Below are 57671 nucleotides of genomic sequence, written 5' to 3' on the forward strand. Positions count from 1 at the left end.
GGATGGGAAGAACACGTGGAGGACACCGGAGGCCGGCATACCTTGGTGATCACCACACCCACCGGGCATACCTATAGATCCACCGCACCACCACTACCCGGTACCCCCATCTAAGAAACGGAACGGCATGTGTTGGGTGGCGCCAGATCTAGTGCAGCAGACGACCCTTGGTCTCGGGGGCAAAGAACGCCATCATGATGACGGCAGCCAGTACCAGTGCCCCGGCGACGAGGAACAAGTTCCCAAGCCCGACGACTGGCCACATGGCGGCGAAGATCAGTGGTCCGAATCCTGCGCCCAGGCGGCTGAACGACGACGCCCAACCAAACCCGGAACCACGCAGTTCCGTCGGGTACAGCTCGGAAACGTAGGTGTACAAAACCGGAACGGCAATCTGAACGACGATTCCGAAGATCAGCAACCAGACCAAGGCCAGCGTCGGTGCGTTGATCGTCACCGCCACCATGACCAAGATGATGGCAGATAAGGGACCGGTGATTCCCAGTAGCCATTTGCGACCGACCCACTCCACCAGAAGGGCAGCGATGGCCACGCCGATCAGGCCCATCAACGCCATCAACGACGTCATGAAGAGTGCTGTGGATTGCGCCATTCCGGCGTCCGCAAGGATCGTGGGCATCCAGGTCAAAGCCAGGTAGTAGACCAGCAGGATGGTGAGAAACAACGACCAGGAGACCATCGTGATCTTGGGGCTGAAACGCCAGATCTTCACCAGTTGTTCAAGCCAGGAACCCGCGGATAAACGCGGGGCGGCAGCAGGTTCAGGAAGTGTGTAGGGCACTGCCGGTGCGCCGGTGCGCTTGACCAGGTCATCGATGACCTTGGCAGCAGCGTCCCGCTGTCCCTTGCGCACCAGATACAGCGGGGACTCCGGAACGCTTCGTCGGATCCAGAACACCAGCAAGGCAGGCAACACCATCACGACCAGGATCAGGCGCCAGTTTCCCGTGGTCGCTTGGACCCAACCGGAAATGAAGAAGGAGAGCGCAGCGCCCACCGGCCACCAGCCGTCCATGGCCGTCAGCACCCTGCCCCGTTGCTTGGCCGGGGTGAATTCACCAACAAGTGCGTAGTCCACCGGGATGCAACCTCCCAGTCCCACACCCGCAATGAACCGGAACGCAACGAACCAGGCAAAGCTCGGTGCCAAGGCACCTGCGACGGTGAAGAGCGAGAAGATCAGCAGCGTCCAGGTGAAGGCCTTTTTGCGTCCGATCTTGTCGGCTATCGTGCCCCAAAGGAACGCACCAAATGCCATGCCCACAAGGTTTCCGGTGCCCAGCAACGCCGCCGTCGTCCTGTCCAGACCCCACTCGGCGGCAACCAACGGGATCAACGCACCATTGAGGGTAACGTCCCAGGCGTCGAACATGAATCCCAGCCCGCCAATGATGAAGATCTTCCCCTGGACACCCCACTTCCACGGAAGGTTCTGGACCACTGACTCCCCAGTGGGAAGCTTGAGGAAATTGTTCATCTTAGAGAGACCTTTTGGATGGGTGCGGTCTGACGCAGGACGTGTACAGCGACGGCAACTTGGCAGTGAAAGCGGTGGAGGGAGGAAACCTCATTCCGGTGCCGGGAACAACGCTACGCCGTGAAACTCGAATCCACGGAATAGGCCTTGACTTATAGTTGCATCGTGTTGCGTGGCTACGGGTTCTTTCGGGGTTGGCGTATTGGTCGATACCCCATGTGCAGAGCCTGTTCCAGTGCGGGGCAACCCGGGGTAGGCTCTGGTCATGGGAGTAGATTGGACCGCTCTCGAAGAGGCGATACGGGTGTCGGCTCTTCGCCAGGCGGAAGAGATAATTGGTCATCACCCGGACGAAGTTTTCTACGCGATTGCCCTTGACGGGGTGAGCGCCGATGAAACCGACCACATCGATTTACCGGTGCTGGCGTTGAACTCCGAAGAAGCACTGACTCGTTCGTTCGCCGAGGACAACGAGGAAAAGACTTCCGACGACGATGACGAGAACGAGGACTTCGAGGAACGTGCCGACGCCGACGATGACGGGTCCGACCGGGATACGCATCGCGAGGACAACGAGGACAGCAACTCCGACGACGATGAGAATGACGGCGTCCCCTCAGGAGAGGACGATGATGAAGAAGACATCGACGCGGTTCTGAAGGAATTCGACGCGCTGACCTCAGATGTCGAACAGGGATACTACTCGTCCAAGTGGAATCCGTCTGATTGGCAGTGGAGCCCCATCGAACTCTTCGACGAGTCGGCAACGAACCTGTGGAGCCAGGCCTTGACGGCCGTCGCCACGGCGCACGGCTGGGAGAAAACCAATCGCCTTTACTATGGGATGCTCATCCGCGTGACGGAATCATTGCGTACTGCCTTGGCAGTGGGTCGTAACGCCGACGTGGTGGTCTACCTTTCGGACGATGACCACGGGGACGAGATCCTTCGCAGATGCCTTACCGAGTCGCAACTGGCCAAGCATTTCCCGGAACTCGCGCTCTAGACAGGCGGATCCGCGACAGTAGCGCGCGCTCGTCTCGCTGCCGGTTCTTCGAAGTTCGTCCGGATCCGGCCTTGACTGGAACGAGTGTTGCCTGGGCGCCTGCGCCGCAGCATTGGAAACCCGCTCTCGCGGGTGCGCGATAAGATGGGTGGTGCACCCCTCAATTCCGCACCCTGGGAGATTTTTGTGAGCCAGACCGTCCTTGATCGTGTTCCGATTCGCCGGGCCCTGATTTCCGTTTACGACAAGACCGGCCTGGAGGAATTGGCTGCGGGATTGCATGCAGCCGGCGTCGCGCTGGTTTCCACTGGATCAACCGCCAAGCGCATCGCCGCAGCGGGCATCCCTGTCTCTGAGGTCGAGGAAGTCACCGGTTCCCCGGAGATGCTTGACGGGCGAGTCAAGACCCTGCACCCGCGGGTGCACGGGGGAATCCTCGCCGACCGCCGCGTTCCGGCCCACATGAAGACCCTTGCCGACATGAAGATCGAGACCTTCGACCTCGTGGTGGTGAACCTCTACCCGTTCGTCGACACCGTGCGCTCGGGCGCCGAGAACGATGCAGTGGTCGAGCAGATCGACATCGGCGGCCCCGCCATGGTCCGGTCCGCTGCGAAGAACCACGCCGCGGTATCGATCGTCGTCGATCCCGCTTCCTACGGTGCCGTTGTTGCCGCGGCAGCCGAAGGAGGCTTTGACCTGAAGTCTCGTCAGCGCCTGGCAGCCAAGGCCTTTGCGCACACTGCCGCATACGACACGGCCGTCGCTTCCTGGACCGCTGCCCAGTTCCTCGACGAGGACGGAGACGGCATCATCGATTGGCCTGCGTACACGGGCCTGGCACTGGAACGCTCCGAGGTGTTGCGTTACGGCGAAAACCCGCACCAGCAGGCGGCCCTGTATGTCGACAAGGCAGCCCCTGCAGGCATCGCCCAGGCCGACCAGCTGCACGGCAAGGCCATGAGCTACAACAACTACGTCGACGCCGATGCTGCCCTGCGCGCAGCATACGACTTCGAAGCCCCCGCCGTGGCCGTGATCAAGCACGCGAACCCGTGCGGCGTGGCCGTCGCGTCCGCCGATGCCGCGGACCCGATCGCCGATGCACACGCTAAGGCGCACGCCACCGACCCGCTCTCGGCCTTTGGCGGCGTTATCGCCGCTAACCGCACGGTGACAGTCGGGATGGCAAGGACCATCAAGGACATCTTCACCGAAGTCGTCATAGCTCCGGCCTTTGAGGCCGAAGCCGTTGCCATCCTCTCGGCCAAGAAGAACATCCGGCTGTTGGCATTGCCCGAAGGTTACGGGCGTTACGCCAGTGAAATCCGCCAGGTCTCCGGCGGCGTACTGGTACAGATGAGCGACAAGGTCGATGCCGAGGGCGACAACCCAGCAAACTGGACCCTCGCGGCAGGCGAAGCCGCCGACGAAGCAACACTGACTGACTTGTCCTTCGCCTGGACCGCAGTGCGTGCCGCGAAGTCCAACGCCATCCTGCTTGCCAACAACGGTGCAGCAGTAGGTATCGGCATGGGCCAGGTCAACCGCGTGGATTCCTGCAAGCTCGCCGTTGAGCGCGCCAACACCTTGGGCGTCACTGTCGAATCTACAGTCGATGCAGCCGGCGGTGCCTCCGGCGTCGAAGGCACCTCCGCGCAGCGTTCCCGCGGGGCGGTTGCCGCCTCCGATGCGTTCTTCCCGTTCGCCGACGGCCTGCAGATCCTCCTCGACTCCGGTGTGCGCGCAGTGGTCCAGCCCGGTGGTTCGGTTCGCGACGAGGAAGTCATCGCCGCTGCCAACGCCGCGGGCATCACGATGTACTTCACAGGTGCTCGCCACTTCTTCCACTAGGTGACGGCGTGCCTCCTTACGGCCCAAGCGCGAGCGCAAGGACCCCCGGAGTTGTTTCCGGGGGTCCTTGCGGTCTCCGGCGGATGCCTCACGGGCAATGAACCGCGGCGGGGAACGGTGCATGCACTGCCTGCGAGGTGCCGGGCGCGACGGTGCAATTGCCACCGCGGACCATCGAGGAAACCGTGCGTGAGCCAAAAGGGACGGTTCCGGTGCGGGCCGGCGCCGAAAGTAATGAAGTTCAGTTATGACGCGTTAACTTAACGCGTTACCGGGCCGAAGAGGCTTTTACCCCGGCTTTCCACGGCGAAAACGGGTTGGGAATGTGTGTGGGTTATACCGCAAAAAGTGTTTGTACGCGTTAAATCGGGTAAGTTGGGGATGTTGAGATCAGTTCGGAGTACACATATCCGATAAGACCGTTCAGGGAGACGCCTCACCTATGGCCAAGATTATTTATACCCACACCGACGAAGCTCCGATGCTGGCAACCCACTCGTTCCTGCCGATTGTCGAAGCCTATGCCTCGACCGCGGGTGTAGAGATCGAGACGCGCGACATCTCGCTGGCCGGCCGCATCATTTCGGTCTTTGGCGACTACCTCACCGCAGAGCAGCAGATCCCGGACACCCTGGCCGAGCTTGGCGACCTGGTTAAGAGCCCCGATGCAAACATCATCAAGTTGCCGAACATCTCGGCATCCGTCCCGCAGCTGAAGGCGGCCATTGCCGAGCTGCAGGCTGCGGGATACGCCCTGCCGGACTACCCGAGCAACCCGTCCTCGGACGAGGAAACCGACATCCGTGCCCGCTACGACAAGATCAAGGGCTCTGCAGTGAACCCGATCCTGCGCGAGGGCAACTCGGACCGCCGCGCACCGCTGAGCGTGAAGAACTACGCCCGCAAGAACCCGCACTCCATGGGTGCCTGGTCCAGCGATTCGAAGACGAACGTCGCCACCATGGGTGAAGACGACTTTCGTGCCAACGAGAAGTCAGTGGTCATCGACAAGGACCAGAAGATCTCCATCCGCTTTGTCAGCGAGGACGGCGAAGTCAAGGTCCTGAAGAAGGCCTTCCCCGTACTGGAGCACGAGATCATCGACGGCACCGTCATGCACGCAGCCTCGCTGAACGCCTTCCTGAAAGATGCGGTAGCCCAGGCCAAGGCCGAGGGCGTCCTGTTCTCCGCCCACCTGAAGGCAACGATGATGAAGGTCTCGGACCCGATCATTTTCGGTCATGTCGTCAAGGCCTACTTCTCCGAGCTCTTCGAGACCTACGGCGAGCAGCTCGAGGCTGCCGGCCTGAGCCCCAACAACGGCCTGGCCGCCATCCTCGGTGGTCTCGATGATCTGGCCGACGACGTTCGCGCCGGTGTCGAGAAGCTGATCGCCAAGGGCTACGAAGACGGACCGTCACTTGCCATGGTGGATTCCGACAACGGCATCACCAACCTGCACGTTCCCTCCGACGTCATCGTCGATGCCTCCATGCCGGCTATGATCCGCACCTCCGGCCACATGTGGGGCGCGGACGGCAACGAACACGACACCCTGGCTGTCATCCCGGACTCCTCCTATGCCGGCGTGTTCCAGGCGGTCATCGAGGATTGCCGCGCCAACGGAGCCTTCGATCCGACCACCATGGGCACCGTCCCCAACGTCGGACTGATGGCACAGGCCGCTGAGGAATACGGATCGCATAACAAGACCTTCGAGATCAAGGCTGAAGGGCACGTCCAGGTCCTGGATGCCTCCGGCGGCGTGCTCATCGAGCACCAGGTCTTCCCGGGCGACATCTGGCGTGCCTGCCAGACCAAGGACGTGCCGGTGCGCGACTGGGTCAAGCTGGCCGTGAACCGCTCCCGAGCATCCGAGACCCCGGCCGTTTTCTGGCTCGATGACGCCCGCGCCCACGATGCGGTGCTCATTTCCAAGGTCACTGAATACCTCAAGGACCACGACACCGATGGCCTGACCATCAAGATCCTCTCGCCGGTCGACGCCACCAAGTACACCATCGAGCGTCTGCGTCGCGGCGAGGACACCATCTCGGTTTCCGGCAACGTGCTGCGTGACTACCTCACCGACCTGTTCCCGATCCTCGAATTGGGCACCAGCGCCAAGATGCTTTCCATCGTGCCGCTGATCGCCGGTGGCGGATTGTTCGAAACCGGTGCGGGTGGCTCCGCCCCGAAGCACGTTTCGCAGCTGGTGAAGGAAAACCACCTGCGCTGGGATTCTCTCGGTGAGTTCCTCGCCCTTGCGGTTTCCTTCGAGCACCTTGCAAACTCCTCGGACAATGCGCGCGCGCAGATCCTTGCGGACACCTTGGACGCGGCAACCGGCACCTTCCTGCTGGAGAACAAGTCGCCCAAGCGCAAGGTCGGGGAACTGGACAACCGTGGCAGCCACTTCTACCTGGCCAAGTACTGGGCAGAGGAACTCTCCGCACAGACCAAGGACGCCGCATTGGCGGACGCCTTCAAGGCCGTATCCGAGGCACTGGGCGGTAACGAGGAAGCCATCATCGCCGAACTCGCAGCCGTACAGGGTTCCCCTGTTGACCTTGGCGGCTACTACCGCCCTGTCGAGGCCAAGGTCATCGAGACGATGCGCCCGAGCACCACGCTGAATACCGTGCTGGAACTGCTCAAGAAGTAGCCCTTCGGGATTCTCAACGCAGAACGGCGAAGGCCGCCACATCCCGCAAAGGGAAGTGGCGGCCTTCGCCGTTCGCATTGTCCTACAGGCCGCGACCGACCTCCCAGATCCCCTCGGCGGTTCCGGTGAGCAGAGCGTTGACGGAAACCGCCTGCGCGTCGGTGAACGAGGCGATGTAGTCGACAATGGCCCGGGCCTTGCCCAGTCGTTCGATTTCGAGGCGGCCCCCGTTGCCCAACAGCGCCGGGGAGCTGGCATGGAGCTGACGGTACTCTTCGGTGGCGGCCTCGATGGAGTCGTGCAACCTCCGCGGGGCCCGTGCGGCGTCCTGCGGATCATCCAGCCATGCTGCCAGCCCCTCAGCCAGGGACTTGATGATCCGGGTTTGTCCGCGCTGGTAGAGGGCCAGGTCGGAGCGGTCCAGCACAAACCGCGAGTGCACGAACTTAAGCACCACCACGTCGTGCCAGGCCTCATCGGCCAACCTGACGTGCCCGCTGCGGATTCCCGGGTTCCTTTCGACCGCGATGGACGCCTGGAGCCTGTCGATCCAACGGCGGGTGAAAGCGGTGACGGCGCGGTCCGCGTCCAAGCCGCCGTCATAAGGCAAGGAAAGCAGTCCTTCGACAAGGTCGTGGCACACACGCTGGACCGAGGCGCGGAAAGCCTCGGCATCGGCGATCGCCGGGTCCTTGTCCGCAACCCTGCGCCAGGTGACCTCCAGGCCGTGGCCGGGGCGGCGCTGGTCCAGCTCATGGTCCTGGAGCCCGGTAAATTCCTTTGCGGAATCCAGCCAGTGCCGCAGCTCGGCGGAGACCGGTGAATACTGCAACACGCCGGCACGGTGGAAATCATCAAGGTCGTGCACCGCATAGGCAATGTCATCGGCGATATCCATGACCGAGCACTCCAGGGTCTGCTGGTGATTGGATATCTGCGGGAAGACCGAGAGCGCATCATGCATCTCGAGCGATTCGATGTCGTAGGCCGAGTACTTCACCGCACCCCTGCCGCCGCCAAGGCCAACACCGCGCGGCAAGAGCTGCGGAGGCCGATCGGGCATGGCACGCCATTCGTTGCGGGTCCATGGATACTTCAACACCGCCGCACGCACCGCCCGGGTCAGGTTCAACCCGCGCGGACTGGCATCGCAGCTGTCCAGCGCGGTGAGGATGCGGAAGCTCTGGGCATTGCCCTCGAACCCGTCGGGCAAACCCAGGGTGTGGCGGGCGACCCGGTCCAGTTCCTGCTCGCCGAGGTGCCCGAAGGGAGGGTGGCCCAGGTCGTGGGCGGCCGCGGCGGCCTGCACCACCACCGGGTCGCAACCGCCCAACTCCGCGACGAGCTTGCGGGTGGGTTCGTCGGCATTGCGAAGGCCGATGGCGATGGAGCGGGCGACCGCGGAGACCTTCAGCGAGTGGGTGAGCCTGTTGTGCACCACGGTGCCGGCGCCCGCCTGGGGGATCACCTGGGTCACCGCCGAGAGCCGGGAGAAATAGGGGGAGAAGCGGATGCGTTCGATGTCGATGCGGAACTCGTCTTCACCGGGCCGCGAATCCTCTGTGACTGCCCGGGCGCGTCCGCCGTCTTGGTGCGTCGTGTTCCTGATATCCATGATGCGCACCAGCCTAGTGGAGACCAGGGTGCACCGACCGGCCGACGCGTTGACCGAGCCGGACGCCGATGCCTGCCGTGTGGCTGCCCAAGTGATCAGTAGAGCTTGTTTGCACCGCCGTCGGCCATGAGCGTCTGGCCGGTCATGTACCTGGAGTCATCGGAGAGCAGGAATGCGACGATCGGCGCGACATCTTCCTCGGGATCACCGAAGCGGCCCAACGGGACCTTGGCCAGCGAGTCCTGGTACATCTGTGGGTATGCCTCGCTCCAGGCCTTGACCCCGGGGGTCAGCGCCATCGGGGAGACGACGTTGACGCGGATGTCGTCCTTGGCCCATTCGTTGGCGGTGACCCGGGACAGCCCGCGAATCGCCTCCTTGGCCGAAGCGTACGCGGCCTGTGTCTCCTGGCCGACCATGGCCGATCCGGAACCGAAGTTCACCACGGCGCCACCGTTGCGGGCCAACAGCGGGTAGGCAGCGGCCATGAACTGGCGGGTGGCACGGAAACCGGTGTTGAAGGAAAGCTCCCACTGGTCCTCGGTGAGGTCGTTGAACATCGCCTGAGCCGAGGCATGGGCGTTGTTGACCAGGCCGTCGAGCCCGCCAAACCTCTCACTTGCCAGTTCGACGGCCGTTTCGGCAACCGTCCTGTCACTGACATCCCCGAGCAGGAACTGCACGTTTGAACCCAGTTCGCCCTCGAGCGCTTCGCCGGCTTTGCCGTTGACGTCAACGGCTACGACCTTGGCCCCGCGGGCCACCAGCACACGGGAAATCGCGCCCCCGATCCCCGAGGCCCCGCCGGTGACGATTACTACCTTGTTGCCAAGCTGCATGTTGGTTCCTCTTCCCATCGAAGGAGATTGGCGGATCCGCAAGAGCGAACCGCCCATTCATACAATCACGCCTTGATGGGCAAAGGCTGCACGCCGCAAAAGGACCGTAAACAGATGCGCAGCCACTGCGATGCACGAACCGTCGGCGGGCGTGTCCCGGGGAAGGGGCGTCGCAAAGGCTTCACGAAGAACCGTGAGCGTAACGCTCAACAGGCAAATCCTTTGTGGATACGGTGTTCCGGCCTGGTTGGCGAACTTAACAATGTGACCTGCGCGGGGTGCATGCATGACGGAAAACAGTCACATGAAGTGTTTTTGCACTTCGTGACGGGTGGACGGCAAAGAGCCTTGCAGGAGCCCTCGGGTCTGGAACAAGATGAATGCATCAACCATCAAGAGCGGCTGAGAGATCTGGCTCGTTGACGCCGCAGCAACCATCATCCGATGGACTTCCCGTTGAGGGACCGTCCATCGACGAGGGTGCTAAGGCCAGAAGCGATGGAGCCGCTTCGGCGTTCACTCACCATCGTCGCAGGACACCCGTACCGGCGTCCTGGGGCTTTTGAGGTGATCCCTGGTGCCTCCCTCGTATCGACGAGGAGATATATACATGAGCACTGCATCGAGCGCAGCACCGCCGTCACTGTCCTACGAGCTGTACCCACCGGTGAACCGCGACGCCGCCGAAAGCGTCTTTAGCACCATCGCTGCACTGGAAACGACTGATCCCGATTATGTGTCGGTGACCTACTCGGGCTCACCGGCACGCCGCAACGCCTCGCTGGAACTGATCGAACACCTCATCCGAAACACCCGGCTGCGTCCGCTGGCCCACCTGACCTGTGTCGGGGAGAGCCGCGATTCGCTGCAGAACCTCATCCGCCATTTCGTCTCACTCGGGGTGCGCGGGGTGCTGGCACTGCGTGGGGACCTGCCTGCGGACCCCGGGCAATGGTGCGGGGAGTTCCCTTTCGCCCGCTACCTCATCGAGCTGATCCGCGAGGTCGAGGCGGACCACACTGCCGCATTGGCCGGCGGCCGGCTCGGTGTGGGTGTTGCCGCCTATCCCATGAGGCACCCCGAATCCCCGTCCTTTGAACACGATGTGGAAGTACTGCTGGCCAAGGAACGCTCCGGGGCCAACTATGCGATCACCCAGGTGTACTTCCAAGCCGGCGAATACACCAACCTTGTTCAAGCCTCGCGCAGGGCTGGGGTCAGCATCCCGATCATTCCAGGGGTCATCCCGTTGAACTCCCTGCCGCGGCTGAACCGGCTCTCAAAGATGACCGGGGTGGCGCCGGATCCGATTCTGGCCCACGCACTGGAAACCGCCGGCTCGGATGCCGAACGTCACCGCATCGGCGTGGACGCCGCCGTCAACCTGGCCCGCAGGGCCTTTGGAGACGGGGCAGCCGGCGTGCACCTTTACACCTTCAACGACCACCGCGGTTCGCTCGATGTGATCGAGCACCTCGAGCTGCCGCGCACCCGTTCAGATCTCACCAATACCTGGGCCATCCGCGCCGCGGTCTGACCCAGCGCCGTCTTTCCATCTTTCAGCACGCCAAAAACAGGAGAAAAAACATGCCGAAACCAACTTTTCCCGCCGTATCCATCCTCGGATACCCGCGCATCGGGCCGAACCGCGAACTCAAGAAGGCCCTCGAATCGCATTGGGCTCAGCGCACCGACGAGGCCGCGCTGCATGCTGCGGCTCGCGAGCTGCAGAACTCCGACCTCGCAAAGCTCACCGAGCTCGGGCTCGACCCCACCGACGCCTCGCTTCCCGGGGACTTCGCCTACTATGACCAGGTCCTCGATGCCACGGTCGCGCTCTCGGCGCTGCCTACCCGCTTTGCCGACCTGGCCGAGACAAACGGCACCATCGACACGGCGGCCTCTTTCATCCTGGCCCGCGGCGACGAGTCCCGCGCCCCGTTGGAAATGACCAAGTGGTTCGATACCAACTACCACTACCTGGTTCCGGAAATCGGCGAAACCAGCCCCATCAAGGCCAACGCACTCCCGCTGGTCGAATCCTTCAAGTCCCATGCGGCGAAGGGCCACACCATCCGCCCGGTCCTGGTCGGACCGATCAGCTACTTGCTGCTTGCCAAGGCCGAGGACCGGGCTGCGGTGGGCTTCGACCCGCTGGACCGCATCGATGAGGTCGTTGACGCCTACGCACAGATCCTGGTGTCCCTTGCGGCCGCGGGTGCACCCTGGGTACAGCTCGACGAACCCGCACTGGTCACTGACCGCGGTGCCGCCCTCGCCGTTCCCGGTGCCCTGGCGCAGGCCGTGTACACCAAGCTCGCTGCGGCGACGCAGCGTCCGGCGATCCTGGTGACCACCGGCTACGGCACGGCCGGGGACAGCGCACGTCCCGGTGCCACCGCCGGCCTGTTGGCTCGCGCCGGTATCGAGGCAGTGCACGTCGACTTGGTTCGCGGAGCAATCCCGCAGGCCGGGTTCCTCGGTGACCTTGCCGGCTCCACCTTGGTGGGCGGCATCGTGGATTCGCGCAACATCTGGCGCAACGACCTCTCGGCCTCCCTGGCTCTGCTCACGTCGCTGGGCGCCGAGGTCGACAAGGCCGGGGGCACCCTGGCTGTGGGAACGGCAACCTCGTTGCAGCACGTACCGCACGACGTTGCGTTGGAAAGCAACCTGCCCGCGCACCTGCCCGAATGGCTTGCCTTCGCCAACCAAAAGGTCGCCGAGGCCATCATCCTGGCCAAGGGCATTAACGAGGGCGCCGCTGTGATCGCCGCGGAACTTTCCGCCGCGGAATCGGCAATTTCCCGCCGCACGGGATTCTCCGGCACCACCGTGGCGCGCGTCCGTGAACGCCTCGGAAACCTCACCACCGTCGATTTTCGTCGGGCCGATGCCGGGATCCGAAAGGACGCTCAGGAGCAGGCCCTGGCGCTGCCGCCGCTGCCGACCACCACCATCGGTTCCTTCCCGCAGACCACCGAGGTCCGCGCCGCCCGCGCCGCACACCGGAGCGGAACGCTGGATGAGGCAGCCTACGAGGGGTTCCTCAAGGAGGAAATCGCCCGCGTCGTCGCGCTTCAGGAAAAACTGGGGCTGGACGTGCTGGTCCACGGAGAGGCCGAACGCAACGACATGGTCCAATACTTCGCGGAGAACTTCGACGGATTCTCAGAGACCGAAAATGGCTGGGTCCAGTCCTACGGCTCGCGGGCCACCCGCCCCTCGATTCTCTGGGGTGACGTCACCCGCCCGGCGGCCTTCACCGTCCCGTGGATCACACATGCGGCGTCGCTGACCGATAAGCCGCTCAAGGGCATGCTCACCGGACCGGTCACCATCCTTGCCTGGAGCTTCATCCGCGACGACGTGCCGCTGGCGCTCTCGGCCAACCAGGTGGCCCTGGCGCTGCGCGATGAGATCGCCGACCTGCAGGAGGCCGGGATCGGCATCATCCAGGTCGACGAGCCGGCGCTTCGCGAATTGCTTCCGCTGCGGGCAGCGGACCAGTCCGCATACCTGAACTGGGCGGTCGACTCCTTCCGGCTAGCCAGATCAGGGGCGGCCGACTCCACCCAAATCCACACCCACCTGTGTTATTCGGAGTTCGGCGAGATCATTGAGGCCATCGACGCACTGGATGCCGATGTCACCTCGATCGAGGCGGCACGCTCCCGGATGGAGGTCACCGAAGACCTGACCAGTTACGGATACTCCCGCGGCATCGGCCCGGGCGTCTACGACATCCATTCCCCGCGTGTTCCCTCCACCCAGGAGATCTCCGAGCTCATCGGCATCGCGCTTGGCTCCCTGGATCCCAAGGCCCTGTGGATCAACCCGGACTGCGGGCTGAAGACCCGCGGCTACGCGGAGACCGAGGCCTCACTGGCCAACCTGGTCGAAGCCGCCGCAGCCGCCCGCGCGAACCTAGGAGTGAGCGTCTAGCAACAAGGCGTTCACCTTGGGTGTGGCAGCTGACCGCTCACTGCCGCACCCAAGGGTGCGACACCCTTTTCTCTTTCTTTCTCCCCTTGGCTCGAAAGGCACGATCATGGCCCACAGCCCCTGGCGCAACGCCACCACAGAAGTCCACGCCGGATATTCCCCCTCCGGGGACCACCTGCCCATGACAGTGCCGATCTACAACACTGCGGCCTACGAGTTCCCCGACTACGCCACCGCAGCGGCGCTTTTCTCGCTCAAGGCCCCCGGCTTCACCTACTCGCGCACCGGAAACCCCACCGTCGCCGTGCTCGAGGAACGCGCGGCCGCACTGGAGGGAGGGGTAGGGGCCAACGCCACGGCCACCGGGCAGGCAGCCGTTGCACTGGCGCTGCTGGCGTTGCTGCAGGGGCCCAACCACCTGGTCGCCTCCAACAAGCTATACGGGGGCACAATGGACCTGCTCACCGACACCTTCGTCGACTTCGGCGCCACCGTGAGCTTCGTGGACCCCGAAGACCCCGCGAACTGGGCGGCGGCGATCACCCCGAAGACCCGCGGCTTCCTGCTTGAATCCGTGTCCAACCCGCTCGCCACCCTGGTGGACCTGCGAGCCATCACCGCGGTGGCACACGCGGCGGGGATCCCGGTGGTGGTGGACAACACCCTTCCAACTCCGGCCGCCTACCGGCCCATCGAGTTCGGTGCCGACATCGTGGTGCACTCTGCCACCAAGGCCCTGTCCGGGCACGGGTCGGTTCTCGGGGGACTGGTCATCGACGCGGGCACCTTCGACTTCTCCGACGCCGTGCGCTGGCCACAGATCGCCGGGCCCAAGGCACGCTACGGCGGGGACACGTTGTTGGGACGATACGGAGCCAAGGCCTACCTGATGCTGGGGCGCTCCAAGTTCCTGCACGATTTGGGTCCCACGCTCTCGGCGGCCTCGGCAAGTTCCATCCTTACCGGCATCGAGACGCTCTCCTTGCGTGTGGCCAAGGCCCAGTCCAACGTCCTGGAACTGGCCAAGGCCTTGGAAGCCCACCCGGCAGTGGCCCGGGTCCACCACCCCTCGATAGCGACCCACCAAGACTTCGCACTGGCCAAGGAACACTACCCCGGTGGCACCGGGTGCATTTTTTCCTTTGACCTCAAGGACCCGGCCTGGGTGCCGTCGCTGGTTGACTCGCTCAAGCTCTTTGCCTTGGCCGCCAACATCGGGGACGCCCGTTCGCTTATCGTGCACCCGGCCGCGATGACCCACTGCCGGCTCAGCGAATCCCAACTCGCGGCGGCCGGGATCTCGGCCGCGACACTGCGTCTTTCCGTCGGCCTTGAGGACTCCGGCGACCTCGTCGCGGATCTGCTTGCCGGACTCGACGCAATGGCACCGTCCAAGGGCGCAGCCGCAACCGCAGTTCGCCAAACCGTCAACGCCTAGCGACAAGGAAAACTCGTCCATGGGAACCACCACCAGCTATCAGGGCTTTAATACCCAAGCCATCCATGCGGGCTAAGCCCCCGACCCGCTCACCGGCGCCGTGATCCCGCCGATTTACCAGACCAGCACGTTTGTGCAGGACGGGATCAACGTGCTGCGCAATGGACACGAGTACTCGCGCGGTTCCAACCCGACCCGAAACGGATTTGAAACCCAACTCGCCGCGCTGGAAGCAGGGCATGCAGGATTCGCCTTCGCCTCAGGGATCGCCGCCGAGGATGCATTGCTGCGTGCCGTGCTGGCGCCTGGGGACCACATCGTGCTGGGCGCCGACGGTTACGGAGGTACCAACCGGCTGGTCAACGACTTGCACGGAAAATGGGGAATCAGCAACACTCCGGTGGACATCACGGACCTGGATACGGTCGAAGCCGCGGTGCAGTCCGGGAAAACCGCGTTGCTCTGGGTTGAGACCCCTTCAAACCCCCTGCTGGGCATCGCCGATGTAGCAGGCTGGGCGAGGATTGCGCACACTGCCGGCGCGCTCCTGGTGGTGGACAACACCTTTGCCACCCCGTTCCTGCAACGTCCGCTTGACCTTGGTGCGGACGCGGTGGTGCATTCGACCACCAAGTACATCGGCGGGCACTCCGATGTACTTGGAGGTGCGGTGATCGTGGCGAAAAAGGAATTCCGTGGGCAGGAGCTGGCCCAAGCCGTGGGTTTCCAGCAATTTGCCGGGGGAGCGGTGGCTGGACCTCAGGACTGTTTCCTGGCCGCCCGCGGGCTCAAGACCCTTGACCTGCGCATGGAGCGCCACTGTTCCAACGCCGCGGTGATTGCCCGATGGCTCGGCACCCGCGAGGAAGTGGAAAACGTGCTCTACCCGGGTCTTAAAACGCATCCGGGCCACCTTCTTGCCAAGGCCCAGTCAGGTGGCTTCGGCGGAATCGTCTCCGTTCAGCTGGCAGGCGGAGAAGCCGCGGCACGGGCTTTTGCCGAGTCAATGGAGCTCTTTGCGCTCTCGGTTTCGCTGGGCGGGGTTGAGTCATTGGTTTGCTACGCTGCCGAAATGACGCACGCTTCGGTCATCGACACCCCGCTGGCCGTGCCACGGAACCTGGTGCGGCTCAGTGTGGGCATCGAACAGGTCGGTGACTTGGTCGCCGACCTTGAGCTCGGGCTCTCCGCCGCACGGCGGGGTTTAGGCCGATACGCAGCGGCGTAGAAAAGGCTTGCGGTGCTCCGGCGTGAGACGCCGAGGGAAGCCGGAGCCTTGATCCGGTCGCATGCAACGAATCGGTCGCGACAAGCGGTAGCTGCCGCGCGGTAAGCGGTTTGCGTTGAACGTTTTGTTGTCACAAATGGACAAGAGTTGTTCAATTTGCAAGCATATTCTTATGCCTACTGATCGAAACGTACAACAAAAACCCGGACTTGATGCTGAAGAACGCAGCGCAAAGATTGCCGTGACCCTCTTCCCGATCCTGGTTCTGGCGGGCGGCGCACTCGCGCTGCTGTCCCCGGAGAGCTTCAGCGGCTTCTCCAAGGCCATCAACCCCTTGCTCATGGTCATCATGTTCGGGATGGGCCTGACCCTGACGCTTCCGGACTTTGCGATGGTCGTACGCAGGCCGCTTCCGGTACTCCTGGGTGTGGTTGCCCAGTACCTGATCATGCCGCTGCTCGGGCTGGGCATTGCGATGCTGCTGCAGCTGCCTCCGGCACTTGCAGCCGGTGTCATCCTGGTTGGTTGCGCCCCGGGTGGGACTTCCTCCAACGTGGTGACCTACCTGGCCAAGGGAGACGTCGCGCTCTCGGTGACCATGACCTCGATCTCCACGCTGCTTGCTCCGATCTTCACCCCGCTGCTGACCCTGTGGCTCGCAGGCCAGTACCTGCCGGTGGATGCCGGGTCGATGGCGAAATCGATCGTCCAGATCGTGTTGATCCCGGTGGTCCTGGGACTGGTGCTGCGTGTGCTGTTGCCGCGGCTGGTCTCCAAGGTTCTCCCGGCGCTTCCTTGGGTCTCTGTCCTGGCAATCACCGCTGTGGTGCTCATCGTGGTCGCCGGCAGCGCCGCCGCCATCTTCAGCGCGGGCCTGCTGATCCTGCTGGCTGTCATCCTGCACAATGCCGGCGGCATCGCCCTGGGCTACGGCACCGCAAAGCTGTTCAAGCAGCCCATTGCCTCCCGCCGCACCATGGCCGTGGAAATCGGCATGCAGAACTCGGGACTGGCCTCGGGACTGGCCAAGCAATACTTCACCCCGGAGGCAGCCCTGCCCGGCGCGGTGTTCTCCGTCTGGCACAACCTTTCCGGGGCTGTGATCGCCGCCTACTGGCGTCGCAGCAGCGCCAAGCATGCCGAGGCGGCCGAGCGCGACGCCAACGAAGCCGAGTTCGCCTCCAAGTAGCGATGGATACCTCAAAGCTAAACGGGTGCCTTGGCGGGAACTTTCCTGCCAAGGCACCCGTTTGGCGTCATTTTTGTGGCATGGCGCGGGGAACCGATACCTGCGGGGGATACCCGAGTGAACCTAACCCTCGACTGAGCGGCGGAAGCACGTCCCCGGCGCAGGGCAAACGGCCAACGAATCCGGCTAGAGCCCTGTGACCAGGGCTAGGACCCTTCCGGGACAAATGGCGAACTCGGACAAGCGTTGCGCGACATCTAGGTTGTTGCGGGTTGGCAGGAAACGCCGGAGCCGGTTCAGTGTGCTGACAATCCCATCGATGCGGTCTCGGGCCAATACGGCGGGACCTAGGCTTTGGCGGGGACCCGGCTTAAACGTCGATGCGCGGTGCCGGAGGGTTTCTCCAGCACCGCGCATCGACGTGCTTCCGTGGTGGTTCCTACTTGCTGCTGCTCGCGTAGGAGTCGTTGGGGTAGCGAAGGCCCAACTGGTGGCGGATCCCGTCAAAGATGGCCATGGTGGTCACGGAGTGCTCCCACGGCATGGTGGGGGACTCGTTGAGGCCCTCCTGGATGCACCGGGTCGCTTCGCGGAACTCGTAGGTGTAGTTCTCGCCCACCGGTTCAAAGACCTCGGTTCGCGCCGGGCCGTTGAGCGGGTGGATGAAGAGCTTGGTCGGGTTGTGCAACGGTGCGTTGGTGCCCAGCCAACCCTTGGTGCAGGCGATGCGGGCTTCCTTGGTGGGTGAGCTGACCAGGGAAACCATCAGCTGGGCATGGCGCACACCGGTGTAGCCCAGTGTGATGGCGGTCTGGATGTCCACGCCGTCGTCATTGAGGTCGCTGGTGGCCTGGACGGAGTTGGGGAAGCCCATGGCGCCGATGGCCCAGGTAAGCGGGTATACGGCCAAATCCAGCAGCGCACCGCCTCCGGCCTCCGGATCGTAGAGCCGCCATTTGGGATCGTACGGAGCCACGAACCCCAGGTCCGCCTGGATCCAGGAAGGCGTACCAAGTTCCCCGGATTCCAGAATGTCCAGTGCCCGGTTGAACGCCGGGGTGAAGCGAGACCAAACGGCCTCCATCAAGAAGAGGTCTTGCTCCTTGGCCTCGGCCACCAACGTGCGGGCCTCGCTCGCATTGATGGTCAGGGACTTCTCGCACAACACGTTCTTGCCGGCCTTCAGAGCGGCCATGACAAGCTCGAAATGCTGCCCGTGCGGGACAGCAATGTAGACGGCTTCGATCTCCGGCTCGGCAAACATGGCTTCGTAGGAACCATAGGCCCATTCGATGTCATGTTCGTCAGCGAAGGCACGCGCACGTTCCTCGCTGCGCGAGGACACGGCGATCACATTTGCATCCTCCAGGGATTGGAGGTCCGCAAGGACCTTTCCGACAACGCGTCCGGTGGAAACAACTCCCCAGTTCAGCGAACGGCCGGTGGCCCTGATCGGTGAGGGTGCTGAGGGATGTGCGGCAGGTGGTGCTTGGATGTAACGAGTCATCGCGTATGTGCTCCCTTGTGCAGTGGCTTGTGCTGGACCTACAGTGCGCTGTTCGCCTCGCGGTGCTTGGCGGCCAGCACGAGATAGTGGGCGGCATTGACCTTCAGTGCTTCTACTTCCTCGTCGCTGAGTTCGCGGCGCACCTTGGCGGGGACCCCGGCAACCATGGAACGCGGCGGGACCTGGGTGCCCTCGAGCACCAGGGCGCCGGCGGCAACCAAGGAATTCTCGCCGATGACGGCACCGTTCATGATGGTTGCGCTCATGCCGATCAGGCAGTCGTCGCCAACGGTGGCCCCGTGGACCACTGCCGAGTGGCCGACCGAGACGCGCTCGCCGATGGTGCAGGGGAAGCCTGTGTCGGCGTGCAGCACCACGTTGTCCTGGAGGTTGGTTCCTTCCTTGACGGTGATGGTGTCCGAGTCCCCTCGGGCCGAGACACCGTAGAAGGCGCTGGTGTTTGCGCCTAGGGTGACGTTCCCGGAGAGTGTCGCCGTGGGTGCCACGAAAGCAGTCGGATCAACGGACGGGCTAACTGAATCAATGGTGATGATGTGGGCCATGCCACCCACTCTAGTCGGTGACCTGCTTTGACTTCGGACCCAAGGACACACGATGGCAAGGTGAGGCTCTCCACAGTGGAAAAGAACCCCCGGAGGGCAGAAGATGGAGGCACACGCGAAGTGTTCGCACGCTGGAAGGCAGGGGCAAGTGAGTTTGTTGAGGCGCTATCCGGTGGTGGCAGCAACCCTCATGGTGTTGCTCGGTACCTTGGTGATGATGTGGGTGGGGCTGGGGGAGCAAGCCCGCTGGGTCGCCAGCGTTTTTGCCTTTGTCGTTGCGCTGCAGCTGGGGTGGGGAATGGCCAAGGACATTGCCAAGGGTCACTGGGGCATCGACATCCTGGCCTTCACCGCGATCTTGGCAACGGTGTTCGTAGGGGAGTACGTTGCCGCACTGATCATTTGCCTGATGGTTTCAGGTGGGGAGGCGCTGGAGGACTACGCCCAGGTCCGGGCCACCAAGTCGCTTTCCGAACTGCTCGAACGGGTCCCGACCCGTGCGCACCTGGTAGATGGGGCGGGAAACCTCATCGAGGTTAAGGTGGTGGACCTGGTCCCCGGGAACGTGGTGATGGTGCGCCCCGGTGAGATCCTGCCGGTGGACGGGGTGCTGCTCGATGCCGAGGCCGCCTTTGACGAATCGTCCATGACCGGCGAATCCCTGCCGGTGCACAAGGTTGCCGGGGAACAGCTGATGTCGGGCGCGGTCAACGGGACCCATGCCATCGAACTGCGGGCCAACGCCACCGCCGCGGATTCGCAGTATTCGCGCATCGTGGAGCTCGTCAGGGAAGCCGCAGCCTCCAGAGCCCCGGTCGTGCGTCTTGCCGATAGGTACGCGGTTCCGTTCACATTGTTGGCATATGCCATTGCCGGTGCGGCTTGGTGGGCCAGCGGGGACCCCGTCAGGTTTGCCGAGGTGCTGGTGGTCGCGACCCCCTGTCCGTTGCTGATCGCCGCTCCTGTCGCGTTCATGGGGGGCATGAGCCGTGCTGCCAAGGCTGGTGTCATCGTCAAGGACGGCGGAACACTCGAGAAGCTGGCTGCGGTGAAGTCGGTAGCCTTTGACAAGACCGGAACCCTGACTCGGGGGACCCCGGTGCTACGGGCAATCAAGCCCGTGGACGGGTTGTCGGAGGACGATCTGCTTCGGATGGTCGCTTCGGCGGAACAGTATTCCTCCCACGTATTGGCCGCCTCCATCGTGGCGGCCGCACGCGAACGCTCACTTAGAATCCCGCAGGCACACGATGCCAGCGAGGAGGCGACCAACGGCGTGAGCGCATTGGTGGAAGGACACCGGGTGCTGGTGGGCAAGCCTTCCTGGGTGGCGTCCCTCGTTCCGAAGGTAGTGCGCTATCCTCTGGCTCCTGGTGAATCCTCCGTGTATGTGGCCATCGACGGACGCTTTGCCGGAGTGGTGGTGCTGGCCGATGAGCTTCGTCTCGATGCGATGCAGACGGTGGAGGAACTGCGTTCCATGGGCATAGTTGAGATGTTGGTCCTGACCGGCGACCAGCGGGCCACGGCCGAGCACGTCGCCGCGGAGGTCGGGCTGGACAGGGTGGAAGCGGAATGCCTTCCCCAGGACAAGGTCACCTTTGTGCAGGGCATGGCCCACCGACCGGTGATGATGGTCGGCGACGGGGTCAATGACGCCCCGGTGCTGGCCGCGGCGGATGTCGGAATCGCGATGGGGGCCCGTGGCTCCACGGCGGCCTCGCAAAGCGCCGACGTGGTCATCATGACCGAGCACATTTCCCGCGTCGCGCATTCGGTACGGATCGGCAAGGACACCGTACGCATTGCCTTGCAATCCATCTGGCTGGGAATCATCATTTCCGTGATGCTCATGCTCGTGGCTGCAACCGGGGTGCTGCCGGCGATCGCAGGTGCCCTGAGCCAGGAAGTCGTGGACCTGGTCGCCATCCTCAGCGCTCTACGCGCGCTGAAGGGAACGCGCCAACGGGGTGCCGGGAATGAAGCCGCACCCTTGGAAGCGTCCCTTGTAACCTGATCCAACACGGACGCGGTGAAGGTCCTAGGAGAAGACCACCGTGCGGTAGCCGTCGAGCATGACCCTACGCTCGGCATGCCAGGCCACGGCGCGTGTAAGCGTGCGCCCCTCGACGTTGCGGCCCATGGACACGAACTGACCGGCAGTGCGCGCGTGGTCCACGCGGATGACCTCTTGTTCGATGATCGGGCCCTCGTCGAGGTCGGCGGTCACATAGTGGGCGGTGGCGCCGATCAGTTTCACCCCGCGGGCATGGGCCTGGTGGTATGGCTTGGCGCCCTTGAAAGAGGGCAGGAAAGAGTGATGGATGTTGATGGCCCGGCCGTTGAGCGCCCGGCATAGCTCATCGGAGAGAATCTGCATGTAGCGGGCCAGTACGACCAGCTCGATGTCATGTTCCTCGACAAGGGCCAGCAGCTGCGCCTCGGCCTGCTCCTTGGTCGATGACGACACCGGTAGGTGGATGAACTCGATGCCGTGGAAATCGGCCAGGGGCTTAAGGTCCAGGTGGTTGGAGACGATGACGGGTATCTCGATCGGCAACGTCCCTGAATGCCGCGCAAAGAGCAGGTCGTTGAGCGCGTGGCCTTCCTTGGACACCATGATCAAGGTCCGTATCCGGGAGCCGGCTGCTGCAATCGCGAGGTCCATGGAGAATTCCTCGCTGACCGGGCCCAAGGCGCCACGAACCTCCCCAATTTCCTGCGCGGTCCCAACGGCGACGCGCATGAAGAAATTATGGGTCTCCGGGCTTTCGAACTGCCGGGACTCGGTGATGTTGCAACCCGCTTGAAGCAAGGCTCCCGAGACGGCATGGACGATACCAGGACGGTCGGGACAGGAAATGGACACAATGAATTCGTTGGGGCTCACGTGGTCACGCTACATGCACACCGGATCAGGGGTGCACCCGGTCCGGGAAATGACGCCGGACCCCGCCGGGCCGGCGGCGCACGCGCCGGTGGGTCACTGCCACTGTGGCGAGCGGTGCGAATCGCTTCCTTTCGGGCTTCCGGCGCTCGCCGGATGGCGGCAGGGCCACCGTGGGAAGCGGCTGCACCGGCAGCGATGCCGGGTGGCTCCACCGCGACGTGCGGCAAGAGCCATGTGCAAGATGATTCCTAGGCGGAAGGACAACGAGGTGCCCCATGCGGGCAGGCGAGGCCCGTTTCCGGTGGTTTTCGGAAAAGGGTTCCGGTGCATCTGGCGCGGATCCAAGGTTTCGGAGATGTAACAGTCCTTGCCTTGGCGCTCTTCGGACTAATATTGGATGGTGTCGCAACTGGCGTTGGGTGGGATGAACCACCGGGGAGCGGCACACGAGCTAACCACGGACCGCGCGCCTGGGTCCGGGGGTTGAACGATTCGCAATGTGAACCTGCCCGAAGACCAACCCTCACCCACTGGAGTTCAAAAACCATGAGCCAGAAGCCCGTGACCAACCAATCCCTTGCCGAGCTCGACCCGGAAATCGCAGAGGTCCTGAAGCTTGAACTGGGCCGCCAACGCGACACCCTAGAAATGATCGCCTCGGAGAACTTCGCACCCCGCGCGGTCCTCGAGGCCCAGGGCTCGGTGCTGACGAACAAATACGCCGAAGGCTACCCGGGCCGGCGCTACTACGGCGGATGCGAACACGTCGACGTGGCAGAGAAGCTGGCCATCGAGCGCGTCAAGTCGCTCTTTGGCGCCAAGTTCGCCAATGTCCAGCCGCACTCGGGTGCGTCGGCCAACGCGGCTGCACTTTCGGCAATGATCACCCCCGGCCAGAAGATCATGGGCCTGTCCTTGGCGCACGGCGGGCACTTAACCCACGGCATGAAGCTGAACTTCTCCGGAAAGCTCTATCAGGTTGCCGCATATGAGGTCGAGCCTGACACCTTCTGCGTGGACATGGACAAGCTCCGTACCCAAGCGATCGCCGAAAGGCCGGACGTGATCATCGCAGGATGGTCGGCCTACCCGCGCCAACTCGACTTTGCCGCCTTCCGCGCCATCGCCGACGAGGTCGGAGCCAAGCTCTGGGTCGACATGGCACACTTCGCCGGATTGGTTGCCGCTGGCTTTCACCCGAACCCGGTCCCGTTTGCCGACGTGGTCACCTCCACGGTGCACAAGACCCTCGCAGGACCGCGCTCGGGACTGATCCTTTGCAACGATCCGGAGCTGGCCAAGAAGATCAACTCCAACGTCTTCCCCGGCCACCAGGGAGGACCCTTGATGCACGCGGTAGCAGGCAAAGCCGTGGCGTTCAAGATCGCGGCTTCCGAGGAATTCGCACAGCGCCAGAAACTGACCCTCGATGGCGCTAGGCTCCTGGCGGAGCGCCTCACCGCCGATGACGTCACGGGTGCCGGGATCTCGGTGCTGACCGGCGGAACCGACGTTCACCTGGTTCTGGTCGACCTGCGCAACTCTGAGCTGGATGGAAAGCAAGCCGAAGACCTGCTGCACGAAATCGGCATCACGGTGAACCGCAATTCGGTGCCTTTCGATCCCCGCCCGCCGATGACCACCTCGGGATTGCGTATTGGCACCCCCGCGCTGGCGACCCGCGGTTTCGACATCGACGCCTTCACGGAGGTTGCCGACATCATCGGTGCTGCATTGCGCGACGGCAAGGATGCAGACAAAGCCGCCCTTTCCCGACGCGTGAGCACCCTGGCAAAGGCCTTCCCGCTCTACGAAGGTCTCGAAGACTGGTAAACGGTCACCAACGCAGCACGAGCACGCAAACATTTTCCTGAACGGAGTACCATCAACATGACTGCACAGATTCTTGACGGCAAGGCAACAGCGAAGGCCATCAAGGCCGAATTGACCGAACGCGTCGCGGCATTGGCCGATCGCGGCATCATCCCCGGCCTCGGCACCATCTTGGTCGGTTCCGATCCGGGATCGACCTGGTACGTAGGCGGCAAGCACAAGGATTGCGCCGAGGTAGGCATAAAGTCGATCCGCGTGGACCTCCCCGAGGACACCACTCAGGACGAACTGCTTGCAAAAGTGCGCGAGCTCAACGAAAATCCGGAATGCACCGGCTACATCGTTCAGCTGCCGTTGCCCAAACACATTGACCAGGACGTGGTCCTCGAAGCGATGGACCCGGAGAAGGACGCCGATGGCCTGCATCCGATGAACCTGGGCCGCTTGGTCGCCAACGTCAACCGGCCCATGGCTACGCCGCTTCCCTGCACACCCAAGGGCTGCGTTGAGCTGCTGTCACGCTACGGCATCGAGCTCACCGGCAAAAACGTGTTGGTCGTTGGCCGAGGGGTGACTATCGGGCGGCCCATCGGCCTGCTGCTGACCCGGCGCGACGTCAACGCCACCGTCACCCTGGCCCACACCGGAACCACCGATCTGGCCAAACACTTAGCCGAGGCGGACGTTGTTGTTGCTGCCGCCGGCCAGCCGCACATGATCAAGGCCAAGGACCTCAAGCCAGGGGCCATCGTGCTTGATGTGGGTGTCTCGCGCGTAGACGATGAAAACGGCAAGGCGTTTGTTACCGGCGATGTGGAGCCCGCAGCTTCCGAGGTCGCATCCTGGATCTCTCCGAACCCGGGTGGCGTAGGTCCAATGACGCGAGCGATGTTATTGGTAAATGTCGTCGAATCTGCGGAGCGGGCTGCCGGGATCTAGTTTCTTGCGGGAAACAGACTGTGAATCATGGCCTCGCTTCGGCGTACGATTTCTTTTTGGTGCCGGGGAGAAGTCACGAATCGTTCGCCAAGAGCCTTTTCGGGCGATCCGGGCCCCCGCAACCGGTATGTGGACGACCCTCGTAAACCGGTAGTGACGTAAGCCATATATTCCAGTAACGCCATATGTCGCTTCGTATCTCATCGGTGTAATTCCCCGAAAATACGCGGGTTTTCGGGGAATCCGTCGCGTTTGTGCAGAGCCCATGCCGAAAACTGAATCGGTTAATTGGTCTCTTCCTGCAACGATCAGGTGCTACACATGCGTAGCGCGTAGGATTACTCAATACAGGAACCGAGACTTTCAGTTCTTTCGACTGAATTTGTCGCCCTACTCGCTATACGGGAGTGACCCTTGAACAGTACGAGTTCCACCCTTTCTGACCCGGCACCGAAGCAACGCGTAGCGCGTGGTTCCGCCGGAGCCAACAATTACCGCCACTTGAAGATCCGTGTCCGAGATGCCGGACTTCTGGGACGCCGCAAGGGTCATTATCTTGTGATCTCGAGCGTGCTTATCCTCTTGCTTGGCGGAGCCGTCACCGGTTTCGTGCTCTTGGGGCATAGCTGGTTCCAACTTCTTATTGCCGCCGCCATAGGCATAATTCTGACCCAGTTTGCGTTCCTCACCCATGAGGCCTCGCACCGTCAAATCCTGACCTCGGGCCCGGCCAACGACAGGATCGGTCGTTTCCTGGCCAACATCGTTGTCGGCATCAGCTACCAGTGGTGGATGAACAAGCACAACAAGCACCACGCCATGCCTAACACCATCGGCAAAGATCCGGATATCGAGTGGGACACCATCTCGTTCCAAACCGAGGACGCCCAAAAGCAAAAGGGTTTCCTGAAATGGATCACCGAGCGCCAAGGCTACTTGTTCTTCCCGTTGCTGACCCTGGAAGGTTTCAACCTTCACATGCAGTCGATCAAGTACTTGTTCACCGGCGAACGGGTCAAGAATCGCCGTCGCGAAATCATCACCATCTCCATTAGGTTGGCCGTTTACGTGGCAGCCATCTACATCTTCCTGCCCATCGGTATCGCTTCGGCGTTCATCGGTGTGCAGCTGGCAGTGTTCGGTGTCTACATGGGGGCGTCCTTTGCGCCGAACCACAAGGGCATGCCGATGATCCCCAAGGAGTCGCGCATCGACTTCTTCTCGCGGCAGGTATTGACTAGCCGCAACGTCATGGCGCGCTCCAAGTGGGGCAACAGCGTACTGTCCCACGTCTTCGGTGGATTGAACTACCAGGTCGAGCACCACCTCTTCCCCTCGATGCCCAGGGCCAACCTCGCCAGCGTCGCCGAGATCGTTCGCGAATACTGCCATGAACTCAAGGTTCCCTATACCGTCGCCACGGTGACCCAGTCCTATGGTCAGGTCGTCACCTACCTGAACAAGGTAGGGCTTTCGGCCCGCGACCCATTTGACTGCCCCATGGTCAGCGAGTTCCGACCCTACTAAGCTTCAAGGCTCCCGTTTCATAATCCCGAGCAGGGCATGGCGGACAACTACACAACAGACTGCGCCCGCGAAAGCCGAGAATCCGGTTTCCGCGGGCGCAGCTGACTTCGCTCCATATCGCGGATTGAGGTGCCACAGGCCCAGGGCTCTGGACATCTCGATTTAATTGATCTGCCCAGGAAACGCGAATGTGACTATTTATACCGAAGAGCCCCTTGGTATTCCGCGGTTATGACTCGGTGGTCTCTGCAAAATCAGGATGACTTATTATATCGAGCTCCTACACCGGGGCTGCTCAGATACGGTTCAAGTTCCTCGTGATACTGCGGATTTTCCAATTTGATCTCGGGCCGATGTCCGGAGCCCTGAGGCCAGATGGACCGCCGTATGTCTCTTGCCGGAGCGCTCTCCCGGGGATCCCTGACGCTCCATGTAGCGGGGAACGGATCCATGCAACAGGCTCGCCACGGCGCGGAAGGTTTGGCGGTGGCGCATGCCACAGGGCGCAAGAGCGCACAAGGCCGTGGCCGTGGCCGCGCCTCGCCCCGTGTAAAGTCCAGGGGAGCAGCGGCCACGGCCGTGAAGGTGGTTACTTGGGTTGCGGAGCCACAGCGTTAGTCGTGTGGGCTGGCCATCGGGTCAGTGGAAGGTGGGCGCTTGTCGAAGATCGTGGCACCGACTTCCTGCTCGGCTTGGTTCGTGAATGATAGGTCGATGCCGCTGCGATCCCGAAGCACGCTAACGGCAACCAGGCCTATGAGCGCCATGGCAACAAGGTAGACGGATACCGCGGTGGTCCCTCCCGTGGCTTGGACCAGTGCCGTGGCAATCATCGGTGCGAAGGCACCACCAATGATTGCACCCAGTGCATAGGAAATCGAGACCCCGGAGAAGCGAACCGAAGCGGGGAACATCTCGGAGTACAGGGCCGCCTGCGGACCATAGGTCAGTCCAAGGCCGACCGCGAAGAGGGCAAACGCAAGGTACAGCATGCCCAATGAGGCGGTGTTGACCATCCAGAAGAGCGGGAAGAGCACCAAGATCAAGGCGACGAACCCTACTTGGTACGTGCGCTTGCGTCCGATCTTGTCAGCCAAGTAGCCCGAGAGAAGCGTGAAAATGAACCACATGACGGCGGCGAATGACACCGCGATGAGCACCGGGGTACGTTCAAAGCCGATCGGCCCGTCGGGGTCCGTGGTGTAGGCCTGGATGAATCCGCCGGTGGTCATGTAGCCCGCGGCGTTGTTGCCGGCAAAGACCAGAGCGGCAAGGATGACCAAGAGCCAGTGCTTGCGGAACAGCTCAACGATGGGCACTTTGGTCTGGGCCTTTTTGGTGGCGATTTCCTCGAAGATCGGGGATTCATCAACCGTCCGGCGAATCAGGTATCCCACAACGATCAGGACAAAGCTGAGCAGGAACGGTACGCGCCAGCCCCACTCAACGAACTGTTCACCCGGGGATATGACCCCGGTCATGAGTGCCATGGTTCCCGAAGCCAACAGCATGCCCAAGGGCACACCCAGCTGCGGGTAGGCTCCAGCCCGGCCACGACGATCCTTCGGTGCGTGTTCCACCGCCATCAGGACCGCGCCTCCCCATTCCCCGCCGGCTGAGATGCCTTGGAGGATACGCAGGGTCAGCAGCAGGATCGGGGCCAACACCCCGGCAGTGGCGTATGTCGGAAGAACCCCGATGAGCGTTGTGGCTGAACCCATCATGATCAGGGTGATAACCAGGATGGCCCGTCGGCCAACCTTGTCGCCGTAGTGGCCCGCGAGGAATGCTCCCAGCGGGCGGAACAGGAAGGAAATGCCCACGGAGGCAAAGGAGAGCAGCAAACCAATTTCCGCGCCTGCCGGCTTGAAGAAAAGGTCAGCGAAGATCAGGCCGGCTGCCGTGGCGTAAATAAAGAAGTCGTACCATTCAATCGTTGTGCCGATGATCGTGGCAAAAGCGACCCGTCGCTGATTGCTGCGCTGGTACTGGGTGCGGGAGTTGGCGGTACTCATGGTGCTCCTCTTCGAGCAGGTCTTGCATATTGAAAATGGCCACTAGGTGCGTGGCATGGGGCATTTGCCGACGCCTGCCGGTCGGCTGTGTCATCTCCAAGTGTTACAGCCCACAGAAGTTAGGTAAACTTCATTTAAGTGCACTACTTATTTGATTGGGCTTAAGAATGACTCGATTCTCACTCCGACAACTAGAAATGCTGGCCGAGCTTCCGCGGCACTCGACCCTTGGCTCGGCGGCGGCAGCTTTGTCGATCTCCGAATCGGCGCTTTCCCAGGCGATCAGCGCAGTGGAAAAGATTGCGGGGGAGCAACTGTGCGTCCGGCGAAAGTCGCGAGGGGTATGGATGACCCCGGCGGGACAGGATTTTGCCACGCGTGCGGCACGTATCGTTGCCGATGCCGTGGAATTGGCGAATTCCTTTCCGCGCGCAGGCGGTTCCCTGCGCGGCCCAGTGGCCGTTGGATGCTTCGCATCGTTTGCCAGCCATGTGGTGCCTTCGATGCTTGAGGGTTTCCGTGCCCTCCATCCGGAGGTTGAGGTCGCTGTGCACGTCGGTACCCACGACGACTTGCTCCCGGCCCTGGAAAACGGCGAACTCGATATGGCGCTGGTCTACGATCTTTTCCTCCCCACCGGATTCTCCAAACGTACGATCTATGAAACGCAACTTGAGGTAGTTCTCCACCCCGCACATCCACTGGCCGCCCGGGAATCGATTGAGCTGGCGGAATTGGAAGCTGAGCCGCTGGTGAACTACGAATCCAGCCCCAGCACCGAAAATACACGCAAGCTCTTTTCAGAGGCAGGGCTTCATCCCCGCGTTGCGTACTCGCTTCCTCAAGTGGTGTTGGTCAACGCCATGGTAGGCCGCGGACTGGGTTACGGGTTGCTCATGTCACGACCCAACAACCCACCACACACCTTGGATGGATTGCCGGTGGCGATCAGGAAGCTGCGGCCCCCGAACAGCCCGAGTGCTGTAGTTGCGATTTGGCCCCGGGTATCCGACCTTGGGCCCAGAGCCTCCGCCTTGCTGGAACACTGCATCTCAGCCATGGAAGATGCTTGGGCTCCCCTGTAGATACTGGGTGCCCACCCCGAGGATGAGCAGAGAACGCATCGGCATGTCCCGGCGAGAGGGGGCTGATCCCGGGCTGAATCGGCACTGGAATCCTTGGAATGCCGAGTGGTGGCCGGCGCCGCCTTAGTGGAGCCGCCGCGGTGGGCGCTCCGCGAAGCGGCTGGAATCAACGCGGTGACGTGCGAGCATCAATTTGCTAATCGTAAAGGCAGTGGATGTATATACAACTATGATTCGTTCAGTTCACTGATATCGAGTCTATCGAAATAGCGACAATGTTCCGCTGGCACGGAATACCGGGCGTACTCGATACCCCGGTTCGAACCAAGGAGTGGTTCCCTGGATACCGGCGCGAGCCTTCCCCCGGTTCTCAGGGAACACGGGAATAGGGCATTGGCTCGTAAGGCCTTGGCTTATCCGGAAGATGGGTTTTACTGCACAAGTGCGAGCGATTAAGCTGACAAGCTTAATCCACGCCCCAATTCGATCCTGTCGCAGAGGATTTGAGATAATAAAGTCATGAATCCCCTCGGTAGTAGCTCCGCCCCCGCGCAGGGCAAGAAGATCACCATCAATGCATCGACGTTGTCGTTGGCCGTCATGGTCACTATTTTCCTGGTTGCCGTTGTTTTCGCGGCAAACCAGAACGACGTCGTGGGCTGGTTTGTTGTGGTCATCTCGTTGGGCTGGCTGTTGCTTTCGGCCTTTCTTGTCTTTGGACTGAAGCGAGGTGCAGCAAAGATGACAACCCAGCTCAAGGCCGCCACGGCCGCCGCCGCCCGTGGCCAGGGAAACGCGGTCGCAAGCCCCGTGGTCCTTGACGAAGCGACCAGGAACAGGGACCTGAAGCTTGACCATTCCTTCAAGATCATTCAGGTTCAGGTCGGCGTGGTCAACGAATACCGTGTCCAAAAAGGCACCGACGCCTCAGGGATGGTTGGCCGGGCCTTGGAAACCATCGAGATCACCGCGTCGAACGCGCGAGAGATGATGAAACCTTCAGGTCGCGGCGAACCGCTGACCGGCGAGGTCATCGACTAGAAACGGGTTCGTTCGCCACCGACGCCACACCCGGCTAAGAGGGCTGGGAAACCATCGAGATCACCGCGTCGAACGCGCGAGAGATGATGAAACCTTCAGGTCGCGGCGAACCGCTGACCGGCGAGGTCATCGACTAGAAACGGGTTCGTTCGCCACCGACGCCACACCCGGCTAAGAGGGCTGGGAAACCCTCCAGCAACTATCTGTAAGGTTGATGACGTGATACCTACTTCTGAAGAGATCCTGGTCAAGTCCGACGGCTCAATGCGTGTTGCTTCGGTGAACGTCAATGGCATCCGCGCCGCATACAAGCGCGGCATGGCCGACTGGATCGCCGCCCGTAACATCGACTTGTTGTGCCTCCAGGAAGTACGGGCGCCCGACGCCATCCTGAGGGAGCTCGTTGGCGAAGGCTGGCACATCCTGCACGCCGAAGCCAAGGACAAGGGCCGTGCCGGGGTTGCGATCCTGTCCAGGAACGAGCCAGTGGCAACGCGCAGCCACATCGGAGAAGAATACTTCGAGACCGCAGGACGATGGGTAGAAGCCGATTTCGCCTTGGCCGACGGGGAGATCCTGACCGTCGTGAGCGCATACGTGCATTCCGGTGAGGTCGATACGCCCAAGCAGGTCGACAAATACCGTTTCCTCGACGTGATGACCACGCACCTTCCTGCGCTCAAGGCGGAAAAGGAACATGTGCTCGTGGTGGGAGACCTCAACGTCGGACACACGAAGCTGGACATCAAGAACTGGAAGGGCAACGTGAAGCGTTCCGGTTTCCTGCCCGAGGAACGTGCCTACTTCGACCGCTTCTTCGGCGAGGAGATCGGCTACAAGGATGTTGCCCGCGGGTTGGCGGGCGAGGTCGATGGACCATTCACCTGGTGGTCGTGGCGGGGGCAGGCCTTCGTCAACGACACCGGATGGCGCATCGATTACCAGATGGCCACCCCGGATCTTGCCTCCCGCGCGACAAAATCTGTTGTTGACCGCGCGTCAAGCTATGACGTGCGCTTCTCGGACCACGCTCCGCTGGTCGTCGATTACCAGTTCTAAAGGACTTTTCAACATCATGAGCGATACCTTCGCCATCCCCGCCCGGCCCCGCGTGCTTTCCGGAATGCAGCCCTCGGGAGACTCCTTGCACCTGGGCAATTACCTCGGAGCGCTGGTCAACTGGGTCAAGACCCAGGATGACTACGATGCGTTCTTCTTCATTCCGGACATGCATGCGATCACCGTGCCGCAAGATGCGGCAGGACTGCGCGAGCGCACCCGCAAGACTGCAGCGCAGTTCATTGCCGGCGGCATCGATCTGGAGAAATCAACGCTTTTTGTACAGTCGCAGGTGCCCGAGCACGCGCAACTGGCCTGGGTGCTGAACTGCATCACCGGGTTCGGCGAGGCCAGCCGGATGACCCAGTTCAAGGACAAGAGCTCCAAAGGGGGTGCTGACGCATCCTCGGTGGGCCTGTTCACCTACCCGGTGCTGATGGCTGCCGATATCCTGCTCTATCAGCCGCAGGGAGTTCCGGTGGGAGATGACCAGCGCCAGCACGTGGAACTGGCCCGCGACCTGGCCACCCGGTTCAACCACCGATACGGCGAAACCTTCGTGGTGCCCGAGGCCTTCATCAAGAAGGAGGGTGCACGCATTTACGACCTGCAGAACCCCACTTCCAAGATGTCGAAGTCTTCCTCCAGCCCCAACGGCCTGATTAACGTACTGGATGACGCCAAGACCGTCTCCAAACGCATCAAATCGGCGGTGACCGACGACGATACGGTCGTCGCCCACGACCGGGCCAGCAAGCCCGGTGTCACCAACCTGCTTGAGATCCTGTCTTCGGTCACCGGCACCCCGATCCTGACCCTGGTCAACGAATTCGAGGGCAAGATGTATGGGCACCTGAAGGTGTCTGTTGCCGATGCCGTAGTCGAGACACTGGCACCGGTCCGGGCACGTACCCTTGAATTGCTCGAGGACCCGGCGGAACTTGACTCGATCCTGGCCTCCGGAGCGCTAAAGGCCCGCGAGGTCGCCTCGCGGACCCTGCAGGATGTCTACGCGCGTGTTGGCTTCATGCCACCTGTGGGTGGGATCCGCTAGCAATGGCTGTCAGAACGGGGACAAGAAGCGCAGGTGCCGTCGCCCAAGCGACGGCACTGGGGGTCGTCATCGAGATCCCGTCCCCGCTTGACGCCTCGCTGATCGACTGGCGCAGGAGGTACGGAGGGGAGCAAGCCGCTGCGGTGGCCCCGCACGTCACCTTGGTCTCGGGGTCCACCACCGACTGGGACTGTGCGGCGGCCCACGTGCGGGATGTCGCTTCACGTACGTCCGTTTTCACGGTGTGCCTGCGTGGGACAGGAACCTTCCGACCCATCTCCCCGGTCGTCTTCCTGAACGTCACGGAGGGTGCCGAGGAATGCGGCAACTTACACGATGCGTTGGTTGCCGGCCCCTTGCTTCACGAACTCACCCACGGATACCATCCGCACCTGACCATTGCCCACGAGGTAGAAGAAGCGGCCATGGACCGTGCCCAGGAAGAACTCCGGGGTGCCTCCATGGATTTCGTTGTCCAAAAGATCGGCCTTTTCGGCATGGATTCCACCGGGGCCTGGTCAAGGCGCGAGGAGTTGGGACTTGACGGGCCGACGCTTTAGTTACCGCACCGCAGTCCAGTGGGACAACGAGGATGACGTTGAACCAGCAGACGACACCGGGAGCGGTTACGACCCGGTCGCCGAGGAGCGGGGAACTAGGGCGCCAGGGGTAGTGGCTCGGAGGTTCGTCGGGGCACCGCCCGTGGCCCCGCCCTCGCCCCTGGATCCGCGAGCGCTTCAGGCCTTCATACGGCTGAAGGCCCAAGAACTCTATGCAGCACGTGCCGGCGGCACCCCTTGGCTCAAGACCAAGACTTTTTTCATTTTGCTGACCGCCAGGTTCTTTGCGCTGTACCCCATGCGCATATGGAACCTGTACATCAGGCGCCGCGGGCCGCTTCTTGCCGCCGGCGGAGCCTATCGAATGTTCTTCTCCATTGCCGCCATGCTGGTGGCGGGCTTTGCCGTTCTGGGTCTCTTCGCCAGTGACAACCCGGTGTTGCGAGACGGGGTGATCGACATGGTTGCCGCCACCACTCCGGGACTGATTGATACGGGTGGCGGGGGACTGGCCAAGCCGGAGGACCTCTTGGGCATTCGCCGCTTCGGCTGGACCCTGGGAATCTCCCTTGGCGCGTTGGTCTTCACCTCGCTGGGGTGGCTGGCCGGATTGCGTGAGGGCATCCGCACGATCTTTGGGTTGAAGCGTGACCGCTCCAACCCGGTGGTCTCCAAGCTGCGCGATGCCTTGCTCTTGATGGTGTTGGGAGTCGCATTGGTCGCATCCAGCGCCCTGGCCATCGGCTCGTCGTCCATGATCGAGACTGTGGCCGGGGTGCTGAGCCTCAACGGATGGTGGACCAACGTGTTGACCCGCGTTGGGTTCGTCGTTGCGATGTTTGTCTTGGATTGCGCCACGGCCTGGGTGCTGCTTCGCGTGGCGTCCCGGGCCAGGATGATCGAGGGAGGATTGCTCGCCGGCGTGTTGCTGGCCGGCGCGGGTGCCACAATCCTGCGGTTCCTCTCGGCTATGCTGTTGTCCTCGCTGACCAACAACGTGCTTTTGGCGCCTTTCGCTGTGATCCTGGGACTGTTCGTGTGGTTCAACCTGCTGAGCCAGGCCTACCTGCTGGCCGCGGCAATCGTCGCCGTGCGCTCAGCGGACATCCAACGCACCCGACCGAGCAAGGCATAGTCCGGCCCGATTCGGGGTCCCAAAAGCCCCTGTTGCGCACCCTGGGCGCCCTACAGGATGCCAAAGGTGCGTATCCCCGATCGGCAGGGGACCTGGACCAGGAGCGCGAAGTCTCCCTTGACGCAGTGTGGTCCGGTTTCCCGCGAGGGAAACCGGACCACACTTAGGTCTAGCTGGAAACTAGACGGAGCGCGACAAGATGGCCTGCTTGACCTCGGCGATGGCCTTGGTCACTTGGATGCCACGGGGGCATGCTTCGGTGCAGTTGAAGGTAGTGCGGCAGCGCCACACGCCTTCCTTATCGTTGAGGATCTCCAAACGCATGTCCCCTGCATCATCGCGCGAGTCGAAGATGAAGCGGTGTGCGTTGACGATTGCCGCCGGGCCGAAGTACTGGCCGTCGGTCCAGAAAACCGGGCAGGAAGAGGTGCACGCGGCGCAAAGGATGCACTTGGTGGTGTCCTCGAACTTGGCGTGGTCTTCGGCGGACTGGTAGCGCTCGGCCGAAGGCTCATGGTCCTTGTTCATCAGGAACGGCATGATCTCGCGGTAGGACTGGAAGAACGGTTCCATGTCGACGATGAGGTCCTTTTCAAGGGGCAGGCCCTTGATGGCTTCAACGGTGATCGGCTTGGAGTGGTCCAGGTCCTTGAGCAAGGTCTTGCAGGCCAAGCGATTGCGGCCGTTGATACGCATCGCATCTGAACCGCAGACACCGTGGGCGCAGGAGCGGCGGAAGGACAGCGAACCGTCGTGCTCCCACTTGACCTTGTGAAGTGCATCGAGCACACGGTCGGTGCCATACATGGTTAGCTCAAAGTCTTCCCAGTAGGCATCGGCCGTGGTTTCGGGCAAGTACCGGCGAACGCGCAGCGTGATGTTGAACTGCGGGATTTCTCCGCCGCCGCCGACTCCGGGCTTCAGCTCGATTTTCGAGGCTGGTTCTGGAAGTTCCGTGCTCATTAGTACTTACGCTCCATCGGCTGGTAACGGGTAAAGATTACTGGCTTGGTTTCCATGCGGATGCCCGGAATGCCTTCGGTGGTGGCCGTTGCGTCGCGGTAGGACATCGAGTGCTTCATGAAGTTCTCGTCGTCGCGGTCCGGGAAGTCCTCGCGGTAGTGCCCGCCGCGCGATTCCTTGCGGTGCATGGCCGCCGTGGTCATGACCTCCGCCATGTCCAACAGGAAGCCGAGTTCGATGGCCTCGAGCAGGTCAAGGTTGAAGCGCTTGCCCTTGTCCTGCACCGAAACGTCCTTGTAGCGCGTACGCAGATCCTCGATCACTTCAAGTGCCCGGGTCAGGGACTCCTTGTCGCGGAAGACCTGGACGTTGGCGTCCATGATGTCTTGGAGTTCCTTGCGAAGCACCGCAACGCGCTGGGTGCCGGTGGAGTTAAGCATGGAATTGATTTGGTCCGTGGTGAACTTCTCCGGATCCTCCGGAAGTTCAACGAACTCGGCGCCCAGTGCGTACTTGGCTGCGGAGATGCCCGCACGCTTGCCGAACACGTTGATGTCCAACAGCGAGTTGGTGCCCAAGCGGTTTGAACCGTGCACCGAGACGCAGGCGACCTCACCGGCTGCGAACAGCCCGGGAATGGTCGTTTCGCTGTCCTGGAAGACCTCGGTGTCAACGTTGGTCGGGACACCGCCCATGACGTAGTGGGCCGTCGGGAAGACCGGCACCGGATCGGTGTAGGGCTCGACACCCAGATAGGTGCGGGCGAACTCGGTGATGTCCGGGAGCTTGGCATCGATGTGGGCCGGCTCCAAGTGGGTCAGATCCAGCAGGACGTAGTCCTTGTTCGGGCCGCAACCGCGACCCTCCCGCACCTCGTTGGCCATCGACCGGGCGACGATATCACGCGGTGCGAGGTCCTTGATGGTCGGGGCATAGCGCTCCATGAAGCGCTCGCCTTCGGAGTTGCGCAGGATGGCGCCTTCGCCACGTGCAGCCTCGGAAAGCAGGATGCCCAGTCCGGCCAGCCCGGTCGGGTGGAACTGGACGAATTCCATGTCCTCGAGCGGGATGCCCTTGCGGAAGGCGATGCCCATGCCGTCGCCAGTGAGGGTGTGGGCATTGGAAGTGGTCTTGAAGACCTTGCCGGCACCTCCGGTGGCGAAGATGACGGATTTGGCCTGGAAGACGTGGAGTTCGCCGGTCGCCAGGTCGTAAGAGACCACGCCGGCAACGCGCTTCTGCTTGTAGGCGGTGCCATCCTCGCGGAAGGCATCCTCCTCAACCAAGAGCATGTCCAAGACGTAGTACTCGTTGTAGAACTCAACGTTGTGCTTGACGCAGTTTTGGTACAGCGTTTGCAGGATCATGTGCCCGGTGCGGTCCGCTGCGTAGCAGGCGCGGCGCACGGCTGCCTTGCCGTGGTCACGGGTGTGCCCGCCGAAGCGCCGTTGGTCGATCTTGCCCTCGGGTGTGCGGTTGAAGGGCAGGCCCATCTTTTCCAGGTCAAGCACCGCGTCGATGGCTTCCTTGGCCATGATCTCCGCTGCATCCTGGTCAACCAGGTAGTCGCCGCCCTTGACCGTGTCAAAGGTGTGCCATTCCCAGTTGTCTTCCTCTACGTTGGCCAGTGCTGCACACATGCCACCCTGCGCTGCACCGGTGTGCGAACGGGTCGGGTAAAGCTTGGTGAGAACGGCCGTACGTGCGCGCTGGCCGGATTCAATGGCTGCGCGCATACCTGCGCCGCCAGCTCCGACAATCACGACGTCGTACTTGTGTACCTGCATACCTGATGCTCTCTTTTCTTGAATTCTTTGCGTCGGCGAACGAGGGCCGAAGATTACTGGCAAACCGTAAGGGTGCTACCGGCGATGCAAGGATCGAAGGTGAAGATCACCAGAGTGCCCAGAACAACGATGACGATGGTGGCTACGTAGAGAATGCCCTTGAGCCACGCACGGGTGGAATGCTTCTGGGCGTAGTCGTTGATGATGGTGCGCACGCCGTTGGTGCCGTGCAGCATGGCCAACCAGAGCATCGCCAAGTCCCAGAATTGCCAAACCGGGTTGGCCCACTTGCCGGCCACGAAGCCGAAGTCGATCCCGGAGATTCCGTCTCCGGCCATGAGGTTGATGAAGAGGTGAGTGAAGATCAAAATGATCAGTGCGACACCGGAGAGTCGCATGAAAAGCCATGCGACCATCTCGAAGCTTCCACGGGACTTGCGTGCGCGGACATACTTCGGGTCAAGTCGTTGGCTGCGGGGTGCAGCGATATCAGCCGACATGGGTTAGTGACCTCCAAAGGCGATTGACAGGTGGCGGATGGAGAATCCCACCATGGTGATGACCCACAGCGCCAGGACGCCCCAGAGCATCTGGCGGTGGTATTTGGTTCCCTGCTTCCAGAAGTCGACCAAGATCAGGCGAAGGCCATTGAATGCGTGGAAGACGATGGCAGCGACAAGAGCGGTCTCGCCCAAGGCCATCAACGGGTTCTTGTAGCTGGCCATGATCGCGTCATAGGCGCCGGGGGCTACCCGGACCAAGGACGTGTCGAGCACGTGGACCAAAAGGAATAAGAAAATAACGACACCCGTTATACGGTGCCCTACCCAAGACCACATGCCTTCGCGGCCGCGGTAGAGGGTGCCTGACGAAGCCTTCGACACTGAATTAACCTCCATGTCTCGCAAGGGCGCATGTGTATCTTCCACACACTAAATTGACGCCTTGGTGCGAGCGTTCCTTTGCCTGATCTTAGACCACCATGGGGGGCGCTGCCCATTATTTCCCTGCGGCGTGTGAGTAGGCTCACCGGATCAACCTTTCGGTTCGTTGGATATCCGGAAAATCCGCGAAATAGAGCAGGTAGGAGTGTCCTATTTTTGTGCTTGTCGACGAGGGATTCATCAGGTTCATCCATTACCCTTAGACGGATGAACGCAGAACTCTTGGCACGATTCCACGGGGTCATCCCCGCCGGAGGCGTCGGCACTCGTCTGTGGCCGCTTTCCCGCGCCGCGGCCCCTAAATTTCTCCACGACCTGACCGGCTCGGGATCAACGCTGATCCGCGCCACCTACGAGCGGCTCATCCCGCTGGCCGGTGAAAACATCATGGTGGTGACCGGCCGGGCCCACCGGACCGCGGTGCTGGCGCAGCTTCCGGAGCTTGATGACCTGAATCTTGTCCTGGAGCCGGACCCGAAGGACTCCGCCGCGGCCATCGGCCTGGCCGCCGCGATCCTCTACCTTCGCGACCCCGAGACCATCATGGGGTCCTTCGCCGCCGACCAGGTCATTGTCCCGGTCGAGGTTTTCCAGGATGCCGTGCGCGAGGCCATCCATACCGCAGCCACCGGCAAGATCGTGACCATCGGCATCCGTCCCACCCTGCCGTCAACCGGCTTCGGGTACATCAGGGCGGGGGAGAAGCTCGAGGTTTCCGGCGCCCCCACGGCACGCGACGTGGTCGAGTTTGTGGAAAAGCCAGACGAAGACACGGCACGTGGCTACCTGGCCGACGGTGGTTACCTGTGGAATGCCGGCATGTTCGTCGCTCCGGTGTCACTGATGCTCGAGCACCTGAAGCGCAGCGAGCCGTTGCTGCACGATGGCCTGATGGAAATAGCGGCAGCCTGGGAAACCGGCGACAGGGTCGAGACCATGAACCGCATCTGGCCCGATCTGCCCAAGACGGCCATCGACTACGCCGTGGCCGAGCCCGCCGCAGCGGCCGGGGACGTGGCCGTGATCCCCGGTGTCTTCAACTGGGACGACGTGGGGGACTTCGCCGCCATCGGACGGCTGAACCCGGCCAGCGAAAAAACGGGAGTCACTGTCGTGGGGTCCAATCCGCGGGTGTACTCGGACAACGCCACCGGTGTCGTGGTCACCGACTCCAAGCGCGTGATTGCCTTGATTGGCATCGACGACGTGGTGGTTGTCGACACACCGGATGCGCTGCTGGTCACCACCAAGGAACATGCGCAGTCGGTGAAGAGCACCGTGGAGAAGCTCAAGGCAGAGGGCGCTGTCGACGTCCTGTAAGGGCCGGCCCGCAGCTTCCCCGCCACGGGACACGCCGGAAACTTGTTTCTTTGGGAAAAATGGTTTTCCGGTCGTTCCGGCTGGTTGCTTTGCGTTCGGAATCCCCGAAATACCGAGAAGTAACATTTTTTTGGCGCGTATTCAACATCGGTGAAGAATCTCACGAAAGCCCATGTGGTAGGCGTACACGAGCGCCGTACGCTCCCCATTTCGTTGCTATGCTCCTGATCCATGAGTGCCGTTAAGTATTCACCACGACCCCCTACGCCCAACGACAAGCCCGAAAGCGAGACCCCGCCCGCCGCGGGACCAAACCGCGTCAACAAAGTGGTGTTCTTCGGCTCCGCCACCGGAGTCCTTGCCGTGGCCCTGTGGGCGATCCTCTTCACCGAGAACGCCGACGCCCTCATCGGCACTGCCGTCACATGGGTGGGCTCGACTTTCGGCTGGTGGTACTCCCTGGTCGTGGTCACGGCCCTGGTATTCGTCATCGGGGTGGCGCTCTCCAAGGTCGGCAAGACCCGGTTGGGCCCGGACCACTCCCGGCCGACCTTCAACCTCTTCACCTGGACGGCGATGCTCTTTGCCGCCGGCATCGGGATCGATTTGATGTTCTTCTCGGTCTCCGAGCCCGTGGCCCAGTTCCTGGCCCCACCCACCGGTGACGGAAGCACTGTCGAGGCCGCGCGGCAGGCCTTGGTCTGGACGCTGTTCCATTACGGGATCCTCGGGTGGGGGCTCTACGCGTTGATCGGTTTGGCGCTGGGCTACTTCGCCTACCGGCACAACCTTCCGCTGTCCATCCGCTCGGCCCTCTACCCGATCCTTGGCAAGCGTATCCATGGCCCGCTGGGCCACGGCGTGGACATCGCCGCAGTGCTGGGAACCATCTTCGGCATCGCGACCTCATTGGGCATCGGCGTCGCCCAGCTGAACTTCGGGCTCTCCTTCATGTTCGGCGTCGGGGAAAGCACCTCGTGGCAGATCGCACTGATCGTCATCGCCGTTGTGATGGCCACGATCTCGGTGCTGACCGGGGTGGAAAAGGGCATTCGCCGGCTTTCCGAGATCAACGTGATCCTGTGCGTCGCACTGATGCTCTTCGTGCTGTTTGCCGGCAAGACCCGCTACCTGCTTGACGGGATCATCCTGAATGTCGGGGACACGATCTCCCGCTTCCCGGGCATGGCACTGAACACCTTCGCCTACGACCGCCCCGATGACTGGCTCAACGGCTGGACCTTGTTTTTCTGGGCCTGGTGGATCGCCTGGGCCCCGTTCGTCGGGCTTTTCCTGGCCCGCATCTCACGCGGCCGGACCATCCGCCAGTTCATCACCGGCGTACTGGTTGTCCCTTTCGCGTTCATCCTGCTGTGGATCTCCATCTTCGGCAACAGCGCCCTGGACCTGGTGCGAAACGGCAACGCCGCCTTCGGGGACGTGGCGATGAACCATCCGGAGCGGGCCTTCTACTCGATGCTTGAGCAGTACCCGGCCCTCCCGCTGATCGCGGCGATCGCCACCTTCACCGGGTTGCTCTTCTACGTCACCAGTGCCGACTCCGGCGCCTTGGTGATGGCGAACTTCACCTCGCACCTCAACGACGCCGATTCCGACGGGCCCAAGTGGGTGCGCGTCTTCTGGTCGATGGCCACCGGCCTGCTGACATTGGCGATGCTCCTGGTCGACGGGGTGCCGACGCTGCAAAACGCCACGGTGATCATGGGGCTGCCGTTCTCCGTGGTGCTGGTGTTCATCATGCTGGGGCTCTACAAGGCACTACGCGTGGAACGCGCGTTGGCCGGAAGCTACAAGAACACCCTGCACACCGTCCTGACCTCGCGCACCGGATCCTCCGGGGTGGACCAGCGGCGCAGCTGGCGCCAACGACTGGCCCGTACCATGGCCTACCCCGGCAAGCGCCAGGCCCAACGCTTCGTCGAAGAAGTCGTTCAGCCGGCACTTGAAGAGGTCACCACCGAGTTCGCCCGCTCCGGGGTCATTGGTGAACTGGTACTGGAACCGGTCGGCAAGCTTGGCGTCAATTCCGTTGACCTCGTGGTCCCGCACGGCACCGAACGCCCGTTCAAGTACCAGGTCCACCCGGTCGCGCTCAAGGTCCCCAGCTACGCGCGGGACTCCTCCACCGGGGAGCAGTATTATCGCCTGGAAGTCTTCTCGCTCGAAGGTAGCCACGGATACGACCTCATGGGTTGCACCCGCGAACAGATCATCGGCGACGTACTTGACCAGTACGAAATCCATCTCTCCTTCCTGCGCGAGCAGGAGAACATGGATGGGCCCAGCACGATCGCCGAAGCCACCGCGCCCAAGACGGATTGGGACGCGGACTTCGAGAACCCGGCCACCGAGGCTGCAACACCAGATAGCGCGCAAACAACAAGGGAAGGCTCACTCTCATGACCGACACCATTTTCATCAACGGGTCCTGGAGCCCGGCAGTCGACGGCGGAACCCGGGACATCACCTGCCCTGGTAGCGGGGAACACGTGGCGACGGTCTCAGAAGGCAGCGCCGCAGACTCGGAACGTGCCATCGCCGCGGCCCGCGCATCCTTTGACTCGGGCGCCTGGGCCAAGGTCCCGGCCTCCGAACGTGGCGAGTTCCTGCTCAAGGTCGCTTCCCGGCTGATGGAGCGCCAAGAGGAATTCGCCCGAGCCGAGGCGCTGGACACCGGCAAGCGCATGTATGAGGCCCGCCTGGACATCGAGGCCATCGCGGACAGCTTCACGTACTTCGGCAAGGCCGCCGGGCTGGACGCCGGGCGGGTCGTGGATGCGGGGGATGCCAACATCGTCTCGCGCGTGGTCTTTGAGCCGGTCGGCGTGGTCTCCATGATCACCCCGTGGAACTACCCGCTGTTGCAGGCCGCCTGGAAGATCGCCCCGGCACTTGCCGCCGGCTGCTCCTTCATCCTCAAGCCCGCCGAGCTCACTCCCTCCACCTCCGTGCTGATGATGGACGTGCTTGATGAACTGGGCCTGCCTGCCGGTGTGGCCAATCTGGTCACCGGTGCAGGTTCGGTCGTGGGCCCGGTGCTCTCGGCGCACCGAGACGTGGACATGGTCTCCTTCACCGGGGGACTGGCCACCGGCAAGGTCATTGCCGCGGCCGCGGCGGGAACCGTGAAGAAGGTCGCACTGGAACTGGGCGGGAAGAACCCCAACGTCGTTTTCGCCGACGCCGACTTCGATGCCGCGGTGGACAACGCCCTCAACGGCGCGTTCGTGCATTCCGGCCAGGTCTGCTCCGCCGGCGCGCGCCTGGTCGTCGAGGAATCCATTGCCGAATCCTTCGTCGACGAACTGGTGCGCCGAGCCAAGCTCATCCGGCAGGGCGGACCCTTCGACGAGAACGCGGAAACCGGGGCGTTGATCTCCGCCGAGCACCTGGAAAAGGTCGATGCCTACGTGCACCGCGGCATCGCCGAGGGCGCACGGCTGCGCTGCGGCGGACGCGCGGCCACCAATGCGGACGGGGAGAACCTGGAAGCCGGGCACTACTACATGCCCACCGTGCTTGATAAGGTCACCGGTTCGATGTCCGTGGCCCAGGACGAGGCCTTCGGCCCCACGATCACCGTGGAAACCTTCAGCACCGAAGCGCAGGCGGTGGCCATCGGCAACGACACCGACTACGGGCTGGCCGGAGCGGTCTGGACCCAGGATGCCGGCAAGGCCCAGCGTGTCGCCGGGGCGCTGCGCCACGGGACCGTGTGGATCAACGACTTCCACCCCTACCTCCCGCAGGCCGAATGGGGCGGCTTCGGCCAATCCGGCATCGGCCGGGAGCTGGGACCCATGGGCCTGGGTGAATACCAGGAAGCAAAGCACATATACCAGAACCTCGACCCCCAAGTCACCGGCTGGTTCGACTCAAGGGCATAGAAAGGCTTTCAGCATTGAAGAACCAACACGTGGGCACCGAGAACACCACAACCCAAGACGCCGAATTCGACTACATCGTCGTCGGCGGAGGCTCCGCCGGTGCGGCCATTGCCGCGCGGCTGAGCGAAAACCCCGATGTGCGGGTGGCACTGGTCGAGGCCGGGCCGGATGACCGGGGGATCGAGGAGGTCCTGCAACTGGACCGATGGATGGAACTGCTGGAATCCGGCTACGACTGGGACTACCCGATCGAGGAGCAGCAAAGCGGCAACTCCTTCATGCGCCACTCCCGGGCCAAGGTCATGGGCGGTTGCTCGAGCCACAACTCCTGCATCGCTTTCTGGGCCCCGGCCGAGGACCTGGACGCATGGGAAACCGAGCACGGAGCCACCGGATGGAACGCCGAAACCGGGTTCCGGCTCTACAAGCAGCTCGAGACCAACGAGGACGCCGGACCCGAAGCGCCCCACCACGGGGACTCCGGACCGGTGAAGCTGATGAACGTGCCGCCCAACGACCCCTGCGGGGTGGCAGTGCTCGATGCCTGCGAACAAGCAGGGATCCCGCGCGCGAGGTTCAACAACAACGAAACGGTGCTCAACGGGGCAAACTTCTTTCAGATCAACAGGCAGCCCGACGGAACCCGGTCTTCCTCATCGGTCTCCTACATCCATCCAATCGTGCAGAGGAAGAACCTCACGCTGCTCACCGGGTTTCATGCCAAGAAGCTGGGATTCGATAGCTCGAAAAAGTGCACCGGCGTTGACGTGGTGGAGAGCGCCTTTGGCCGCACCACACACCTAGCAGTCCGCCACGAGGTCATCCTCTCGGCCGGTGCCATCTATTCGCCCAAGCTGCTGATGCTCTCCGGGATAGGCCCAGCCGAGCACTTGGCCGCCCACGGCATCGAGCTGCTCGTCGATTCCCCCGGCGTGGGATCGAACCTGCAGGACCATCCCGAGGGCGTGATCCAGTGGGAAGCCAAGAAGCCGATGGTCACCGAATCGACCCAGTGGTGGGAGATCGGGATCTTCTCCAACACCGTCGAGGGCCTTGACCGCCCGGATTTGATGATGCACTACGGATCGGTGCCTTTTGACATGCACACCGCTCGCCAGGGCTACCCGACCACGGAGAACGGCTTCTGCCTGACCCCGAACGTGACCCGGGCCAGATCCCGCGGCACCGTGCGGTTGCGCAGCCGCGACTACCGCGACAAGCCGAAGGTCGACCCGCGCTACTTCACCGATCCCGAGGGCCACGACATGGCCGTCATGATCGCAGGTATCCGCAAGGCCCGGGACATCGTCTCGCAGCCGGCGCTGGCTGAATGGGCGGGGGCGGAGCTGTACCCGGGCAAGGACGTGCAAAGCGACGAGCAGATTGCCGACTACATCACCCGAACGCACAACACCGTGTACCACCCAGCCGGGTCGGTGCGCATGGGTGCGACAACGGATTCGATGTCCCCGCTTGATCCCGAGCTGCGGGTCAAGGGCGTTTCCGGCCTGCGCGTTGCCGACGCCTCGGTGATGCCGGCACTGGTCACCGTGAACCCGAACATCACCGTGATGATGATCGGTGAACGCTGCGCCGAGATGATCAAGAACAACGCCTAAGTGCCTTGGTTCTGGCAAGGGCCCCTGCTCCGGCGTGTTTTACGCACCGCAGGCAGCGGCCCTTGCGGTGCCCACCGGCAATCGGCAGCACGAAGCGGCCCGAGGCAACAATTCGAAGTCCACTGCCCAAGGGCAGGTCCAAACGCGTATTGTCGATAAGGTGCGCACCAGTATGAATCAAGACCTGAGACTGCCCTCCGTCAAGCCATGGGTCAAGCCCCTGATGGACGAGCTGGTGGAATTCCGTCGCGAGATCCATGCCAACCCGGAGCTTTCCTTCGTGGAGTACAAGACCACCGAACGCATCATGAACCGGTTGCGTGAGGCAGGCTTGGAACCGATCGCCCTCGAAGAGACCGGCGCCTACGTCGACATCGGCACCGGGCCCATCGCCCTGGCCCTGCGCGCGGACATCGATGCGCTGCCGATCCTGGAGGAAACGGGCCTTGAATACTCCTCGGTCGTTGACGGGGTGGCGCACTCCTGCGGCCACGACATCCACACCACCGTGATGGTCGGGGTCGCCAAGGCGCTAAAGGCGATTGACGACGATTCCGGGCTGCAGGCACGGATCCGGGTGATCTTCCAGCCGGCCGAGGAAAAAATGCCCGGCGGCGCGTTGGCGGTGATCGCCGCCGGTGTACTCGACGATGTCCCGCGGATCCTGGCACTGCACTGCGAGCCGCGCATCGACGCCGGAAAGATCGGCACCCGCATCGGGGCGATCACCAGCGCGAGCGACACCATCAAGATCGAGCTCAACGGACGCGGCGGACACACCTCACGCCCGCACCTGACCGAGGACCTGGTATTCGCGATGAGCCAGATCGCCACCAACGTACCTGCCGTGCTTGGACGCCGCATCGACGTACGCAGCGCTGTCTCGGTTGTCTGGGGACAGATCCACGCGGGAAGCGCACCCAACGCGATCCCGGGCACCGGATACATGGCCGGCACCATGCGCTGCCTGGACGGCGAGGCTTGGGAAGGCGCCGGGGACATGCTCGACGAGGTCGTGCGCCAGATCGCCAGCCCGTACGGCGTCGAGGTCAAACTCGAACACATCCGCGGGGTCCCCCCGGTGATCAACACCGAGGAGGAGACCGACCTCATCGAGGACTCGGCCCGCTCAGAGCTTGGTTCACCGGCCATCGTGCTCACCCCGCAGTCCATGGGCGGGGAGGATTTCGCCTGGATGACCAACAAGGTTCCCGGTGCCATGATGCGCCTTGGTACCCGTACCCCCGGGGGCGAGGACTACGACCTGCATCGGGGGGACTACATCCCCGACGAGTCAGCCATCGAGGTTGGCGTTACAGTCATGACGGCCGCTGCCATGCGGGCGATTGCCCAGTTACGGGCGAATCCGGGCAGCTAGCGGATACGCGCAGCGTTATCTGGTTGTTATATTTGCGCTCCTCACGTTAAGCGTTTTACAGGCTAGGCTATGTGGGTGTGAAGAGGTCCTTTCCGATCAATGGTTTTCGTCTTTTCAAGGCGATCCGTCGATCGGCGAGTACCCACTCACGCTTGGCACCGCAGGTGGCTAACCACGGTGCCGAAATCGGCGAGGGGCGCCCGTTGCACATCCAAGCCATGACTTGTAGCTCGTAACTTTATGGAGGAAAACCCTATGCGCACCATCAAGCGCAAGACCGGCATGGCAGCAGCCGCGCTCGGCATTTCGGCACTCGTACTTTCCGGCTGTGGTGCAGCACCCGAGGACGGTGGGGCTTCCGGCTCTGCAGCATCCTCCGACTACCTCGGTTGCATCGTTTCGGACTCCGGCGGGTTCGACGACCAGTCCTTCAACGAATCCTCCTTCCGCGGCCTGACCCAGGCCGGCAAGGACCTCGGATTCAAGCCCAAGAGCGCCGAGTCCAAGGCCAACTCCGACTTCGCCACCAACCTCAACGGCATGATGAGCGCGAACTGCAACCTGACCATCACCGTTGGCTTCCTGCTCGGAGATGCCACCAAGGCCGCCGCCGAAGCCAATCCTGAGAAGCATTTCGCGATCGTTGACTTCGAATACGCCGACCCGATCAAGAACATCAAACCGATCATCTATGACACGGCCCAGGCCGCGTACCTTGCCGGCTACACCGCGGCAGCGCAGTCCAAGACCGGAACCGTTGCCACCTTCGGCGGTATCAAGATCCCGACCGTGACCATCTTCATGGACGGCTTCGCCGACGGCGTTGACAAGTACAACACCGACAAGAACAAGGACATCAAACTCCTTGGCTGGGACAAGAAAAAGCAGGACGGCACCTTCACCGGCGACTTCGAGAAGCAGGACAAGGGCAAGCAGGTCACCAAGAACTTCCTTGACCAGGGTGCGGACGTCATCATGCCCGTGGCGGGACCGGTCGGCAAGGGCGCCGGCGCTGCCGTGAAGGCTGCCAATGCATCGGGCAAGTCCGCCTCACTGGTATGGGTCGACTCCGATGGATTCCTGACCGCGCCTGACTACAAGGACGTCATGCTGACCTCGGTCATCAAGACTATGGACGAAGCAGTCGAGAAGGTCATCACCGAGGACAAGGCCGGGAACTTCGATTCCACCGCCTACGTCGGCACGCTGGAAAACAGCGGCGTCGCACTGGCACCGTTCCACGACTTCGACTCCAAGGTCTCCGACGAGACCAAGTCCGAGCTCGAAGCACTGAAGGCCGGGATCATCGACGGTTCGATCAAGGTCGAATCGGACTCCAGCCCGAAGTCCTAGCACCCATTTCCGGTGCACCTATTGACCCAGCACCATCCGGCGCACTGCCGGCCCCTAACGCCGGCTCCCTCCAGGAGTAGGCGTTCGGGGCCGGCAGCGCGCCTTTGGCCTGCATAGTCTGAAGGAACATACCGTTAGGGACACGGCGATGGCAGGACCCACTAGGTCCGCCATCGGTATCTGATAACCAAGAATGGTGGTGTCGTGAAACTCGAACTCCAAGGAATCTCGAAGGCGTTTGGATCGTTTTACGCCAACGAGAACATCGACCTCGTCGTCGAAGAGGGGCAGATCCACTGCCTGCTCGGCGAAAACGGGGCAGGCAAGTCAACGCTGATGAACGTCCTGTACGGCCTTTACGAGCCAACGGCCGGACGCATCCTGGTCGATGACAAGCCGGTTTCCTTCCGCGGTCCCGGCGATGCAATGGCAGCGGGCATCGGCATGGTGCACCAGCACTTCATGCTGATTCCGGTCTTCACCGTTGCGGAGAACGTCGCCTTGGGCGCCGAGGCCACCAAGGCCGGGGATTTCCTGGACCTGGAGGTCACCCGGAAGAAGATCCGCGAGATTTCCGACAAGTACGGGTTCGACGTTGACCCCGACGCTTTGGTCGAGGACCTTCCGGTGGGTGTGCAGCAGCGCGTGGAAATCATCAAGGCATTGGTGCGCAACGCAGAGGTACTGATCCTCGACGAGCCCACCGCAGTGCTGACACCCCAAGAAACCGACGAGCTGCTGGACATCATGCGCCAGCTGCGCAGCAATGGCACCTCCATCGTCTTCATCTCCCACAAGCTGCGCGAGGTCAAGGCCGTCTCCGACGTGATCACGGTGATTCGCCGCGGCCGCGTCGTGGGAGACGCCCCGCCAAGTGCCGAAACCACCGAACTGGCCTCCATGATGGTGGGCCGCGAGGTGAAGCTCACCATGGACAAGACGCCGGCGGACACCGGCGAGGTCGCGTTCACCGTCAAGAACCTCACCGTCACCTCCACCACCGGCCAACGCGTGATTGATGACCTGAGCTTCGAGATCCGCCGCGGAGAGATCCTTGCCATTGCCGGTGTCCAAGGCAACGGGCAAACCGAACTCACCGAGGCGATCCTGGGTATCCAGGACCGCGTCACCGGATCCATTACGCTCGAGGGCAAGGAACTGCTGGGCCGCAGCGTCAAGCAGGTGCTGGGTTCAGGCATCGGCTTCGTGCCCGAGGACCGTACATCGGACGGACTGGTCGCGGACTTCACCATTGCCGAGAACCTCATCCTTGACCTGTACGACAAGCCCCCCTTTGCCAAGGGCATCTCGATGCGCCCCGCAGAGATCAGGAAGAACGCCGAACAACGGGTCGCCGAGTTCGACGTGCGCACCCCCTCGGCCCAAAACCTCGCCTCCTCGCTTTCCGGCGGCAACCAGCAAAAGGTGGTGATGGCGCGCGAGCTTTCCCGCCCGCTGCGCCTGTTCATCGCCTCCCAGCCCACCCGCGGGGTGGATGTGGGCTCCATCGAGTTCCTGCACCGCCGCATCGTGACCGAACGCGACGAAGGCACCCCGGTCATGATCGTGTCCACCGAGCTGGACGAGGTTCTCCAGCTCGCGGACCGTATTGCCGTGCTCTACAAGGGCCGGCTCATAGGCATCGTGGATGCCAGCACCCCGCGTGATGTCCTGGGCCTGATGATGGCCGGCGTTTCGCCCGAGGAAGCCGATGACGCACATAAGGATTCCCCCGACGACATAGAAGGAGACTTCGCGTGAGCCAGAGCGAACTTTCCCCCGGCGCTCCGCCGCCGCTTCACACCAACACCATCCAAGACGGCCAACAAAGCGTCTGGGTGAAGGTCACGCAGGGCCCCGGGCTCGTCTCGGTGCTTGCGGTGTTCGTTGCCTTGGTGCTCGGCGGCTTCTTGATAGCCGCGACCGACGCCAAGGTCGCGGAGACCGCCGGCTACCTCTTCTCAAGGCCTTCGGACTTCTTCGGCGCCCTGTGGGCCGCGGGGACCGACTCCTACGTCTCGCTCTTCCAAGGCTCGATCTACAACTCGAACCAGGGCTTCGCCCCGTTCCTGGAGACCCTCACGGTTTCCACCCCGCTGATCTGCGCAGGCCTGGGCGTTGCCCTGGCCTTCCGCGCGGGCCTGTTCAACATCGGTGCCCAGGGCCAGATCATCATCGGCGCCATCATGGCCGCCTATGCCGGTTTCGCCTGGCACCTGCCCATCGGGATCCACCTGCTGCTGGTGGTCCTCATGGGCGTGGTCGGCGGCGCCATCTGGGGCGGGCTGGTGGGCTTGCTCAAGGCCAGGACCGGGGCCCATGAAGTGATCCTGACGATCATGTTCAACTACGTGGCCCTGTACTTCCTTGACTTCCTGCTCAACACCACGGCGTTCCAGCGCCCGGGGGAGACCAATCCGATCTCCCCGATCCTCGATGCCAACGCGGTGTTCCCGGCGCTGCCGGGTTCGCGCCTGCACCTGGGATTCGTCATGGCGATCCTGTTGACGGTCCTGGTTGCCTGGATCCTGAAGCGTTCCACCATCGGATTCGAGTTCCGTGCCGTGGGCATCAACCCCGCCGCCGCACGCACCGCCGGGGTGAACGTGGCCCGCTCCACCATCCTGGTCATGGCCATCGCCGGTGCCTTGGCCGGCGCCGCCGGTGTTGCCCAGGTGGCGGGCACCGAAAAGGTGCTCACTGCCGGTATTGCCGCCTCGCTGGGTTTTGACGCCATCACCGTTGCCCTGCTGGGTCGGTCCACCCCTTGGGGCACGTTCTTCGCCGGCCTGCTCTTCGGGGCATTCCGCGCCGGTGCGGTGACCATGCAGATCTCCACGGGAACCCCGATCGACATCGTGTTGGTTGTCCAGTCGCTGATTGTCCTGTTCATCGCAGCACCACCGCTGGTGCGAGCCATGTTCGGGCTCAACAGGAAACCCAAGAACAAGCCCCCCAAGCACGCGGCACCCGTGCCCGCTGCACCTGCCAGCCAAGGAGGTGGCGCATGAGCGCGCCGGCCCCAACCCTGCCCACCAAGATGCGCCCGCTTGCTCCGGTGAGCTTCAAAACCCCGATCATGCTCTCGGTGGTTGGCCTGCTGTCACTGGTGTTCTTCGGATTCGCCGGCTCTGACCAGAGCGCAACCTTCGGAATCTCCACCGGCGGGGACGTCTTCATGCTGCCCGATTTGGTCATGCCCGGCATTGCTACCGGTATCGTACTCGGCCTTGGCATGTGCGTCTTGGCCGGATACTCGATCTTCATGGCCCGCGAGCGCCGCCCGACACCGGGCTGGGTGCCGATGGTCTTTGCCGCGCTGTTCATCTTCTCCTTCCTCGTCTGGGTCGTCTCCGGGGCCCGCACCCCGCAGATCTCCCTGGCCGGGTTGATCGCCGGATCGGTGACCCTGGCGGTCCCGCTGGTTTTCGGCTCGCTTTCCGGTGTGCTGTGCGAGCGGGCGGGCGTTGTAAACATCGCCATCGAGGGCCAGCTGCTCGGCGGTGCCTTCAGCGCCGCGATCATCGCCTCGGTCACCGGCAACCCGATGCTCGGCCTGCTGGCAGCCGCCGCGGCCGGCGCCCTGGTCTCTGTCGTGCTGGCGATCTTCACCATCAAATACGTGGTCAACCAGATCATTGTCGGCGTTGTCCTCAACGTACTGGTCTCCGGTATCACCGGGTTCCTGTTCACCACCGTGATGCAGGAGGACCCGGAGCTTTACAACTCACCGGGCCGCCTACCGGTCATCGACATCCCGGGTCTCTCTGCCATCCCGATCATCGGCCCGATCCTCTTCCGTCAGTCCATCGTGGGCTACCTGATGTACATTGCGGTTGCCGCGGTGTGGATCGGTCTGTTCAAGACCCGCTGGGGCCTGCGCGTGCGCGCCGTCGGCGAGCACCCCTTGGCAGCGGACACCCTGGGCATCAAGGTCAACGCCACGCGTTTCACCAACGTGGTCATGGGAGGCGCGATAGCCGGGATCGGCGGTTCCTTCTTCACCTTGGTCGCCATCGACTCCTTCACCAAGGAGATCTCCGGCGGGCGTGGCTTCATCGCGCTGGCCGCGGTGATCTTTGGTCGATGGAACCCGATCGGTGCGTTCTTCGCCGCACTGCTCTTTGGCTTTGCGGACAACCTGCAGTCGATCCTAACCATCATCGGTACCCCGGTGCCCAGCCAGTTCATGGCGATGCTGCCCTATGTGGTCACGATCTTCGCCGTGGCCGGGCTGGTCGGCAAATCCAGGGCTCCGGCGGCCGTCGGCGAACCCTATGTCAAGGGTTAGCGGGAGCATGCCATGAGCGAAGCCGCCAATACCCTTCCCGTGGTCGGCGAAGCCGAGTGGGAAGCACTCCGGCTCGCAGCCGTCGCGGCCATGAACCGTGCCTACGCGCCGTACTCGAGCTTCAAGGTCGGGGCCGCAGCCATGACCGAGGACGGCCGGACCATCTCCGGCTGCAACGTCGAAAACGCCGCCTACGGTGTCACCCTGTGCGCCGAATGCAACATGATCGGCGAGCTCTTTGCCACCGGCGGCGGCAAGCTCCACGCGTTCTACTGCGTGGACGCACGAGGTGCAGCGCTGATGCCCTGCGGGCGATGCCGCCAGCTGCTTTCCGAGCACCGCGGGTCAAGGATGGCGCTGATGACACCCAACGGAATACAAACCATGGAACAGGTGCTGCCCGACGCGTTCGGGCCGCACAACCTCTAGGTCCGGGAATGATCCGGCACGAATGGAGCATTGATGAGCACCGAGAACTTTGACGCAGTGGACATCATCAGCATCAAGCGCGACCGCGGCACGCTTAGCGCGGAGCAGATCGACTGGACCATCGACGCATACACCCGTGGGGTCATCGCCGAGGAACAGATGGCGGCACTGAACATGGCGATCCTGCTCAACGGGATGGACCGAGCGGAGATCTCCCGCTGGACCACTGCCATGATCAATTCCGGGCAACGCATGGACTTCTCAACCCTGCGCACCCCCGCAGGGTTGGCGATGGCAACCATCGACAAGCACTCCACCGGCGGGGTAGGGGATAAGATCACGCTGCCCCTGGCCCCACTGGTCGCGGCGTTCGGGGTTGCCGTCCCGCAGCTCTCGGGCCGGGGCCTGGGGCACACCGGCGGCACCCTGGACAAGCTCGAGGCCATCAAAGGGTGGCGTGCGGATCTGTCCAACGCGGCCATGATGCGCCAGCTTTCCGAAGTCGGTGCGGTGATCTGCGCCGCCGGTGCCGGGCTGGCACCGGCGGACAAGAAGCTCTACGCACTGCGTGATGTCACCGGCACCGTCGAAGCGATCCCGCTGATCGCCTCCTCGATCATGAGCAAGAAGATCGCCGAGGGCACCGGGGCGCTGGTGCTCGATGTCAAGGTCGGCTCCGGCGCCTTCATGAAGTCGATCCAGGATGCCCGCGAACTGGCCAACACTATGGTGAACCTGGGTACCGATGCAGGGGTGCACACCGTCGCGCTGCTGACCAACATGGACACCCCGCTGGGCCTGACCGCCGGCAACGCCATCGAGGTGGAAGAATCCATCGAGGTGTTGGCCGGGGGAGGGCCCGCCGATGTGGTGGAGCTGACCGTGGCCCTGGCCACCGAGATGCTCGCCGGGGCAGGGATCCACGACGTTGATGTCGCCGCGGCGCTGAAGGACGGGCGGGCGATGGACAAATGGCGTGCCATGATCGCCGCCCAAGGCGGGGACAACGGCGCAGCGCTCCCGGTGGCCAAGGAATCGGAAACGATCTACGCGCAGGCCGACGGCGTCATCACTTCCCTTGACGCGATGGATGTCGGAGTGGCTGCCTGGCGCCTGGGCGCCGGACGTGCCCGCCGCCAGGATCCGGTTCAGGCAGGGGCCGGGGTGCGTCTGCACGCCAAGCCCGGGGACGTGGTGCGCCGTGGGCAGCCCCTTGCCACGATGCTCACCGACACCCCGGAACGCTTCGCCAGGGCCCGGGAATCCTTGCAACGCGCGGCAAGCATTGCGCCGGCGGGCAACAGGCCCGACATGGTGCTGATCCACGAGAGGATCTCCGCCTCCTAGGGGATTTGCCCGGGCAACGTACATCAACCGGTGGCCGTCCGTTCCCCGCCGGCCCGGCCCGTGGATGCCGTTTGGGTGCGGTCCATCTTTCCACCCGTGGAACGATGCCCAACACGGGTTTGTGCGGGAGAATGGGAAGTACGCGGAACGCGTTCCCCCCGGGCACGCCGTGCCCGGGGGGAACGCGGCGTTGGGCACCGAAGAGTGAAAGCCGGTTTCGCTGTTAAGCCGAATTCGGCTTAACAGCGATTATGCCGCGGAAAACGTTAAGCCGAGTTTGGGAGGTCGCCCCTTACCGTTCAGGGGTTTGGAACCCATTCCTCGGCTTAACATTTTTGGTTATTTCAGTGAATAGAGCAGTTGAATCTTGTCTTCGCTGAGCATTTCGGTGGTTGCGTCGCTGATTGCAGGTGTGGCGGCGTTCATGGCTTCTCGCATCATGTCGAGGGTCGCAAAGGCGTAGAACGCCGAGGTGGTGCTCATGCTTTCGTGCCCGAGCAGCTGCATGATCAGTGGAAGCGGGATGCCTTGCTTGTAAAGGTCCATGGCTTTGGTCTTCCGCAGCATGTGGCAGTGAAGGTTCCCTGGAATTGAGGAACATTGTTCACGGCCGAGTGTTCCAGCTTTCTTGAGCACGGCGGCAACCGTATCGCTGGAAAGCGCAATCGCTTGTCCACGGTGCCAGCTATAAAACAGGGGGCACGTTGCGCGGTGGGCTGCGCTTCGCGCATGGAACTCATCCAGATAGACCCTGAGATGCTCAACTGTTTTCTCTCCCAAGGGCACGATACGGCTCTTGGCTCCCTTGCCGGTTAGGGTCAGGTGGGCTGGCCTTTCCAGCTTCAGATCATCAAGGGTGAGCCCCGTGATCTCACCGACGCGGGCACCGCTGTCATAGAGCAGGATCAGCAGCATACGGTTCCTGCGTGACTTCAAGTCCTTGCCATCGAAAGCGGCAAGGACTGCCGTTGTCTCGTTCTCCTGCAGGTATTCAATGGCTTTACGCGGTGGTGTCGGGGCCTTGATGTTTTTGGCTGCTTGATAAACCGCGACCAAGGTCAGGTCTTCGGCGGAAGCGAACCCAAGGAAGGCTTTGAGGGCGCTCAGGCGCAATCCGATGGTTGTGGGCTGGTATTCCTTGACCTGTCGCATCCATGCCAGCCAGGCCTTCAAGAATGGCCGTTCGAAGTGATCGAAGCTGATGTCTTGGCGGTGAACGTGTTGCTCAGTGACCAGGTAGTTGACGTAGTTTTCCAGGCTGATGCGGTAAGCCTCGATGCTGCGCGGCGCCAGTGCCCTCACGTGGGGCAGATAGTCGTGCAGGTAGTTCCGGGCGTAACCCCAGAAATTGGGTGTTGGTTCTTGCGGCGTGTGTTTCATTCGAATCCCACCTCGGGAATCATTCCTTGGCTTTCCTGCACGAGAGTTGCGTAGCCATCCATGAAGTCCGGTGATGTGTGAATGTAGTAAAAGGTGCTGTCCAGCGTCGCATGCCCCATATAACGCGAAAGATAGGGCATCATTGCGTTGATGTCTCGGCCTTCGGCCATCCACCGTTCGATGTTCGCGTAGGCGAAGTGATGGCGGAAAGAATATGGATGAGGTAGCTTGCCGCCGAGGGATAACGGCAAACCTGCTTGGTTCCAGATCCTGTTGAACATGACCCCGGGAGTGGACAGCGCTACCGGTGCGGCGGTCGAAGAGACAAAGAACGCGGAACGGTGTTGCCCGAATTGCTGACGGGAGATCTTGTCACAATCGGCAAGGACCGCGATGATCTGATCGTTCAGTGGCAATCGCCGGCTCCGGTTGCCCTTGGACCACAACACGTTGATGAACCCTGCGGTGAGGTCGACATCCTGGGGTTGAAGTCTTCGGGTTTCGCAGGTCCGTAGCCCGCACGAATGCATCAGCCCAAAGAATGCGACGGACTGCCACCGCCACGGAGACGTTGTCTGAAGATCCGTAGCGGATCCGAAGAATGCATCGACTTCTTTGCTGCTCAACAAGTAGGGCTGAGAGCGGTAGAACTCGCTTTTCCAGGATTCAGCAAGCACATAGGCGTCGGGGTTTTCGTGGGTACGCATCCAACGGCCGAAGTCCCTGATGTATGACATCCACGAGGGGCTGGACCCTGGTTGTGATGACTTCTTGAAGCGCACCCAACCTTCGATGGCTTGCTGGTCAAAGGACCGCACGTTATGTTCCGTGCAGTAGGCATCAAAGCTGCGCAGGTAGTAGATTCGTGATGCGCCAGCGCAACCCATGCTTTCCTTGAACGCAAGAAACAGCCACAGTTCCCGTGCAAACACACTGGTGAATTCAAATTTTCCCATCACAAGCCAGCTCCCGGCAACGGAAGAATGCAAGAGCGTAGCTGTTCAGTGTCCACGCTCAAATACACATTTGTTGAATCAGTGTGAGCATGGCCCAAGATCGCTGAAATCGTTGGCAAAGCGGCGCCCGCCTGCAACAACTTGGACGCTGCGTTGTAGCGAAGAGACCGCGTACCAACCTTCATATCTTTCATTCCCGAGGCATGGAAGACCTTGTTAACGATCACGTAAATCGCTGCATGATCACTCAAGGCAACGTGTGGGGCCTTGAGCCTCAAAAACACTTCATGGGCATCGGAAGTGGGCCGATCCTCAAGCACATACTGCGCAAGCTTGGCCAGGACCAATGGTGCTAGCGGTAGCGTCAACGGGTTGCCCGTCTTTTGCTGCACCAGCCCAATCGTGCCTTCCCGCCAATGAATGTCTTTCAACTGCAGGCTACGGATATCGCATGCGCGCAGGCCCGTGCTCAGGCAGAGCAGGGTAATCGCTGCATTTCGTGCCGTGACTGAACCGTGTTGGCAAGCGTCAACAACTTGCCGTTCAACTCCGGAATCGATCATGGGAATGATGTCATGGTGTCGTTTTGTGCGGGCCAAAGCCAGCGCATCAAGCAGGTCTGTACGCTGCGTGAATTTCAGGAATGGGCGGAAGCTTGATACCGCCGACCACATGTTTGAGGCAGCCCACCTGTCACGAAGGGATTCAAGAAAGCCCAGGACGCTGGCCCCGTCGGCAGCATCCCATGAGGAAACTCTGCCAGCTTCCAAAAACCTCAAGTACTCGCAAGCTAACCCACCCAAACATGTTTGTGTTGAACGTGCCAATCCGCGTTGTTCCATGTCTTGAGACCACGAATCCAACAGGTCGGCGAATTCCGGGCTGTTGGGAAATTCCTTCTGCAATCCACGGGGCCGCATGGACAGGTCCACGGTGCCGGTGAGTACGTAGGAGTCGAGCAAGCACACCAGCCGGCCATAATCGAAACGACGCTGGGCACTGTATTTGCCGGTCCGGGGGCTGACGGTCATTGAGGCGAACTTCTTGCCCAAGGCGCGTGTGTATTGGCCATCTTGTTCTTCTGCCAGGACCCCGAGCCACTTGATGGACTTGCGGTACTGGTTGATTGTCGACTGCATGTAGTCGGCGTCTTTCAATGCGGTCACGATGATATCGCCGAGGGCCGCAACTGTCGCATCCATTGTCTTGTCCTTCCACTGGGAACATGGATACAAGACACGTTAAGCCAAAATATTAAGCCGAGGAATGGGTTCCAAACCCCTGAACGGTAAGGGGCGACTTCCCAAACCCGGCTTAACGTTTTCCGCGGCATAATCGCTGTGGAGCTGATAAACGAAGCCATCGTGCACGCTGCGAACGCGTGGTGGATCTTGCCTATCGTCTGCCTCTTTTGCTTTGTCGACGGGTTTCTTCCGCTGCTGCCTTCCGAGACACTGTTGGTGGCCCTGGCCGTGGTGGCCGCCGGAACCGGGGTACCAAACCTCTACCTG

Annotated in this window: 43 protein-coding genes, 1 pseudogene and 2 riboswitches (1 of these 46 running past the window's edge); of the genes and pseudogenes, 30 read left to right on the forward strand and 14 right to left on the reverse strand. The window is 62.3% G+C overall.

Annotated elements, in window-relative coordinates; translation table 11 throughout:
- Nucleotides 1-148 precede the first annotated feature (148 nt).
- Nucleotides 149-1498: an MFS transporter gene (locus ABEA12_RS10880; RefSeq protein ID WP_210101788.1), complete on the reverse strand. Its 1350-nt coding sequence runs from the start codon at nt 1496-1498 to the stop codon at nt 149-151.
- Between the two features lie 265 nt (nt 1499-1763).
- Between ABEA12_RS10880 and ABEA12_RS10885 the strand changes: the two genes are divergently transcribed.
- The 3 genes from ABEA12_RS10885 (at nt 1764) to ABEA12_RS10895 (ending at nt 7023) form a co-directional block, all read left to right on the forward strand.
- The gene (locus tag ABEA12_RS10885) at nt 1764-2504 is read left to right on the forward strand and encodes a DUF4303 domain-containing protein (protein WP_210101787.1); all 741 of its coding nucleotides are present in this window, start codon (nt 1764-1766) and stop codon (nt 2502-2504) included.
- Between the two features lie 144 nt (nt 2505-2648).
- Nucleotides 2649-4358, forward strand: coding sequence for a bifunctional phosphoribosylaminoimidazolecarboxamide formyltransferase/IMP cyclohydrolase (gene purH / locus ABEA12_RS10890; protein WP_425571775.1), 1710 nt, complete (start codon nt 2649-2651; stop codon nt 4356-4358).
- Nucleotides 4359-4800: 442 nt separating this feature from the next.
- The gene (locus tag ABEA12_RS10895; protein WP_210101785.1) at nt 4801-7023 is read left to right on the forward strand and encodes an NADP-dependent isocitrate dehydrogenase; all 2223 of its coding nucleotides are present in this window, start codon (nt 4801-4803) and stop codon (nt 7021-7023) included.
- A gap of 82 nt (nt 7024-7105) precedes the next feature.
- Here ABEA12_RS10895 and ABEA12_RS10900 read toward each other — a convergent pair whose 3' ends face one another.
- Together ABEA12_RS10900 and ABEA12_RS10905 are read right to left on the reverse strand one after the other, a co-directional pair.
- On the reverse strand, nt 7106-8638 hold the full coding sequence (locus ABEA12_RS10900; RefSeq protein WP_210101784.1) for a deoxyguanosinetriphosphate triphosphohydrolase family protein: 1533 nt from the start codon (nt 8636-8638) through the stop codon (nt 7106-7108).
- A gap of 95 nt (nt 8639-8733) precedes the next feature.
- A complete protein-coding gene (locus tag ABEA12_RS10905; protein WP_210101783.1) occupies nt 8734-9477 on the reverse strand; it encodes an SDR family NAD(P)-dependent oxidoreductase in 744 nt (247 codons plus the stop codon).
- 386 nt (nt 9478-9863) lie between these two features.
- A riboswitch (SAM riboswitch) is annotated at nt 9864-9982 on the forward strand.
- 105 nt (nt 9983-10087) lie between these two features.
- Between ABEA12_RS10905 and ABEA12_RS10910 the strand changes: the two genes are divergently transcribed.
- The 5 genes and pseudogenes from ABEA12_RS10910 (at nt 10088) to ABEA12_RS10930 (ending at nt 17277) form a co-directional block, all read left to right on the forward strand.
- Nucleotides 10088-11014 carry a methylenetetrahydrofolate reductase gene (locus tag ABEA12_RS10910; protein ID WP_210101782.1) on the forward strand — a complete coding sequence of 309 codons (927 nt, stop codon included), beginning with the start codon at nt 10088-10090 and terminating at the stop codon, nt 11012-11014.
- A gap of 50 nt (nt 11015-11064) precedes the next feature.
- Nucleotides 11065-13422 (forward strand): 5-methyltetrahydropteroyltriglutamate--homocysteine S-methyltransferase, encoded by a 2358-nt coding sequence (gene metE / locus ABEA12_RS10915; protein WP_210101781.1) that lies wholly within the window; start codon nt 11065-11067, stop codon nt 13420-13422.
- A 106-nt stretch (nt 13423-13528) separates the two neighbouring features.
- Nucleotides 13529-14860 (forward strand): O-acetylhomoserine aminocarboxypropyltransferase/cysteine synthase family protein, encoded by a 1332-nt coding sequence (locus ABEA12_RS10920; protein WP_210101780.1) that lies wholly within the window; start codon nt 13529-13531, stop codon nt 14858-14860.
- Between the two features lie 19 nt (nt 14861-14879).
- A pseudogene (locus ABEA12_RS10925) lies at nt 14880-16088 on the forward strand (cystathionine gamma-synthase).
- Nucleotides 16089-16260: 172 nt separating this feature from the next.
- Nucleotides 16261-17277, forward strand: coding sequence for a bile acid:sodium symporter family protein (locus ABEA12_RS10930; RefSeq protein ID WP_210101779.1), 1017 nt, complete (start codon nt 16261-16263; stop codon nt 17275-17277).
- Between the two features lie 439 nt (nt 17278-17716).
- On the opposite strand, the gene ABEA12_RS10935 is transcribed toward ABEA12_RS10930, so the two are convergent.
- Nucleotides 17717-18784 carry a Gfo/Idh/MocA family protein gene (locus tag ABEA12_RS10935; RefSeq protein WP_210101778.1) on the reverse strand — a complete coding sequence of 356 codons (1068 nt, stop codon included), beginning with the start codon at nt 18782-18784 and terminating at the stop codon, nt 17717-17719.
- A 38-nt stretch (nt 18785-18822) separates the two neighbouring features.
- The gene (locus ABEA12_RS10940; RefSeq protein ID WP_210101777.1) at nt 18823-19347 is read right to left on the reverse strand and encodes a gamma carbonic anhydrase family protein; all 525 of its coding nucleotides are present in this window, start codon (nt 19345-19347) and stop codon (nt 18823-18825) included.
- Nucleotides 19348-19495: 148 nt separating this feature from the next.
- Between ABEA12_RS10940 and ABEA12_RS10945 the strand changes: the two genes are divergently transcribed.
- Complete coding sequence (locus ABEA12_RS10945) at nt 19496-21364, forward strand: heavy metal translocating P-type ATPase (RefSeq protein ID WP_345468135.1); 1869 nt, start codon at nt 19496-19498, stop codon at nt 21362-21364.
- Nucleotides 21365-21388: 24 nt separating this feature from the next.
- On the opposite strand, the gene purU is transcribed toward ABEA12_RS10945, so the two are convergent.
- On the reverse strand, nt 21389-22237 hold the full coding sequence (gene purU, locus ABEA12_RS10950; protein WP_210101775.1) for a formyltetrahydrofolate deformylase: 849 nt from the start codon (nt 22235-22237) through the stop codon (nt 21389-21391).
- Between the two features lie 395 nt (nt 22238-22632).
- Nucleotides 22633-22720, forward strand: a riboswitch (ZMP/ZTP riboswitch).
- A 63-nt stretch (nt 22721-22783) separates the two neighbouring features.
- Here purU and glyA point away from each other — a divergent pair.
- The 3 genes from glyA to ABEA12_RS10965 all read left to right on the forward strand — a co-directional run bounded on the left by glyA (nt 22784) and on the right by ABEA12_RS10965 (nt 26536).
- Nucleotides 22784-24070 (forward strand): serine hydroxymethyltransferase, encoded by a 1287-nt coding sequence (glyA, locus tag ABEA12_RS10955; protein WP_210101774.1) that lies wholly within the window; start codon nt 22784-22786, stop codon nt 24068-24070.
- Between the two features lie 57 nt (nt 24071-24127).
- Nucleotides 24128-25009, forward strand: coding sequence for a bifunctional methylenetetrahydrofolate dehydrogenase/methenyltetrahydrofolate cyclohydrolase (locus ABEA12_RS10960; RefSeq protein WP_210101773.1), 882 nt, complete (start codon nt 24128-24130; stop codon nt 25007-25009).
- Between the two features lie 414 nt (nt 25010-25423).
- A complete protein-coding gene (locus tag ABEA12_RS10965) occupies nt 25424-26536 on the forward strand; it encodes a fatty acid desaturase family protein (protein ID WP_210101772.1) in 1113 nt (370 codons plus the stop codon).
- Nucleotides 26537-27150: 614 nt separating this feature from the next.
- Here the strand turns inward: ABEA12_RS10965 and ABEA12_RS10970 are convergent.
- The gene (locus ABEA12_RS10970; RefSeq protein ID WP_210101771.1) at nt 27151-28551 is read right to left on the reverse strand and encodes an MFS transporter; all 1401 of its coding nucleotides are present in this window, start codon (nt 28549-28551) and stop codon (nt 27151-27153) included.
- Nucleotides 28552-28718: 167 nt separating this feature from the next.
- Here ABEA12_RS10970 and ABEA12_RS10975 point away from each other — a divergent pair, with 167 nt between their 5' ends.
- From ABEA12_RS10975 to ABEA12_RS11000, 6 genes are all read left to right on the forward strand, one after another.
- Nucleotides 28719-29636, forward strand: coding sequence for a LysR substrate-binding domain-containing protein (locus ABEA12_RS10975; protein WP_210101770.1), 918 nt, complete (start codon nt 28719-28721; stop codon nt 29634-29636).
- Nucleotides 29637-30155: 519 nt separating this feature from the next.
- Nucleotides 30156-30677 (forward strand): hypothetical protein, encoded by a 522-nt coding sequence (locus ABEA12_RS10980; protein ID WP_210101769.1) that lies wholly within the window; start codon nt 30156-30158, stop codon nt 30675-30677.
- Nucleotides 30678-30941: 264 nt separating this feature from the next.
- Complete coding sequence (locus ABEA12_RS10985; RefSeq protein WP_210102654.1) at nt 30942-31736, forward strand: exodeoxyribonuclease III; 795 nt, start codon at nt 30942-30944, stop codon at nt 31734-31736.
- 16 nt (nt 31737-31752) lie between these two features.
- Nucleotides 31753-32790 (forward strand): tryptophan--tRNA ligase, encoded by a 1038-nt coding sequence (gene trpS, locus ABEA12_RS10990; protein WP_345468142.1) that lies wholly within the window; start codon nt 31753-31755, stop codon nt 32788-32790.
- Nucleotides 32791-32792: 2 nt separating this feature from the next.
- Nucleotides 32793-33350: a 2'-5' RNA ligase family protein gene (locus ABEA12_RS10995; protein WP_210101767.1), complete on the forward strand. Its 558-nt coding sequence runs from the start codon at nt 32793-32795 to the stop codon at nt 33348-33350.
- Nucleotides 33331-34485 carry a YihY/virulence factor BrkB family protein gene (locus tag ABEA12_RS11000; protein ID WP_210101766.1) on the forward strand — a complete coding sequence of 385 codons (1155 nt, stop codon included), beginning with the start codon at nt 33331-33333 and terminating at the stop codon, nt 34483-34485. Before ABEA12_RS10995 ends, ABEA12_RS11000 begins: the two co-directional genes overlap by 20 nt.
- 180 nt (nt 34486-34665) lie before the next feature.
- On the opposite strand, the gene ABEA12_RS11005 is transcribed toward ABEA12_RS11000, so the two are convergent.
- From ABEA12_RS11005 to sdhC, 4 genes are read right to left on the reverse strand one after another with little or no spacing between them, the layout of a single operon-like run.
- A complete protein-coding gene (locus tag ABEA12_RS11005) occupies nt 34666-35448 on the reverse strand; it encodes a succinate dehydrogenase iron-sulfur subunit (RefSeq protein WP_210101765.1) in 783 nt (260 codons plus the stop codon).
- Nucleotides 35448-37235, reverse strand: a complete 1788-nt coding sequence (gene sdhA, locus ABEA12_RS11010) for a succinate dehydrogenase flavoprotein subunit (protein WP_210101764.1) — start codon at nt 37233-37235, stop codon at nt 35448-35450. Before sdhA ends, ABEA12_RS11005 begins: the two co-directional genes overlap by 1 nt.
- Nucleotides 37236-37288: 53 nt before the next feature.
- Nucleotides 37289-37735, reverse strand: a complete 447-nt coding sequence (locus ABEA12_RS11015; RefSeq protein WP_210101763.1) for a succinate dehydrogenase hydrophobic membrane anchor subunit — start codon at nt 37733-37735, stop codon at nt 37289-37291.
- Between the two features lie 3 nt (nt 37736-37738).
- Nucleotides 37739-38119, reverse strand: a complete 381-nt coding sequence (gene sdhC, locus ABEA12_RS11020) for a succinate dehydrogenase, cytochrome b556 subunit (RefSeq protein ID WP_345468147.1) — start codon at nt 38117-38119, stop codon at nt 37739-37741.
- 267 nt (nt 38120-38386) lie between these two features.
- Between sdhC and ABEA12_RS11025 the strand changes: the two genes are divergently transcribed.
- The 11 genes from ABEA12_RS11025 to ABEA12_RS11075 all read left to right on the forward strand — a co-directional run bounded on the left by ABEA12_RS11025 (nt 38387) and on the right by ABEA12_RS11075 (nt 53824).
- Nucleotides 38387-39499: a mannose-1-phosphate guanylyltransferase gene (locus ABEA12_RS11025; protein ID WP_210101761.1), complete on the forward strand. Its 1113-nt coding sequence runs from the start codon at nt 38387-38389 to the stop codon at nt 39497-39499.
- Between the two features lie 231 nt (nt 39500-39730).
- A complete protein-coding gene (gene betT, locus ABEA12_RS11030) occupies nt 39731-41923 on the forward strand; it encodes a choline BCCT transporter BetT (RefSeq protein ID WP_210101760.1) in 2193 nt (730 codons plus the stop codon).
- Complete coding sequence (locus ABEA12_RS11035) at nt 41920-43407, forward strand: aldehyde dehydrogenase family protein (protein ID WP_210101759.1); 1488 nt, start codon at nt 41920-41922, stop codon at nt 43405-43407. Before betT ends, ABEA12_RS11035 begins: the two co-directional genes overlap by 4 nt.
- A gap of 14 nt (nt 43408-43421) precedes the next feature.
- Entirely contained in the window at nt 43422-45026 is a 1605-nt protein-coding gene (locus tag ABEA12_RS11040; RefSeq protein ID WP_345468153.1) for a GMC family oxidoreductase, read from the forward strand.
- Between the two features lie 172 nt (nt 45027-45198).
- Nucleotides 45199-46404: an amidohydrolase gene (locus ABEA12_RS11045; protein ID WP_210102652.1), complete on the forward strand. Its 1206-nt coding sequence runs from the start codon at nt 45199-45201 to the stop codon at nt 46402-46404.
- A 255-nt stretch (nt 46405-46659) separates the two neighbouring features.
- On the forward strand, nt 46660-47757 hold the full coding sequence (locus ABEA12_RS11050; RefSeq protein WP_210101758.1) for a BMP family lipoprotein: 1098 nt from the start codon (nt 46660-46662) through the stop codon (nt 47755-47757).
- 204 nt (nt 47758-47961) lie between these two features.
- Nucleotides 47962-49518 (forward strand): ABC transporter ATP-binding protein, encoded by a 1557-nt coding sequence (locus tag ABEA12_RS11055; RefSeq protein WP_210101757.1) that lies wholly within the window; start codon nt 47962-47964, stop codon nt 49516-49518.
- Nucleotides 49515-50768 (forward strand): ABC transporter permease, encoded by a 1254-nt coding sequence (locus ABEA12_RS11060; RefSeq protein ID WP_210101756.1) that lies wholly within the window; start codon nt 49515-49517, stop codon nt 50766-50768. The genes ABEA12_RS11055 and ABEA12_RS11060 overlap by 4 nt, the downstream gene beginning before the upstream one ends.
- Entirely contained in the window at nt 50765-52048 is a 1284-nt protein-coding gene (locus ABEA12_RS11065) for an ABC transporter permease (RefSeq protein ID WP_210101755.1), read from the forward strand. Before ABEA12_RS11060 ends, ABEA12_RS11065 begins: the two co-directional genes overlap by 4 nt.
- A gap of 12 nt (nt 52049-52060) precedes the next feature.
- Nucleotides 52061-52477, forward strand: coding sequence for a cytidine deaminase (locus ABEA12_RS11070; protein WP_210101754.1), 417 nt, complete (start codon nt 52061-52063; stop codon nt 52475-52477).
- 33 nt (nt 52478-52510) lie between these two features.
- Nucleotides 52511-53824: a thymidine phosphorylase gene (locus ABEA12_RS11075; RefSeq protein WP_210101753.1), complete on the forward strand. Its 1314-nt coding sequence runs from the start codon at nt 52511-52513 to the stop codon at nt 53822-53824.
- A gap of 339 nt (nt 53825-54163) precedes the next feature.
- Here the strand turns inward: ABEA12_RS11075 and ABEA12_RS11080 are convergent, their stop codons facing one another.
- The 3 genes from ABEA12_RS11080 to ABEA12_RS11090 form a co-directional block, all read right to left on the reverse strand.
- Complete coding sequence (locus tag ABEA12_RS11080; protein ID WP_210101752.1) at nt 54164-55204, reverse strand: tyrosine-type recombinase/integrase; 1041 nt, start codon at nt 55202-55204, stop codon at nt 54164-54166.
- On the reverse strand, nt 55201-56091 hold the full coding sequence (locus ABEA12_RS11085) for a tyrosine-type recombinase/integrase (RefSeq protein WP_345468166.1): 891 nt from the start codon (nt 56089-56091) through the stop codon (nt 55201-55203). Before ABEA12_RS11085 ends, ABEA12_RS11080 begins: the two co-directional genes overlap by 4 nt.
- 68 nt (nt 56092-56159) lie before the next feature.
- On the reverse strand, nt 56160-57362 hold the full coding sequence (locus ABEA12_RS11090; RefSeq protein WP_210101750.1) for a tyrosine-type recombinase/integrase: 1203 nt from the start codon (nt 57360-57362) through the stop codon (nt 56160-56162).
- 162 nt (nt 57363-57524) lie between these two features.
- On the opposite strand from ABEA12_RS11090, the gene ABEA12_RS11095 reads away from it, so the two are divergent.
- Nucleotides 57525-57671: the beginning of a DedA family protein gene (locus tag ABEA12_RS11095; protein ID WP_345468170.1), read on the forward strand. 552 nt of this gene lie beyond the right edge of the window; only the first 147 of its 699 coding nucleotides appear in the window; the start codon lies at nt 57525-57527; its stop codon lies beyond the right edge, outside the window.

It is taken from the genome of Paeniglutamicibacter antarcticus (assembly GCF_039544305.1).
GTDB classification, from domain to species: domain Bacteria; phylum Actinomycetota; class Actinomycetes; order Actinomycetales; family Micrococcaceae; genus Paeniglutamicibacter; species Paeniglutamicibacter antarcticus_C.

Coding starts and splice junctions, on each gene's coding strand:
- ABEA12_RS10900 (WP_210101784.1), bottom strand. CDS start 8,638: ATGGATATCAGGAACACGACGCACCAAGACGGCGGACGCGCCCGGGCA.
- betT (WP_210101760.1), top strand. CDS start 39,731: ATGAGTGCCGTTAAGTATTCACCACGACCCCCTACGCCCAACGACAAG.
- ABEA12_RS11005 (WP_210101765.1), bottom strand. CDS start 35,448: ATGAGCACGGAACTTCCAGAACCAGCCTCGAAAATCGAGCTGAAGCCC.
- ABEA12_RS10920 (WP_210101780.1), top strand. CDS start 13,529: ATGGCCCACAGCCCCTGGCGCAACGCCACCACAGAAGTCCACGCCGGA.
- ABEA12_RS11070 (WP_210101754.1), top strand. CDS start 52,061: ATGAGCGAAGCCGCCAATACCCTTCCCGTGGTCGGCGAAGCCGAGTGG.
- purH (WP_425571775.1), top strand. CDS start 2,649: ATGGGTGGTGCACCCCTCAATTCCGCACCCTGGGAGATTTTTGTGAGC.
- glyA (WP_210101774.1), top strand. CDS start 22,784: ATGAGCCAGAAGCCCGTGACCAACCAATCCCTTGCCGAGCTCGACCCG.
- metE (WP_210101781.1), top strand. CDS start 11,065: ATGCCGAAACCAACTTTTCCCGCCGTATCCATCCTCGGATACCCGCGC.
- ABEA12_RS11015 (WP_210101763.1), bottom strand. CDS start 37,735: ATGTCGGCTGATATCGCTGCACCCCGCAGCCAACGACTTGACCCGAAG.
- ABEA12_RS11090 (WP_210101750.1), bottom strand. CDS start 57,362: ATGGATGCGACAGTTGCGGCCCTCGGCGATATCATCGTGACCGCATTG.
- ABEA12_RS10975 (WP_210101770.1), top strand. CDS start 28,719: ATGACTCGATTCTCACTCCGACAACTAGAAATGCTGGCCGAGCTTCCG.
- trpS (WP_345468142.1), top strand. CDS start 31,753: ATGAGCGATACCTTCGCCATCCCCGCCCGGCCCCGCGTGCTTTCCGGA.
- ABEA12_RS11050 (WP_210101758.1), top strand. CDS start 46,660: ATGCGCACCATCAAGCGCAAGACCGGCATGGCAGCAGCCGCGCTCGGC.
- sdhA (WP_210101764.1), bottom strand. CDS start 37,235: ATGCAGGTACACAAGTACGACGTCGTGATTGTCGGAGCTGGCGGCGCA.
- ABEA12_RS10985 (WP_210102654.1), top strand. CDS start 30,942: ATGCGTGTTGCTTCGGTGAACGTCAATGGCATCCGCGCCGCATACAAG.
- ABEA12_RS11025 (WP_210101761.1), top strand. CDS start 38,387: ATGAACGCAGAACTCTTGGCACGATTCCACGGGGTCATCCCCGCCGGA.
- ABEA12_RS10930 (WP_210101779.1), top strand. CDS start 16,261: ATGCCTACTGATCGAAACGTACAACAAAAACCCGGACTTGATGCTGAA.
- ABEA12_RS10905 (WP_210101783.1), bottom strand. CDS start 9,477: ATGCAGCTTGGCAACAAGGTAGTAATCGTCACCGGCGGGGCCTCGGGG.
- ABEA12_RS11085 (WP_345468166.1), bottom strand. CDS start 56,091: ATGGGTTGCGCTGGCGCATCACGAATCTACTACCTGCGCAGCTTTGAT.
- ABEA12_RS10935 (WP_210101778.1), bottom strand. CDS start 18,784: ATGACTCGTTACATCCAAGCACCACCTGCCGCACATCCCTCAGCACCC.
- ABEA12_RS11080 (WP_210101752.1), bottom strand. CDS start 55,204: ATGAAACACACGCCGCAAGAACCAACACCCAATTTCTGGGGTTACGCC.
- ABEA12_RS10960 (WP_210101773.1), top strand. CDS start 24,128: ATGACTGCACAGATTCTTGACGGCAAGGCAACAGCGAAGGCCATCAAG.
- ABEA12_RS11075 (WP_210101753.1), top strand. CDS start 52,511: ATGAGCACCGAGAACTTTGACGCAGTGGACATCATCAGCATCAAGCGC.
- ABEA12_RS10995 (WP_210101767.1), top strand. CDS start 32,793: ATGGCTGTCAGAACGGGGACAAGAAGCGCAGGTGCCGTCGCCCAAGCG.
- ABEA12_RS11035 (WP_210101759.1), top strand. CDS start 41,920: ATGACCGACACCATTTTCATCAACGGGTCCTGGAGCCCGGCAGTCGAC.
- ABEA12_RS10940 (WP_210101777.1), bottom strand. CDS start 19,347: ATGGCCCACATCATCACCATTGATTCAGTTAGCCCGTCCGTTGATCCG.
- ABEA12_RS10880 (WP_210101788.1), bottom strand. CDS start 1,498: ATGAACAATTTCCTCAAGCTTCCCACTGGGGAGTCAGTGGTCCAGAAC.
- ABEA12_RS11065 (WP_210101755.1), top strand. CDS start 50,765: ATGAGCGCGCCGGCCCCAACCCTGCCCACCAAGATGCGCCCGCTTGCT.
- ABEA12_RS11045 (WP_210102652.1), top strand. CDS start 45,199: ATGAATCAAGACCTGAGACTGCCCTCCGTCAAGCCATGGGTCAAGCCC.
- ABEA12_RS10980 (WP_210101769.1), top strand. CDS start 30,156: ATGAATCCCCTCGGTAGTAGCTCCGCCCCCGCGCAGGGCAAGAAGATC.
- ABEA12_RS10970 (WP_210101771.1), bottom strand. CDS start 28,551: ATGAGTACCGCCAACTCCCGCACCCAGTACCAGCGCAGCAATCAGCGA.
- ABEA12_RS10895 (WP_210101785.1), top strand. CDS start 4,801: ATGGCCAAGATTATTTATACCCACACCGACGAAGCTCCGATGCTGGCA.
- ABEA12_RS10910 (WP_210101782.1), top strand. CDS start 10,088: ATGAGCACTGCATCGAGCGCAGCACCGCCGTCACTGTCCTACGAGCTG.
- ABEA12_RS10885 (WP_210101787.1), top strand. CDS start 1,764: ATGGGAGTAGATTGGACCGCTCTCGAAGAGGCGATACGGGTGTCGGCT.